Origin of the sequence: Streptomyces sp. NBC_01352 (assembly GCF_036237295.1) — a bacterium.
Taxonomy (GTDB): domain Bacteria; phylum Actinomycetota; class Actinomycetes; order Streptomycetales; family Streptomycetaceae; genus Streptomyces; species Streptomyces plumbiresistens.
The window spans coordinates 9937253-9994923 of sequence record NZ_CP108354.1 but is presented as its reverse complement, the minus strand read 5'-3'; the positions used below and the strand labels follow the sequence as shown (position 1 = coordinate 9994923).

At 69.4% G+C, this 57671-nt stretch carries 53 protein-coding genes and 1 pseudogene (2 of these 54 running past the window's edge); 38 read left to right on the top strand and 16 right to left on the bottom strand.

What is annotated here, in order from left to right; translation table 11 throughout:
- From OG252_RS45830 to OG252_RS45820, 3 genes are all read right to left on the bottom strand, one after another.
- On the bottom strand, nt 1–312 hold the beginning of the coding sequence (locus OG252_RS45830) for an SMP-30/gluconolactonase/LRE family protein (RefSeq protein WP_266445084.1). The gene continues 651 nt to the left of window position 1, outside the view; 312 of the gene's 963 nt are visible here — the first part of the coding sequence; the start codon lies at nt 310–312; its stop codon lies beyond the left edge, outside the window.
- 67 nt (nt 313–379) lie between these two features.
- Nucleotides 380–667, bottom strand: a complete 288-nt coding sequence (locus tag OG252_RS45825; RefSeq protein WP_266445081.1) for a helix-turn-helix domain-containing protein — start codon at nt 665–667, stop codon at nt 380–382.
- Nucleotides 668–870: 203 nt separating this feature from the next.
- Nucleotides 871–2892 (bottom strand): beta-galactosidase, encoded by a 2022-nt coding sequence (locus OG252_RS45820; RefSeq protein ID WP_329343861.1) that lies wholly within the window; start codon nt 2890–2892, stop codon nt 871–873.
- 198 nt (nt 2893–3090) lie between these two features.
- Between OG252_RS45820 and OG252_RS45815 the strand changes: the two genes are divergently transcribed.
- From OG252_RS45815 to OG252_RS45805, 3 genes are all read left to right on the top strand, one after another.
- On the top strand, nt 3091–4122 hold the full coding sequence (locus OG252_RS45815) for a LacI family DNA-binding transcriptional regulator (protein WP_266445076.1): 1032 nt from the start codon (nt 3091–3093) through the stop codon (nt 4120–4122).
- Between the two features lie 156 nt (nt 4123–4278).
- Nucleotides 4279–4623 carry a VOC family protein gene (locus OG252_RS45810; RefSeq protein ID WP_329343859.1) on the top strand — a complete coding sequence of 115 codons (345 nt, stop codon included), beginning with the start codon at nt 4279–4281 and terminating at the stop codon, nt 4621–4623.
- 50 nt (nt 4624–4673) lie between these two features.
- On the top strand, nt 4674–5060 hold the full coding sequence (locus tag OG252_RS45805; RefSeq protein WP_266445070.1) for a MarR family winged helix-turn-helix transcriptional regulator: 387 nt from the start codon (nt 4674–4676) through the stop codon (nt 5058–5060).
- Nucleotides 5061–5696: 636 nt separating this feature from the next.
- On the opposite strand, the gene OG252_RS45800 is transcribed toward OG252_RS45805, so the two are convergent.
- The gene (locus OG252_RS45800) at nt 5697–6545 is read right to left on the bottom strand and encodes a LysR family transcriptional regulator (protein WP_266445067.1); all 849 of its coding nucleotides are present in this window, start codon (nt 6543–6545) and stop codon (nt 5697–5699) included.
- 341 nt (nt 6546–6886) lie between these two features.
- Here OG252_RS45800 and OG252_RS45795 point away from each other — a divergent pair, with 341 nt between their 5' ends.
- From OG252_RS45795 to OG252_RS45755, 9 genes are all read left to right on the top strand, one after another.
- Nucleotides 6887–7621 (top strand): alpha/beta hydrolase, encoded by a 735-nt coding sequence (locus OG252_RS45795; protein ID WP_329343855.1) that lies wholly within the window; start codon nt 6887–6889, stop codon nt 7619–7621.
- Nucleotides 7618–8457 carry a sulfurtransferase gene (locus OG252_RS45790; protein WP_329343854.1) on the top strand — a complete coding sequence of 280 codons (840 nt, stop codon included), beginning with the start codon at nt 7618–7620 and terminating at the stop codon, nt 8455–8457. Before OG252_RS45795 ends, OG252_RS45790 begins: the two co-directional genes overlap by 4 nt.
- A complete protein-coding gene (locus tag OG252_RS45785; protein WP_266445059.1) occupies nt 8454–9335 on the top strand; it encodes an ABC transporter permease in 882 nt (293 codons plus the stop codon). Before OG252_RS45790 ends, OG252_RS45785 begins: the two co-directional genes overlap by 4 nt.
- Before the next feature lie 5 nt (nt 9336–9340).
- On the top strand, nt 9341–10057 hold the full coding sequence (locus OG252_RS45780; RefSeq protein WP_329343852.1) for an ABC transporter ATP-binding protein: 717 nt from the start codon (nt 9341–9343) through the stop codon (nt 10055–10057).
- Nucleotides 10054–11019, top strand: coding sequence for an aliphatic sulfonate ABC transporter substrate-binding protein (locus OG252_RS45775; protein WP_266445054.1), 966 nt, complete (start codon nt 10054–10056; stop codon nt 11017–11019). Before OG252_RS45780 ends, OG252_RS45775 begins: the two co-directional genes overlap by 4 nt.
- 23 nt (nt 11020–11042) lie before the next feature.
- Complete coding sequence (locus tag OG252_RS45770; RefSeq protein ID WP_266445052.1) at nt 11043–12140, top strand: LLM class flavin-dependent oxidoreductase; 1098 nt, start codon at nt 11043–11045, stop codon at nt 12138–12140.
- 10 nt (nt 12141–12150) lie between these two features.
- Nucleotides 12151–13149: an ABC transporter substrate-binding protein gene (locus tag OG252_RS45765; RefSeq protein WP_329343851.1), complete on the top strand. Its 999-nt coding sequence runs from the start codon at nt 12151–12153 to the stop codon at nt 13147–13149.
- Entirely contained in the window at nt 13146–14312 is a 1167-nt protein-coding gene (locus OG252_RS45760) for an acyl-CoA dehydrogenase family protein (RefSeq protein ID WP_329343850.1), read from the top strand. Before OG252_RS45765 ends, OG252_RS45760 begins: the two co-directional genes overlap by 4 nt.
- Nucleotides 14313–14379: 67 nt before the next feature.
- Nucleotides 14380–15756 carry an FAD-binding oxidoreductase gene (locus OG252_RS45755; protein WP_329343849.1) on the top strand — a complete coding sequence of 459 codons (1377 nt, stop codon included), beginning with the start codon at nt 14380–14382 and terminating at the stop codon, nt 15754–15756.
- A gap of 58 nt (nt 15757–15814) precedes the next feature.
- Here the strand turns inward: OG252_RS45755 and OG252_RS45750 are convergent, their stop codons facing one another.
- The 5 genes from OG252_RS45750 to OG252_RS45730 form a co-directional block, all read right to left on the bottom strand.
- A complete protein-coding gene (locus OG252_RS45750; RefSeq protein ID WP_266445042.1) occupies nt 15815–16216 on the bottom strand; it encodes an SseB family protein in 402 nt (133 codons plus the stop codon).
- 156 nt (nt 16217–16372) lie between these two features.
- A complete protein-coding gene (locus OG252_RS45745) occupies nt 16373–16915 on the bottom strand; it encodes a cysteine hydrolase family protein (RefSeq protein WP_329345374.1) in 543 nt (180 codons plus the stop codon).
- An 11-nt stretch (nt 16916–16926) separates the two neighbouring features.
- Entirely contained in the window at nt 16927–18438 is a 1512-nt protein-coding gene (locus OG252_RS45740; protein WP_329343846.1) for a purine-cytosine permease family protein, read from the bottom strand.
- A gap of 222 nt (nt 18439–18660) precedes the next feature.
- Entirely contained in the window at nt 18661–20334 is a 1674-nt protein-coding gene (locus OG252_RS45735; RefSeq protein WP_329343845.1) for a cellulase family glycosylhydrolase, read from the bottom strand.
- Nucleotides 20335–20549: 215 nt separating this feature from the next.
- On the bottom strand, nt 20550–22145 hold the full coding sequence (locus tag OG252_RS45730) for an alpha/beta hydrolase (RefSeq protein WP_329343843.1): 1596 nt from the start codon (nt 22143–22145) through the stop codon (nt 20550–20552).
- Between the two features lie 312 nt (nt 22146–22457).
- Between OG252_RS45730 and OG252_RS45725 the strand changes: the two genes are divergently transcribed.
- The 10 genes and pseudogenes from OG252_RS45725 to OG252_RS45680 form a co-directional block, all read left to right on the top strand.
- Nucleotides 22458–23579 (top strand): glycoside hydrolase family 53 protein, encoded by a 1122-nt coding sequence (locus OG252_RS45725; protein WP_266445033.1) that lies wholly within the window; start codon nt 22458–22460, stop codon nt 23577–23579.
- A gap of 140 nt (nt 23580–23719) precedes the next feature.
- Nucleotides 23720–24049, top strand: a complete 330-nt coding sequence (locus OG252_RS45720) for an antibiotic biosynthesis monooxygenase family protein (protein ID WP_266445030.1) — start codon at nt 23720–23722, stop codon at nt 24047–24049.
- Nucleotides 24050–24290: 241 nt separating this feature from the next.
- Nucleotides 24291–27473 carry a glycoside hydrolase gene (locus OG252_RS45715; RefSeq protein ID WP_329343839.1) on the top strand — a complete coding sequence of 1061 codons (3183 nt, stop codon included), beginning with the start codon at nt 24291–24293 and terminating at the stop codon, nt 27471–27473.
- 201 nt (nt 27474–27674) lie between these two features.
- The gene (locus tag OG252_RS45710) at nt 27675–28088 is read left to right on the top strand and encodes a VOC family protein (RefSeq protein ID WP_266445024.1); all 414 of its coding nucleotides are present in this window, start codon (nt 27675–27677) and stop codon (nt 28086–28088) included.
- Between the two features lie 267 nt (nt 28089–28355).
- On the top strand, nt 28356–28493 hold the full coding sequence (locus OG252_RS45705; RefSeq protein ID WP_329343835.1) for a hypothetical protein: 138 nt from the start codon (nt 28356–28358) through the stop codon (nt 28491–28493).
- Between the two features lie 384 nt (nt 28494–28877).
- Nucleotides 28878–29879 carry a hypothetical protein gene (locus OG252_RS45700; RefSeq protein WP_329343832.1) on the top strand — a complete coding sequence of 334 codons (1002 nt, stop codon included), beginning with the start codon at nt 28878–28880 and terminating at the stop codon, nt 29877–29879.
- A 79-nt stretch (nt 29880–29958) separates the two neighbouring features.
- Nucleotides 29959–30870 (top strand): hypothetical protein, encoded by a 912-nt coding sequence (locus OG252_RS45695; protein WP_329343830.1) that lies wholly within the window; start codon nt 29959–29961, stop codon nt 30868–30870.
- Nucleotides 30871–31105: 235 nt separating this feature from the next.
- Nucleotides 31106–31903, top strand: coding sequence for an ImmA/IrrE family metallo-endopeptidase (locus OG252_RS45690; RefSeq protein ID WP_329343828.1), 798 nt, complete (start codon nt 31106–31108; stop codon nt 31901–31903).
- Nucleotides 31904–32046: 143 nt separating this feature from the next.
- On the top strand, nt 32047–32328 hold the full coding sequence (locus tag OG252_RS45685; protein WP_329343827.1) for a DUF3892 domain-containing protein: 282 nt from the start codon (nt 32047–32049) through the stop codon (nt 32326–32328).
- A gap of 96 nt (nt 32329–32424) precedes the next feature.
- Nucleotides 32425–32627, top strand: a pseudogene (locus OG252_RS45680) (hypothetical protein); the annotation flags it as partial.
- 195 nt (nt 32628–32822) lie between these two features.
- Here the strand turns inward: OG252_RS45680 and OG252_RS45675 are convergent.
- Nucleotides 32823–33881 (bottom strand): tyrosine-type recombinase/integrase, encoded by a 1059-nt coding sequence (locus OG252_RS45675; RefSeq protein WP_329343824.1) that lies wholly within the window; start codon nt 33879–33881, stop codon nt 32823–32825.
- Between the two features lie 261 nt (nt 33882–34142).
- Nucleotides 34143–34367: a helix-turn-helix domain-containing protein gene (locus tag OG252_RS45670; RefSeq protein ID WP_329343822.1), complete on the bottom strand. Its 225-nt coding sequence runs from the start codon at nt 34365–34367 to the stop codon at nt 34143–34145.
- Between the two features lie 396 nt (nt 34368–34763).
- On the opposite strand from OG252_RS45670, the gene OG252_RS45665 reads away from it, so the two are divergent.
- The 16 genes from OG252_RS45665 (at nt 34764) to OG252_RS45590 (ending at nt 53258) form a co-directional block, all read left to right on the top strand.
- A complete protein-coding gene (locus tag OG252_RS45665; protein ID WP_329343820.1) occupies nt 34764–35405 on the top strand; it encodes an HAD family hydrolase in 642 nt (213 codons plus the stop codon).
- Between the two features lie 107 nt (nt 35406–35512).
- Nucleotides 35513–36700, top strand: coding sequence for a helix-turn-helix transcriptional regulator (locus OG252_RS45660; protein WP_329343818.1), 1188 nt, complete (start codon nt 35513–35515; stop codon nt 36698–36700).
- A 535-nt stretch (nt 36701–37235) separates the two neighbouring features.
- Nucleotides 37236–37775: a DUF6415 family natural product biosynthesis protein gene (locus tag OG252_RS45655; RefSeq protein ID WP_329343816.1), complete on the top strand. Its 540-nt coding sequence runs from the start codon at nt 37236–37238 to the stop codon at nt 37773–37775.
- Nucleotides 37776–38036: 261 nt separating this feature from the next.
- Entirely contained in the window at nt 38037–39365 is a 1329-nt protein-coding gene (locus OG252_RS45650; protein WP_329343814.1) for an ATP-binding protein, read from the top strand.
- A gap of 1 nt (nt 39366) precedes the next feature.
- Nucleotides 39367–39789: a roadblock/LC7 domain-containing protein gene (locus tag OG252_RS45645; RefSeq protein WP_329343812.1), complete on the top strand. Its 423-nt coding sequence runs from the start codon at nt 39367–39369 to the stop codon at nt 39787–39789.
- Complete coding sequence (locus OG252_RS45640) at nt 39786–40139, top strand: DUF742 domain-containing protein (protein ID WP_329343810.1); 354 nt, start codon at nt 39786–39788, stop codon at nt 40137–40139. The genes OG252_RS45645 and OG252_RS45640 overlap by 4 nt, the downstream gene beginning before the upstream one ends.
- Nucleotides 40117–40737, top strand: a complete 621-nt coding sequence (locus OG252_RS45635) for a GTP-binding protein (protein ID WP_329343808.1) — start codon at nt 40117–40119, stop codon at nt 40735–40737. The genes OG252_RS45640 and OG252_RS45635 overlap by 23 nt, the downstream gene beginning before the upstream one ends.
- Nucleotides 40734–41954 (top strand): cytochrome P450, encoded by a 1221-nt coding sequence (locus OG252_RS45630; RefSeq protein ID WP_329343806.1) that lies wholly within the window; start codon nt 40734–40736, stop codon nt 41952–41954. The genes OG252_RS45635 and OG252_RS45630 overlap by 4 nt, the downstream gene beginning before the upstream one ends.
- Nucleotides 41955–41963: 9 nt before the next feature.
- Nucleotides 41964–43193, top strand: a complete 1230-nt coding sequence (locus tag OG252_RS45625) for a cytochrome P450 family protein (protein WP_329343803.1) — start codon at nt 41964–41966, stop codon at nt 43191–43193.
- 261 nt (nt 43194–43454) lie between these two features.
- Nucleotides 43455–44660, top strand: coding sequence for a methyltransferase, FxLD system (gene fxlM, locus OG252_RS45620; protein ID WP_329343801.1), 1206 nt, complete (start codon nt 43455–43457; stop codon nt 44658–44660).
- A gap of 65 nt (nt 44661–44725) precedes the next feature.
- Entirely contained in the window at nt 44726–44908 is a 183-nt protein-coding gene (locus OG252_RS45615) for an FxLD family lanthipeptide (RefSeq protein WP_329343799.1), read from the top strand.
- 85 nt (nt 44909–44993) lie between these two features.
- Entirely contained in the window at nt 44994–47900 is a 2907-nt protein-coding gene (locus OG252_RS45610) for a lantibiotic dehydratase (RefSeq protein WP_329343797.1), read from the top strand.
- Nucleotides 47897–49138 carry a lanthionine synthetase C family protein gene (locus tag OG252_RS45605; RefSeq protein WP_329343794.1) on the top strand — a complete coding sequence of 414 codons (1242 nt, stop codon included), beginning with the start codon at nt 47897–47899 and terminating at the stop codon, nt 49136–49138. Before OG252_RS45610 ends, OG252_RS45605 begins: the two co-directional genes overlap by 4 nt.
- 20 nt (nt 49139–49158) lie before the next feature.
- Nucleotides 49159–49986 carry a thiopeptide-type bacteriocin biosynthesis protein gene (locus OG252_RS45600; RefSeq protein WP_329343792.1) on the top strand — a complete coding sequence of 276 codons (828 nt, stop codon included), beginning with the start codon at nt 49159–49161 and terminating at the stop codon, nt 49984–49986.
- A gap of 67 nt (nt 49987–50053) precedes the next feature.
- The gene (locus OG252_RS45595; protein WP_329343790.1) at nt 50054–51100 is read left to right on the top strand and encodes a hypothetical protein; all 1047 of its coding nucleotides are present in this window, start codon (nt 50054–50056) and stop codon (nt 51098–51100) included.
- Between the two features lie 274 nt (nt 51101–51374).
- A complete protein-coding gene (locus tag OG252_RS45590; RefSeq protein WP_329345372.1) occupies nt 51375–53258 on the top strand; it encodes an ATP-binding cassette domain-containing protein in 1884 nt (627 codons plus the stop codon).
- A gap of 345 nt (nt 53259–53603) precedes the next feature.
- Here OG252_RS45590 and OG252_RS45585 read toward each other — a convergent pair whose 3' ends face one another.
- The 5 genes from OG252_RS45585 to OG252_RS45565 all read right to left on the bottom strand — a co-directional run.
- Nucleotides 53604–55019 (bottom strand): amidase family protein, encoded by a 1416-nt coding sequence (locus OG252_RS45585; protein ID WP_329343788.1) that lies wholly within the window; start codon nt 55017–55019, stop codon nt 53604–53606.
- A complete protein-coding gene (locus OG252_RS45580) occupies nt 55016–56224 on the bottom strand; it encodes an MAB_1171c family putative transporter (RefSeq protein WP_329343786.1) in 1209 nt (402 codons plus the stop codon). The genes OG252_RS45585 and OG252_RS45580 overlap by 4 nt, the downstream gene beginning before the upstream one ends.
- Nucleotides 56221–56733, bottom strand: a complete 513-nt coding sequence (locus OG252_RS45575; RefSeq protein ID WP_329343784.1) for a hypothetical protein — start codon at nt 56731–56733, stop codon at nt 56221–56223. Before OG252_RS45575 ends, OG252_RS45580 begins: the two co-directional genes overlap by 4 nt.
- A 42-nt stretch (nt 56734–56775) precedes the next feature.
- Nucleotides 56776–57216, bottom strand: coding sequence for a hypothetical protein (locus tag OG252_RS45570; RefSeq protein ID WP_052425335.1), 441 nt, complete (start codon nt 57214–57216; stop codon nt 56776–56778).
- Between the two features lie 319 nt (nt 57217–57535).
- On the bottom strand, nt 57536–57671 hold the 3' portion of the coding sequence (locus tag OG252_RS45565; protein ID WP_329343780.1) for a hypothetical protein. It continues 122 nt past the right edge of the window; 136 of the gene's 258 nt are visible here — the last part of the coding sequence; its start codon lies off the right edge, out of view; the stop codon is at nt 57536–57538.

Below are 57671 nucleotides of genomic sequence, written 5' to 3'. Positions count from 1 at the left end.
CTCCCCCGCCACCGAGTCGGCGATCACCCGTACCGTGCCGTCGGTGAGGTCCACCCCCAGCAGTCCGCGTTCCGCGTCGCACACCAACAGGGCGTCGTCGGGGAGGAGGTGGAGGCCCAGTGGCCTGCCGCCGGTCCTGGTGAGCACCTCGACGTGGGCCGCGCCGGGGTCTGTCAGGCCCTCCAGGCGCAGGATCCGGCCGTCCTGGACGCCGGTCAGCACCCGGCCGCGGGCGTCGGCCACCACGTCCTCGGGGCCGCGGCCGCCGATCGCGACGTAGTGGCGGGGAACCAGAGCCGTGGGACGGTTCATGCACGCCTGCCCTTCGCTGCCGGAGGAGGATCCTCCTCGCAGGCGTGTACCCGCGCCGGCCCGACGTCTACCAGCCCTTCTCGAACATGCGTGCCACCTCGGCGATCCGTACCTCGTCGCGCCGGTAGTGGGTGCGGCGCCGGATCCGCCTGGTGCGCAGCAGACCGAGGTCCGCGAGCAGGCCGAGGTGGGTCTCGGCGACGGCGCGGCGCACTCCGAGTTTCTCGGCGACGGCGTCGGCGGTCACCCCGTCCGCCACCGGATCGCCGTGCCGCTGCGGCGGGAAGTGCGCGGCCGGGTCCTTCAGCCATTCCAGGATGTCCAGGCGCCTCTCGCCGGTGGGAGTCCTCAGCATCGTGTTCCCCTCCGTCCGGGCTCCTCGTACCGCGTCTTCCCACTGTGGCGCAGCCGATGCCGCCGCGTACGGGACTCCGCAACGTTGTCCGGTAGCGAACTCCCTTGCGAAGCAAGGTCGTTCGGCAGGCGGGCGCGCCCGGCGGGGTGAGCAGCCCCCTCCGCCCGCGGCTCGTGCGCTCGCACGGGCGGAGGGGAGTCGGTTCAGCCGTCGAGTCGTACGACGCGGACGGCTCCCGCCGGGACCGCCAGGCCCCCAGCGGCGCGCTCACCGGTCAGCAGTTCGGTGCCGTTCGCGTCCAGCGGCACCTTGACGTCCGTGGCGGTGTGGTTGATCGCGAACAGGTAGGTGCCGGACTCGCCGGTGCGGCGCACCACCTCGACGTCGCGGGGCAGGTCGGCGCGGGTGCTGAGGTCCGCGTCCTCGACGGCCCAGCCCAGCAGCGCGTCCAGGCCCTCGGCGGTCAGCCGGGTGGAGACGTACCAGGCGGTTCCCTCGCCGAGGCGGTGCCGGGTGACGGCCGGGTGGCCGGCGGCCGGACCGTCGGCGTACGTCCACACGGTCTCGGCGCCGCGCGGCACCACGAACTCGGTCCACACGTCCGCGGCGAGCTCCGAGCCGTCGGGGCCGGTGACGCGCACGAGCTGGTCCTTGAGCAGCGGCGAGAACTCCTCCACGGTCAGGCCGAGCACGTCCCGCAGCGCGCCCGGGTAGGCGCCCTCGTGCACGGCGTCGTGCTCGTCGACGATGCCGGAGAAGTACGACACGACGAGGGTGCCGCCGTTCTCGACGTACTCCGTGATGTTGTGGCCCGCCGCCTTGGTCGTGAGGTACAGCGCGGGCACGACGACAAGGGGATACCTCGACAAGTCGGCTTCCGGGTGGGCGAAGTCGACGGTGAGGTGGCGGTCGTAGAGGGCCTCGTAGAAGGCGTCGGCGCGCTCGCGCGGGTCGTGGGCCGCGCTCGGGCGCCACTGGAGGTTCTGTGCCCACCAGGACTGCCAGTCCCACAGGACGGCCACGTCGGCGGCGGTGCGGGTGCCTCGGACGGTGCTCAGCGAGTCGAGCGAGGCGCCCAGTTCGACCACTTCGCGCCACACGCGGGTGTCCGTGCCGCCGTGCGGAACCATCGCAGAGTGGAACTTCTCCGCGCCGCGCCGGGACTGGCGCCACTGGAAGAACATGGCGCCCTCGGAGCCGCGCGCCACGTGCGCGAGCGAGTTGCGGGCCATCTGGCCGGGGGCCTTGGCGGGGTTGCGGGGCTGCCAGTTGACGCCCGAGGTGGAGTGTTCGAGCAGCAGCCAGGGGGCGCCGCCGGCGACGGAGCGGGTGAGGTCGGCGGCCATCGCGAGGTTGACGTGGGTGCGGCGGCCGTCGGTTATCAGGTAGTGGTCGTTGGTGACGAGGTCGACCTCGCGGCCCCAGGCCCAGTAGTCGACGGAGTCGCACTGGCTGAGCGCGGTCATGAAGTTGGTGGTGACCGGGATGCCGGGCGAGAGGCGGTGCAGGATGTCCCGCTCCGTCACGAAGTTCTCGCGCATGGTGGCGTCGGCGAACCGCTTGTAGTCCAGCGCCTGGCCCGGGTTGCCGACGGTGGGCGCCGTGCGCGGCGGGTTGATCTGGCCGAGGTCGGCGTAGCGCTGCCCCCAGAAGGCGGTGCCCCAGGCTTCGTTGACGGCCTCGACGGTGCCGTAGGTCGTGGCCAGCCAGCGGCGGAAGTGGGCGGCGCAGGAGTCGCAGTAGCAGGCGGAGACCGGGACGCCGTACTCGTTGTGCACGTGCCACATGGCCAGGGCGGGATGCCCGGCGTAGCGCTCGGCGAGCCGGGTGGTGATGTCGGCGGCGGCCGCGCGGTAGTCGGCGTTGCTGTGGCAGATGGCGCCGCGGGAGCCGAACTCGTGGCGGATGCCGTCGGCCGTGACGGGCAGCGCGTCGGGGTGGTCGCGGTAGAACCAGGCCGGGGGCACGACCGTGGGCGTGCCGAGGTCGACGCGGATGCCGTTGTCGTGCAGCAGGTCGAGGAGCCGGTCGAGCCAGCCGAAGTCGTACGTGCCGGGTGCGGGCTCCAGGAGCGCCCAGGAGAAGATCCCGACGCTGACCATGGTGACGCCGGCCTCCCGCATCAGCCGTACGTCCTCCTCCCAGACGCTCTCGGGCCACTGCTCCGGGTTGTAGTCCCCGCCGAAGGCGAGCCTGGTGAGGCCCCTGGGGGTGGTCTCCGGCATGGGTCTCTCCCGTTTCTGGTGGTTGGGAACGTGCACACACGGCGTCAGCAGCGCGCGGCCCAAGATAACCGTACGAGGGTGAGCCTTGCCAAGTACTCGGATGCCGGGCGTGCTGTGCACGATCACACACCGTCGCCGGACCTCGGGGACCTACCGTGGTCAGGGCGGCCGCCATCCGCCCGCGAGGGCCTTAAAGTCATGACCATGAACAACGCGGGGGGCCGACGCAGAGCGCCGACGATCCACGACGTGGCGCGGGAGGCAGGGGTCTCACGCGGCACGGTCTCACGTGTGCTCAACGGCGGGCACTACGTCAGCCCGGCCGCGGCGGAGGCCGTGAACGCCGCCATCCGCAAGACGGGCTACGTCGTCAACCGGCACGCCCGTTCGCTGATCACCGGACGTTCCGACTCCGTCGGCTTCCTGCTGACCGAGCCGCAGGAGCGGTTCTTCGAGGACCCCAACTTCAACGTGCTGCTGCGCGGCTGCACCCAGGCCCTGGCCGCCCACGACATCCCGCTGCTGCTGATGCTGGCCGGGACCGAGGACGAGCGGCGGCGCATCACGCGGTACATCACCGCCGGGCACGTGGACGGGGTGCTGCTCGTCTCCAGCCACTCCGGGGACCCGATCGCCGAGGAACTGCGCGAGGCGGGTGTGCCGCTGGTCGCGTGCGGCAAGCCGATCGGGCTCCGGTCCCGGGTGAGCTACGTGGCCGCGGACGACCGCGACGGTGCCCGGGACATGGTGCGCCACCTGCTGTCCCTGGGCCGCCGCCGTATCGGCGTGGTCACCGGCCCGCTGGACACACCGGGCGGTGTCGAGCGCCTCGCCGGGTACAAGGAGGTGCTCACCGAGGCGGGCGTCGCGATCGACGAGCGGCTCGTCGTCTCCGGGGACTACAGCCGGGCCAGCGGCGAGGCGGGCGCCGAGCGGCTGCTCGCCCAGGCCCCGGACCTGGACGCCGTGTTCGTCGCCTCCGACCTGATGGCGCAGGGCGTCCTGACGGCATTGGAGCGGGCGGGGCGACGGGTGCCGGACGACGTGGCGGTGGGCGGCTTCGACGACTCCCCGGCCGCGCTGGCCTCCCGGCCCGAACTGACGACGATCCGGCAGCCCTGGGACCGCATCAGCGCCGAGATGGTCCGGGTGCTGCTGGCGCAGATCGGCGGCGAGGACGCGGCGGCCGTGATTCTGCCCACGGAGCTGGTGAAGCGGGAGTCCACCTGAGGGGCACGTTCCGCTGTGCCGGATGCGCGGCGACGGCGGTGCTCGCTCGGTGCGGGGCAACCGGTCAGGATCGAAGAAGCGGCTCCCGCTCCCTGGGCCTAGCGTGAGATCACCGACGAAATCCGTCGGTCCGCGCACCACCGAGGAGCACACGCCATGACCGCCGGTCTCAACACGATCGTCTACCCCGTCAAGGACATCGCCCGGGCGAAGGCCCTGTTCAGCGCCCTGCTGGAGGTCGAGCCCTACGCGGACGAGCCTTACTACGTCGGCTTCAAGGACGCCGGCCAGGATGTCGGCCTGGACCCGAACGGACACGCCAAGGGCATGACCGGTCCCGTTCCCTACTGGCACGTCTCCGACATCAGGGGCCGGCTCGCCGCCCTCCTCGACGCGGGCGCCGAGCTGCTCCAGGACGTCCAGGAGGTCGGCGGCGGCAGGATGATCGCCTCGGTCAAGGACGGGGACGGAAACCTCGTCGGGCTCGTCCAGGACGCCTGAGCCAGCTTCCCCCGTCCGCATGTCGATGCACACGCATTAACATTCGGTGTATGGCAGTGAACGCGGCCGGCACCCGGCTCGAAGAACAGTGGCGGGACATCCTGTCGGTGCACGCGCGCACGATGTGCGAGATCGACCGCGTGCTGCACCCCCACGGGCTGGGCGCGAGCGACTTCGAGGTGCTCGACGTCCTCGCCTCCGAGGCGCCCGAGGAGGGCGACCTGTGCCGGGTGCAGAACCTCGTCGGACGGGTGCATCTCAGCCAGAGCGCGCTGTCCCGCCTCATCGGCCGCCTGGAGAAGGACGGTCTGGTGGAGCGCTCGGTCTGCATGGAGGACCGGCGGGGCGTGTGGGTCGCCCTCACCCGCAAGGGCCGCGACCTGCACGCCGAGGTGCTCCCGCTGCAGCGCGAGGTACTGGCCCGGACGCTGGGCTGACCCGGACCGGCTCGCGCGGCCCAGACGCCGGCCCGCCCCGGACCGCCCCACCGCGGCCCGCACGCCCGGTGACCCGCTCCGCCCCACCACGGCCCGGACACTGACCTGCCCCTGACCCACTCGCCACAGGCCAGACCCCGGACCGCCCCACCACGGCCCGCACGCCCGGTAACCCGCTCCGCCCCACCACGGCCCGGACACTGACCTGCACCTGACCCACTCACCACAGGCCAGACGCCAGCCCGCCCCCGACCGCCCCACCGCGACCCGCACGCCCGGTAACCCGCTCCGCCCCACCACGGCCCGGACACTGACCTGCCCCTGACCCACTCACCACAGGCCAGACGCCGGCCCGCCCCGGACCGCACCACCGCGACCCGCACGCCCGGTGACCCGCTCCGCCCCACCACGGCCCGGACACTGACCTGCCCCTGACCCACTCGCCACAGGCCAGACGCCGGCCCGCCCCCGACCGCACCACCGCGACCCGCACGCCCGGTGACCCGCTCCGCCCCACCACGGCCCGGACACTGGCCTGCACCTGACCCACTCACCACAGGCCAGACGCCGACCTGCCCCGAACCGCCCCACCGCGGCCCGCACGCCAGCCCGACCCGACCCGAACCGCGCCCCGCTTCAGCGCAGCAGATCCCGTACGGCCGCGAAGGCCGCCTCCACCGTGGCCGGGTCCGCCCCGGGACGGGCCAGCGCGCTCATCGGGATCGGCGTGACCGCCGGGAGCCCCTCGTACGGGGTCAGCCCGTCGGGGGCGGGGCCCACGGCGGCGAGCAGGGCCACGCCCTGGCCGGTGCGGGCGATGTCGAGCACACCCGCGAGGTAGCCGGCGTCGCCGACGACCGCGGCGGGCACGCCCCGCGCGGCGAGGGTGGCGATGGCCCGGCGGCGGATGGCGCAGGGGTCCTCGATGGCGACCAGGGGGACGGCGGCCGGTGCGGGTGGCGGCTCCCAGCCGGGGACGGCGTGCCAGGTGAGCGGGAGACCGCCGACGGGCGTGCCCTCGGTGGCGGCGGCCTCCGTGACGTACACCGCCACGTCGACGCTGCCGCGTTCCACGGCCTCCACGAGGCGGGCGGAACGGTCGATGCGGAACCGGACCCGGCAGCCGGGCCGTACCTCCTGGACGGCGGCGGTGAGCCGGGGCAGGAACTGGTCGGCGGCGTGCTCGGTGGCGCCGACGGTGACGGTGTCGCCGTCGGACTCGAGCAGGGTCCGTACGGCCTCGTCGTGGACGGCGAGGACACGGCGGGCCTGTTCCAGCAGCCGACGGCCCTCGGGGGTGAACCGCGTGCCGCGTCCCTCGCGTTCGACGACGGGCCCGCCCAGGATCTTCTCCAGTTTGCGGACGTGCTGGCTGACCGCCGACTGGCTCAGGGACAGGGTCCGGGCGGCACGGTGGAAGCCGCCGCAGTCGGCGATCGCGGTCAGACTGCGCAGGGCCACGATGTCGAGGACGGGTTGGGGCATGCCGTGACAGTAGCGGCCCCGGAGGACCGATCGCGATGTCTGATCGGTTTCGATGCGGAATCGTCGTTGGACGCGGTCCGCCGCCTCCGGTCATGATGGGCGCATGTTGACCGCGACCGCTTCTGCTGCCCTTCTGACGCAGCGCCGAGTCATCGACTTCGGCGTGGCGTGCAGCGCGCGCTGTCGCTGACCTCCCGCCGCTCACCGGCGTCCCTCCGCAAGCCGACTTGATCACGTCTCTTCCTCGCTGACACGTGACAGTCGCTGTCGGCTGCCCTTTTCCGCGCGCATCCCCTGCCCGGAACACCCATGCCCCTGCCCGAAAACGGGAGCTGCCCCCCATGCCCTCATCCGTCTCCTCAGACTCCTTCTCCGGGAAGTCCTTCTCCTGGGACGAACCCGAAGGCCTCGCCGCGCGCGGCACGTTGATCGTGCTGGCCGGACGGGGTGAACACGGCGGTGTGTACGAGCGGTTCGGCCGCCGGCTCGCCTTCGATGCCTATCGGGTCCGTGCCCTCGGCGACCCGTCCGCCGATCCGTCCGTGCTGGACCAGGCGGCGAAACTGCTTGCCGACGAGTCGCTGCCCGGCCCGAAGGTGCTGGTCGGCTCGGACACGGGCGCCCGCCACGCCGCTCAGCTGGCCGCCCAGCAGACCCCGGGCCCGGACGCGCTGATCCTGGCGGGCCTGCCCACCACGCCCTGGAATTCGGGAAGTTGGGAGTCCGAGATCGAGGCCCGCACCGCCTGCCCCACCCACCGGTCCCGCCTCACGAACGACACCGCCTTCCGGCGCGGGGCCCTGGACGAACACCCGGACCTGCCCGAACTGCGTCTCGACCTGGTGCACGTTCCCGTACTGGCCCTGCACGGCCGCGAAGACACGGTGAGCCCTCTCGCCGAGGCGGTGGGCTCGTACGCGGGACACCCGCACGTGCGGACCGTGACCTTCAACGGCGGCCGGCACGACGTCCTCAACGACGCGCTGCACCGCACGGCCGCCGCCACCATCGTGCTCTTCCTGGAACGGCTGCGCCTCTCCCCCGAGCTGCCCGCGATCGCGGAGGGCCCGGCATGACCGTGACCACCACCGTCTCCGAACTCCGCGACCTGCTCGACTCCGACGCTCCCCCGGTCGTCCTCGACGTCCGCTGGGCACTGGGCGATCCGCACGGCCGCGACCACTACGCCGAGGGCCACATCCCGGGCGCGGTCCACGTCGACCTCGACACGGAACTGGCCGCGCCACCGAGCCCGGAGGGCGGCCGGCACCCGCTGCCCCGGATCGCGGATCTGCAGGACGCGGCACGCCGGTGGGGCATCACGCAGGACCGACGGGTCGTCGTCCACGACGACCTGGGCAACACCGCCGCCGCCCGTGCCTGGTGGCTGCTGCGCTACGCGGGTCTGGCCCAGGTCACGCTCCTGGACGGGGCGCTCGGCGCCTGGCGGGCGGCCGGGCTGCCGCTGGAGTCCGGGATCCCGGCCGACCCGCCGCCCGGCGACGTCGTGCTGAAGCCGGGCGCCCTGCCGGTGACCGACGCCGACGGCGCCGCCGAACTCGCCGTGTCCGGGCTGCTGTTGGACTCGCGGGCCGCCGAGCGGTACCGCGGCGAGGTGGAGCCGGTGGACGCGCGGGCGGGGCACATCCCGGGCGCGGTCTCCGCTCCCACCGGGGAGAACCTCGCGGCGGACGGCACCTTCCTGCCGCCCGAGGCGCTGCGCGAACGGTTCGGGGAGAAGGGCGCCGCCGGGGCGTCGCGCATCGGGGTGTACTGCGGCTCCGGTGTCACCGCCGCCCACCAGATCGCCGCGCTGGAGCTCGCCGGATTCGAGGCGGTGCTGTTCCCGGGCTCCTGGTCCGCCTGGTCCGCCGATCCGGCCCGCCCGACCGCGAAGGGAAACCAGCCATGACGACGAAACCCCTGGACCCGGCCGTCCTGCCGCACCAGGCAGAACCCACGGACCGGGCCCCTCTGCCGAACCGCGTCACCATCCGCGGCACCGCCAAGACCCGTCGCCGCCTCACCGTCCCCCGTTCCGTACGCCGCTCCGCGGGCCCGGTCGGGCTCGTCCTCCTGTGGTTCCTCACCTCGGCCACCGGCGTCCTCCCCGAGACGGTGCTGGCCTCCCCCGTGGACGTGGTCCGCCAGGCCGTGGAGCTCACCAAGAGCGGCGAACTGCCCGACGCCATCGCCGCGTCGGGCCGCCGGGCGGCCGTCGGCTTCCTGATCGGCGCGACCGTCGCCCTGAGCCTGTCCCTGCTGGCCGGGCTGTTCCGGCTCGGTGAGGACGTCATCGACTCCTCGATGGGCATGTTCCGGGCGATCCCCTGGGTGGGCCTGATCCCCCTGTTCATCGTCTGGTTCGGCATCGAGGAGACCCCGAAGATCGCACTGGTCGCGCTCGGTGTGACGTACCCGCTGTACTTCAACATCTACGGCGGCATCCGTTCCACCGACTCCCAGCTCGTCGAGGCGGCACGGATGATGGGGCTCGGCAGGCTGGGGCTGATCACCTACGTGATCCTGCCTAGCGCGCTGCCCGGGGCTCTCGTGGGACTCCGGTACGCGCTGTCGACCGCGTGGCTGGCCCTGGTCTTCGCCGAGCAGATCAACGCGGACGCGGGGCTCGGCTACCTGATGAGCAACGCCCAGCAGTACTTCCGTACGGACGTCATCGTGCTGTGCCTCGTCGTGTACGCGCTGCTCGGGCTGGCCTGCGACTTCGCCGTACGGATCCTTTCGCGCCGCCTGCTGACCTGGCGCGCCAACTTCGAGGGCGAGGCGTGAACGTCATGGCCAACAGTGTGGAAATACGGGGGCTTTCGCGGGCCTTCGACGGCAACACCGTGCTGCACGACCTGGATCTCGACATCCGCGACGGGGAGTTCGTGGCGCTGCTCGGCCACAGCGGCTGCGGCAAGTCGACCTTGCTGCGCATCCTCGCCGGGCTCGACGAGGAGATCGGGGGCGAGGTGACCGTGCCCGCCCGCCGCAGTGCCGCCTTCCAGTCGCCGCGGCTGCTGCCCTGGCTGAAGGTGTGGCGCAATGTCGTCCTCGGACTGCCCGGCCGCCCGGACCGGGAACTCGCCCGCAAGGCCCTGGACGAGGTGGGCATCGCGGAACGCGCGGCCGTCTGGCCCAAGACCCTCTCCGGCGGCCAGGCCCAGCGCGTCTCCCTGGCCCGCGCCCTGGTGCGCGAGCCCGAACTGCTGCTCCTGGACGAGCCGTTCGGCGCCCTCGACGCGCTCACCCGCGGCCGGGTGCAGCAGCTGGTCGCCGAGCTGTGGCAGCGGCACGGCTGCGCGATCCTCCTGGTCACCCATGACGTGGAGGAGGCGCTGCTGCTCGCCGACCGGGTCCTGGTGATGGACGAGGGCCGCATCGCCCACGAGCTGACCGTCGACCTGCCCCGCCCCCGTGACCTCACCGCCCCCGAGTTCGTCTCCCTGCGCGCCCGCCTCCTGAACTGGCTCGGCGTGACCCGCACCCTGGAAGGAACCCCCTCGTGACACGCCGATTCGCAGCAGCCACGCTGAGCTTCTCCGCCCTGCTGGCGCTGACCGCCTGCGGCGCTGACTCCTCGGCGGACGCCTCGTCGAAACAGGTCACCCTCACCATCGGCGACCAAGCCAAGACCCTCCAGACCATCGTCGCGGCGTCGGACGCCCTGAAGGGCGCCACGTACAAGGTGAAGTGGGCCGAGTTCGAAGGTGCCGCACCCCTCTACCAGGCCGTGCAGGCGGGCGCCGCCGACACCACGTACTCCGCGGACCTGCCCGCGCTCCAGGCACTGAGCGGCGGGGTGAAGTTCAAGAACGTGGCCGCGCTGAAGAACGACGGCCGGCATGTCGGCATCGTCGTCGGCCAGAACTCCGGCATCGACAGCGTCAAGGATCTCAAGGGCCAGAAGGTCGTGGTGTCCTCGGCGAAGGGCAGCATCGCCGAGTACCTGCTGGCCAACGTGCTCAAGCAGAACGGCCTCAGCTACTCCGACGTGAAGGTGCAGTACCTGCTGCCGACCGACGCGCAGGCCGCCTTCGCCTCCGGGAAGATCAAGGCCTGGGCGACCTTCGGCGTCTACCAGGCCGTCGGTCTGCAACAGGGCGGCAAGCTGCTCGTCGACGGCGCCGACGGACGGGTCAGCGGCTACGGCTTCGTCGGCGCGTCCGACGAGGCTCTCGCCGACGCGCCGAAGAAGGCCGCGCTCACCGACTTCCTCAAGCGCCTCGGTACGGCCCTTAAGTGGACCAGCACGCACCAGGACGCGTACGCCAAGGCCATCGAGACCCGTAACGGCGCCGACGCCTCCGTCGCCAAGACGCTCGCCTCCGCCGCGTACAGCAAGGTCCTGCCGATCACGGACGACGTGAACACGACCGTCCAGGGTGTGGCCGACCTCATGAACAGCATCGGCGTCCTCGACCCGAACGTCGACGTGGCGGAGTCGGCCGACACGTCACTTCTCAACTAGCCGCAGTCATCAGGGAGTTGTCCATGCCTGTCGAATTCATCAGCGCCGTCCACACGGACTCCGCGGCCTCGGGTCCGGCCGCCGCGAGCCGCACCGGCTTCGACCCCGACCACCTGCGCAGGTACGCCCGCACCCTCGACGACGGCGGCTTCGACCACACCCTCGTCGCCTACCACTCGGCGTCCCCGGACGCCTTCCAGGTCGCCCAGTTCGTCGCCACCCACACCGAGCGGATCCGCCCGATCCTGGCGCACCGGCCGGGCGTCGTCTTCCCCACGCACGCGGCCCGCGCCCTGGCCACCCTCGATCAGATCAGCGACGGCCGGCTGACCGTGCACATCATCTCCGGCGGCAGTGACGAGGAGCAGCGCCGGGAGGGCGACTACCTGGGCAAGGCGGAGCGGTACGAGCGTTCGGACGAGTACATCCAGATCCTGCGGAAGGTGTGGCAGGCCGACGGGCCCGTCTCGCACGAGGGCAAGCACTTCACGTTCGAGGGCTACTACTCCGACGTGAAGCCGGTGAACGGGCTGGTTCCCATTTCGGTGGGCGGCTCGTCCCAGGACGCCTATCGGGTCGGCGGACAGCAGGGCGACATCTTCGGGCTGTGGGGCGAGCCGCTGAAGGAGACGGCCGAGCAGATCGCCGCCGTCAACGCGGTCGCGGACGCCGCCGGGCGCCCCCGCCCCCGTATCTGGGTGTCGTTCCGCCCGATCATCGCGCCCACCGACGAGCTGGCCTGGGAGAAGGCGCACCGCACCCTGGGCGTGCTCAAGGACCAGGCGCGCAACACCGAGCTGCTGCGCCACTACCGCACCACCGGCCGCCCGGCCAACGTCGGTTCGCAGCGGCTGCTGGACATCGCCGAGCGCGGCGAGGTCCACGACCGCTGCCTGTGGACCGCCCCGGCGGTCGCCACCAACGCCGCCGGCGCCTCGACGGCGCTGGTCGGCTCGCCCGAGACGGTGGCCAAGGCCCTGCTCGACTACGTCGACATCGGCTGCGACCTGCTGTCGGTCCGGGGCTACGACCCGCTCAACGATGCCATCGACTACGCCCGTCACGTCCTGCCGCTGGTGCGTCAGGAACTCGCCCACCGCGCCACCACCCAAGCCGCCTGATGGAGATCCCGTGTTGTTCCGTCGCACCCTGCGCACGTCCGCCGCCGCGCTCGCCCTGCTGCTGCCCTTCGCGGCGGCCTGCGGGACCGAGGCACAGGCCGAGTCCTCGTCCTCCGTCACCCTGCGGGTCGGCGCCACCGGCTGGAAGGCCGAGGAGGCGATCCTGAAGTACGCCGGTCTCGACGACACCCCGTACAAGGTGAAGTGGAGCCAGTTCCAGGGCGGTGACCAGCAGCTCCAGGCGATCCGTGCCGGGGCGTTGGACCTCGCCTCCTCCAGTGAGATCCCGCCGGTCTTCGCCGCCGCCGACGGTTCGCCGAACTTCAAGGTCGTCGCCGTGCAGCGCGGAGCGACCCTCAACCAGGAGGTCGTCGTCCCCAAGGGCTCCAAGGTGACCGACATCGCCGGCCTCAAGGGCAAGAAGGTCGGCTACGTCCAGAACACCACCGCCCACTACTTCCTGTACGAGCTGCTGAAGCGGGCGGGCCTGAAGTGGTCCGACGTCGACGCCAAGCCACTGCTGCCCAACGACGGCCTCGCCGCCCTGAACGGCGGCAGCATCGACGCCTTCGCCTCCTACGGCACCTCGATCATCACCGCCCACCAGCAGGGCGCCACGACGGTCGGCTCGGGCAGGGACATCCTGTCCGGCAACTTCCTGTGGTCGGCGCGGGACAGCGTCCTTGAAAGCCCCGGCCAGAAGGCGGCCGCGGCCGATCTGATCGCCCGGATCACCAAGGCGTACGCCTATGTCCGCGACGGCCGCCAGGACGGCTTCGCCCAGGTCACCGCCGACGCCACCCACCAGCCCCTCGCCCAGGCGAAGAAGGACCTCGTCGACGCCCAGGCCCAGCGTCCGACGCAAGCCCGGACCGTCGGCGCCGACACCATCGCCTCGCAGCAGAAGGTCGCCGACGTCTTCACCGAACTCGGCGCGCTCAAGGAGCACTTGGACGTGAAGTCGTTCTGGTCCAGCGCGCTGAACGCCGACCTGAGGAAGGCCCTGTGACCGGCCCCGTGACCGACCGCCTCGCCGAACTCGCCGAACTCGCCGCCGAGTACGACCGTTCGGCCGCCTTTCCTGCCGCGTCCCTCCGGATCGCCCACGAGGCGGGGCTGCTCACCGCGACGATCGGCGAGCGGTACGGCGGCCCGGGTGCGGGCGTCGAGGAGACGGCCCGCATCCTGCACACGCTGGGGCGGTCCGACCCGTCCGTCGCCCTGATCACCGCGATGACGCTGACCATCCATGCCCGGCAGGCCGCCGCGCCGCACTGGCCCGAGGAGCTGTACGCGCGGGTGGTCAAGGAGTCGTTCGAGCGTCCCGTTCTGATCAACCACGCGCGCGTGGAGCCCGACCTGGGCTCCCCCGCCCGGGGCGGGCTGCCCGCCACGCTCGCGCGGCGCACGGCCGACGGCTGGTCCCTCAGCGGCACCAAACGGTTCGTGACCGGCGCCGAGGGGCTCGACTGGTTCCTGGTGTGGGCGAGCACCGACGAGCCCGAACCGCGGGTGGGGACCTTTCTGGTGCCCGGCGGCTTGCCCGGCATCGAGATCACGGGCCGCTGGGACCAGTTGGGGCTGCGCGCCAGCGGCAGCCATGACGTGACGTTCCGGGACGTGGCAGTCCCGTACGAGCACGTCGTCGGCGTCGGCCCGCACGGGCCGGCCGCCGAACAGGACAACCGGGCGGGCGCCGCCATCCATCTGCCGCTCGCCGCGCTCTACTTGGGCGTCGCGCGCGCCGCGCAGGACTTCTTCCACACCTTCGCCCGTTCCCGCGTGCCCGCAAACCTCGGCCGTCCGGTGGCCCGTACGGAGCGCTTCCGGCGCACCGCCGGGGAGATCGAGGTGCTGCTCGCCGCCGCCGAGCAGCTGGTGTTCGACGGGGCCGCCAAGGTCGGCGCCGGGGACAGCTCGTACAGCCCCGAACAGGCCCTGGGCGCACGGGTGCTGGCCGACCGGCACGGGGTGCGGGCGGTGGAGCTGGCCGTACGGCTGCTGGGCAACCCGGCGCTGGCCCGGGGCAACCCGCTGGAGCGGCACTTCCGGGACATCCAGTGCGCGCCCGTGCACGCGCCCCAGGAGGACATCTCACTGCTCGCGATCGGAACGAAGGTGCTGGACGAACCAGTGGCCGCCGCACCGGAAACGAAGGGGTTGGACCGATGACCATCAGCCCCGGAACGAAGGCCGTTGGACCGATGACCGTCACTCCCGGAACGAAGGTGCTGGACCGATGACGACCGCACCGGAACGAACCGCCTCCGCCAGGCTCCTGGGGCTCCTCGCCCGCGATCTGCCGCCCGACCGGCTGAGCACGGACCCGGCGGTGCTCGCCGCGCACGCCACCGACCGTTCCGGCAGCCGGCCCGACGGCGAGGCGCTGGCCGTGGTGCACGCCCGGCGGACGGAGGACGTGACCGTAGCCCTCCGGCACGCGCACGCGCTGCGCGTGCCGGTGGTGCCGCGCGGCGCGGGGACCGGTCTGTCGGGCGGGGCCACGGCGAGCGAGGGCTCCCTGGTCCTGGATCTCTCCGGGATGGACCGCATCCTCGAACTCGACGCCGACGACCAGCTCGCCGTCGTCGAACCCGGGGTCATCACGGCCGACCTGGACCGGGCGGCAGGCGCGCACGGACTGCGGTACGCGCCCGATCCGGCGAGTGCGGCGCTGTCCACCATCGGCGGGAACATCGCGACCAACGCGGGCGGCCTGCGGTGCGCGAAGTACGGGGTCACCCGGGACAGCGTCCTGGGCCTGGAGGCGGTCCTCGCCGACGGGACCGTGGTCAGGACCGGCCGCCGTACCGTCAAGGGCGTCACCGGCTACGACCTGACCGCCCTGCTCACCGGCTCGGAGGGCACCCTCGCGGTGATCACCTCGGCGACACTGCGCCTGAGGCCGGTCCCGGTGGCGACGGCCACGCTCGCCGCCTACTTCGCCTCCTTCGAGCAGGCCGCCGAGGCCTCGTACGCGATCACCCGGGCCGGGGTCGAGCCCGCGCTGGCGGAGCTGGTCGACGGGCCCGTGCTGCACGCCATCGACCCGGCGCTGCGGGAGCGGGGCGCCGCGTTGCTGGTGGTGCAGTGCGACGGCGCGGGCGCGGCGGCCGAGGCCGCGGCGGTGGCCCGGCTGATGGCTCCCCTGGCCACGACGGTTCAGACCACGGAGGACCCCGCCGAGGCCGAGGCCCTGCTGGCCGCCCGCCGCCTCGCCCTGCCCGCGCTGGAGCGGCTGGGCCGCCCGCTCATCGAGGACATCGCGGTCCCGCGCTCCCGGCTGGCCGAGGCGGTCCGCGAGATACGGGCGATCTCCGCCCGCCACGACGTGCCCGTGTTCACCCTCGCCCACGCGGCCGACGGCAATCTGCACCCGATCGTGGTCGTGGACCCGTCCCTGGACCGGCTGCCGGAGGCCGCGTGGGAGGCGGCCGGCGAGATCTTCGCCCTGGCACTGCGGCTGGGCGGGACACTGACCGGCGAGCACGGGGTGGGTTTGCTGAAGCGGCAGTGGGTCGCCGAGGAGCTCGGCCCCGCGGCCCACGCCTTGCAGCGCAGGGTCAAGGAGGTGTTCGATCCCCGGGGGATCCTGAACCCCGGAAAGTGCCTGTGATCGGGCCCGGCCGCTCCCCTTGCCGCTCCACGGTGGCCGGGCCCGTTCGGGTACGTCCCTACGGCCTCGCCAGCAGGGTGCGGACGCCCTCCGAGGTGAGCGTCAGCGGATGCGCGGAGTTCGCGTCGATGGTCAGGGACAGGTCGTCGGCCGGCCACTGCGCGGCGAGGGCGCCCAGCGGGACCAGACGGTAGCGGGAGACGTACGGAAGGAGCTCGGCCATCTCCGGCTCGGAGGTGAACACGGGCACCACCGGAGCGCCGTCCGGCTGCTCGAGGACCGGCAGCGCCACCACGCTGGAATCACCGGCCTCCTCCTGAGCGGCATCGTCGGGCACCGGCACCAGCACCTCGCTGCTCGCGAGGGTCGCCAGCGCCGCCGTGTCCTCGGTGTTCTCGGCCAGCGCGTCCAGCGCCCGCCGGGCCGGTGTGGCGGTGTTGTCGTACGCGGGTGTTTCCATGGCTGATGATTCCCCTGGTAGCGGCGGTCGTGCGGCCCGCCCGGGGCAAGATCGCCCCAGGTGCGGTCCTGCTCGCGTACCCGACCGCGGCCGGAGCATTCCTATGGTTCTCCGCAGATCACGGAAGGGCTCAGCGGCACCGGGTGTCTCCGTTCGTCAGCTGCCGGTCAGATCCTTCACGGTGACCACACGGATCAGCGGCGCGTACAGGTCCATCACCTGAAGGGCCCTCGCGTGCGAGGCGTCGTCCGCGCCCGCGCACGCGTCGGACACCACCAGGACCTCCACGCCCGCGTCGGCGGCGGCCAGGGCGGTGGACAGGACGCAGCAGTCGGTACTGACCCCGGCCAGGACCAGGCGGCCCTCGGGGCCGAGGCGGGCGGCGAGTGCGGGCGTCCACTTGCCGAAGGTGGGAGCGTCCAGCACGTGCCGTGCCTCGGCGGCGAACTCGTCCGTCAGCCGCCAGAGCGGAGCGTCGGGCGGCTGGAGGGCGAAGGGCCACTGCTCGTAGTACGCCCGCCAGGCGCCGGTGGGCTTCTCGGGGGCCAGAAAGCGGGTGAACGTGACGCGGTCCCCGAACGCCGGCAGCAGTCGTCGTACGCCCTGTGCCGCCTCCGTGAAGCGCGGGGCCGCCCACGGGCTGCCGGGGTCGGCGAAGACGCGCTGCATGTCGATGACGGCGAGCGAGCCAGTGGCCATGTGACCGGCGGTCACGCGACCGCCCCCTCGTCCAGCGTCGGACTCGGCGCCTTCGCCTCCTGCTCACGCACCCGCCCGCGCCCCAGTGCCAAGGTGCCGAGGAAGCCGATCGCGAGGGCGGCGAGGACGCCGAGGTTGGCGTACGCCCATGAACCGGATTTGCCGCCCAGGCCCAGGGGGTCGAGCAGATAACCCTGCCACTCCAGCCAGCTCGCGGCCGAGTTGGTGACCAGGCCCCAGCCGAGCGCGGTGGCGGCGAGGGTGAGCAGCAGCGGGGTGGGCGGAACATCGCCGTAGCGGCCCCGCGGGCGGTAGAGGTCGCCCTCGTCGTAGTCGCGGCGGCGCTGGAGGAGATCGGCGAGCATGATGCCGCACCAGGCGGCGATGGGGACGCCCAGCGTGGTCAGGAAGCCCATGAACTGGCCGAGGAAGTCGTCGGCGACGAACACGATGTAGACCGAGCCCGCGATCATCAGGACGCCGTCGACGAGGGCGGCCAGATAGCGGGGAATCCGCAGGCCCGCGGAGAGCAGGGCCAGGCCGGAGGAGTAGATGTCGAGGACCGCGCCGCCGACCAGGCCGAGGACCGCGACCACGGCGAACGGCACCAGGAACCAGGTCGGCAGGATGCTGGTCAGGGCGCCGATCGGGTCGGCGGCGACGGCCGCGTTGAGCGTGGTGGAGGAGCCGGCCAGCAGCAGCCCGAACACCAGCAGGAGCAGGGGCGCGACCGACGCGCCGAAGGTGGTCCAGCCGACCACGCCCCGGCTCGACGAGGTGCGGGGCAGATAGCGGGAGTAGTCGGCGGCGGCGTTGACCCAGCCGAGGCCGAAGCCGGTCATCATGAACACCAGCGCGCCGATGAACTCCTGCGCGGAGCCCGCCGGGACGGCGCTGACGGTACTCCAGTGGATGTGGTCCGCGACGAGCCCGATGTAGACGAGGGTGAGGACGCCGGTGACCACGGTGATGACGGTCTGCAGCCGCATGATCAGGTCGAAGCCCATCACGCCGCCGACGACGGTGAGCGCGCCGACCACGATCAGCGCGACGACCTTGGTCTCCGTACCGCCGCCCCAGCCCAGCCGGTCGAAGACGGTCGCGGTCGCCATGGTGGCGAGGGAGCACAGCACGGTCTCCCAGCCGACGGTGAGCATCCAGGAGACCACCGACGGCAGACGGTTGCCGCGCACTCCGTACGCGGCGCGGCTCAGCACCATCGTCGGTGCGGAGCCGCGCTTGCCCGCGACGGCGACGAAACCGCACAGCAGGAACGAGAAGACGATGCCGATCACTCCGGCGACGAGCGCCTGCCAGAAGGAGATCCCGAAGCCGAGCGCGAAGGCGCCGTAACTGAGCCCGAGGATGGAGACGTTGGCCCCGAACCAGGGCCAGAACAGCGTCCGCGGAGTGCCCTTGCGCTCGGCGTCGCCGATCACGTCGAGCCCGTGTGTCTCCACCTGGAGTTGTCGGCTCGATGCTCTTCCTACGGTGGAACCCTCGGCCTTCGGAGACTCTGCCATCGTCGACCTGCCTGTCTGTACCTGTCGGGCGGAGGCGGGGTGGAAGGTCAAGAGTGACTCGAACGGTCGTCGCTTGCATACCGTTCGAGATCGGTGATCATCCCCTGCGGTGAGGGCGAGGCTGCGTTGAGGAGGCATGACAGTCGTCCGGCAGTCGGCATGGACGCACTGTGCGCACGTCCATGACGACTGCCGGACGAGGAATCCGGTTCCGGCACGGGGTCAAGCGGTGGTGCAGGCCGAGCCGTTGAGCGTGAACGCGGTCGGGGCGGTGTTCGTGGCGCCCTTGTTGGCGATGAAGCCGAGGGTGACCGATCCGGCGGCGGGGATGGTGGAGGTGTAGGAGGCGGGGGCGACGCTCACCGTGGCGCCGGTCTGGGTGGGGGTCCCGCCCCACATGTTGGTGATGGTCTGCCCGTTGGCGAAGGCGAAGGCGAGGGTCCAGCCGCTGATCGCGGTGGTGCCGGTGTTGCGGATGACGATCTCCCCCTGGAAGCCGCCGGACCACTCGTTGGTGGCGCGGTAGGCGACGGAGCAGGTTCCGGCCGGGGCGCCGGCGGTGGTGACGTTCACCGTGGCCGAGCGGGCCGAGCGGTTCCCGGCCGCGTCCCGGGCGTAGACGGCGAAGGTGTACGCGGTGTCGGCGGTGAGGCCGGTCACCGTCACCGAGTTGGTGGCGGAGGCGGCGACCTTCGTCTCGGTGCTGCCGCTGACGCGGACGACGTCATAGCCGGCGATGCCAACGTTGTCGGTGGACGCGGTCCAGGAGAGGGCGGCGGACGTGGCCGTCACCGCGGAGGCGGTCGGGGTGCCGGGCGCGGTCGGGGCCTGGGTGTCCCCCGGGTTTCCACCGCCGAAGACGGTGGCTTCCTCGGCGGTCTGGGCGATGCCGTTCGCGCCATGGAAGATGCGCTGACCCCACGAGCTGAGGTTGTCGGGGTCGAAGCCGATCGACAGGTCGAGGATCGGGTCGGTGTTTCCGCTCCAGGACCAGGCCAGATAGCCGAGGTCGAGCTGCTCGGCGGTGGCCATCATGGTGTCCTCGTCGGGGTCGCCCCACTGGTCGGCGGGCCCGCCGAACTCGCCGATGAGGATGGGCAGTCCGGCGTCGACGAAGGCGTTCAGGTAGTCGGTGATCTCCTGGGCGGTGTCGTAGACGCTGTACATGTGGATCGAGAAGATCAGGTTGCCGGTGGTGTCGGCGTCGTAGACGGACTGGGCGTTGGCGCGCATGACGCCCTGCCAGTCCTGGCCCCAGTTGGGTGCGTCCACCATGATCGTGTGCTCGAACCCGGCGGTGCGCAGTTTCTTGATCGCTGCGATCGTGGGGTCGGTCCAGCCCGCGGGGTTGGTGTTGCCCCAGGGCTCGTTGCCGATGTTGACGATGACGTAGTTCTCTTCGCCGGCGAGCACGTCCTTGAGGCCGATCCAGTAGTCGGCGGCGTGGTCGAGGGTGCCGGCCGCGGTGTCCTCGCCGTAGCCGGTGGTGTCGTGCACCTCCAGGACGCAGATCAGCCGGTTGGCCTTGCACTGGGCGACGACGTTCGCCACGTCGGCGGGGCTGTTCTCGGTCCAGCGATGTCCGTCGGAGAGGACGACCCGGACGCTGTTGGCGCCCAGCGCCTTGATGTCGGCCAGGGACTGGGTCTGGCCCGGGTACCAGGTGTGGGCGTGGTTGACGCCGCGCATGACGAAGTCGTTGCCGTTGCCTTCGAGCAGTCGGCCGTCGCTGATGTGGAGGCCGGTGGCCCGGGCGCCGGGCGCCCGGGGCTCGGCCTGAGCCAGGGCGGCGGTCGGACAGAGGACGCCGAGGACGACGAGTCCGAGCAGGGCGGCGAGGCCGGTCAGCAGACGGGCCAGTGGGTCCTTTCGTGTCGTACTTCTTGCTGTTCTCACTGCGACTCCAGGGGTGAGCGCCGAGGAACTCTGGCATCAGTAGTGTCGTGGGAGCGCTCCCATGAAGCCACCATGCCAAGTACACGTCAAGACATCGCGCACGCATCGTCACGTGGCGCCGTGGGCCTGCGGGCGCACGAGGGGGTCGTGGCCCCGCCGACCGGGACCACGACCCCTCGCTCACAACCGCGTCGAATCAGGCCGCGCCACGCGGCTCACCGGCGCGTTCCCGTACCCAGCAGATCGGGCAGCGGGTTGACGAGACTTCCGCTCGGCGACTGGCGCTGGGCCGAGGGCCCGGTCGGCCAGACAGCGGGGCAGTGCGTGCCCTTGCGCGGAGTCTTGAGGGTGACGAGGTAGGTGTCGATGGCGTCCCGCGCGCACGGGCTCAGCCAGTAGTCGCCGTGGCCGGCACCGTCGTACGTGAGGAACACGGCCTCGCGGCCCATCTGACGGGCCGCGTTGGAGCCCCAGGAGTGCGGGGTGGCCACGTCGTAACGGCTGTTGGTGACCAGGATCGGCGGGGTGCCGTCGACCCGGAGCCGGTGCGGCGGGTTGGTCACCTCGGTCGGCCAGTTCTGGCAGCCGGTCAGGTCCGTCCAGGCGAGGGAGTTGAGCCGGGTGAGGGGGGCGAGACGGGTCAGCGCGCGTTCGAAGCGGGCCAGCGTGCTGTACGAGGGCAGGTCGAAGTCGTAGTCCTGGCACATCACCGGGAGGTACGCGAATTCCGTCGGCTCGCCGCGCTTGCCGAGGGACCGGTCCGCCGCGGGCTCGGGGGCGTCCAGGTAGGCGAGGTCCTCCGCGAACTGGAACCAGGTGGCCGGGTCGTACATGTAGCCGAAGGCGAGGCCCTGGAGGTCCTGGGTGGTGAAGGTGTAGGGCGGGTCGCCCGGCAGGACCAGCTCACCCGCGTCGGCCCGCTTGTAGAGTGAGTCGAACAGGGCGCGGGCGTCCTGGTCGTGGAGCACGCAGGACGCCGTACGGGCGCACCAGTCGGCGAACTGGCCGTAGGACTCCTCCATCGCGACGGTCTCGGTCTTCTGGTAGGTCCACGGGTCGAGGCTGTGGTCCATGTTGGAGTCGAGCGTCATCGCGCGGACGCGGTGCGGGTAGCGCTCGGCGTACTGCTGGCCGATGCCGGTGCCGTAGGAGACGCCGTAGTAGCTGATCCGCTTCTCGCCGAGGCCGGCGCGGATCGCGTCCATGTCGCGGATGACACTCGCGGTGTCCATGTGGTCGACGAGCGAACCGGTGAGCTCGCGGCAGTTCTCGCCGAGCGCCTCGTTGGCCTCGCGGAGTGCGGCGAAGGAGGCGGCGCTGTCCGGGTAGAGCAGCGCGCCCTGCGCGGCCACCCGGTCCCCGTCGCACTTCACCGGGTTGCTGAGGCCGACGCCGCGCGGGTCGAAGCCCACGATGTCGAAACGCTCCAGCAGCGCGGGCGAGAAGGAGTCGGGGGCACTGAACGCGAAGCCCACACCGGAGCCGCCCGGGCCGCCCGGGTTGATCAGCAGCGAGCCGATCCGGTGCTCGGGGTCGGTGGCCAGGTGGCGATTGAGGGCCAGGTCGATGGTGGCGCCCCGCGGCCGCTTCCAGTCCACGGGGACCTTGATGGTGGCGCACTCGAAGGTGCCCTCGCCGGAGGGCGATTCACAGGGTTCCCAGGCTATTCGCCCGGGTGCCGGCGTCTTGGCCGCGGGGGCCGCGACGGCGGTCCCGGCGAGCAACTGGCCGAACAGCGCGGTGACCAGGGCTGCGACGGCCAGTCTTCGGCGGCCTCCGCGACGCGGGGGCAGTGGGGGGTTGGACAGCACAGATGTTCCTTATGGGTCAGGAGTACACAGACGGATCACAGCATGACCCGAACCTCCTTGCAGGACAAGGAAACTGATGATCGGTCAGCAAGGGGGCCGACACCGTCTCGCCCGCCCGGTGATCCACGGTCTGTGCACGTACCCAACCCACTCACGTGACGGTCAAGCCCACCACCTGTACGAAATCCCCGTGACACACATATTTACAGCCCCTGTTACCTCCCTTACTGTGAACGTTCACGGAACCCGCTACATGCGCATGTCAAGCCCGTTCGGCTTGGCTTCGCCACGTCTCGATCAAAGGAGTTCGGGATGACCGTGATCGGTCCAGGTCGCACAGTGAAGGCCGCCCTGCTCATGGCAGCCGTCGCCCTGCCCGCGTCCCTGCTCACCACCCCCACGACCGCCTCCGCCGCGGGCACGCTCACCATGCGCGGCGCCGATGTGTCGACCGCGCAGCGTGCGATCGACCTCGGTGCCAAGTACTACGACGCGAGCGGCACCGCCAGGGATCCGCTCGACATCCTCAAGGGTGCCGGCGTCAACTACGTCCGCCTGCGCGTGTGGAACAACCCGGCCAGCGGCTACAACAACAAGGCCAAGGTGCTGTCGTACGCGAAGCAGGTGAAGGCCAAGGGCCTCAAGCTGCTGGTCGACTTCCACTACTCCGACACCTGGGCCGACCCGGGCAAGCAGTACAAGCCGGCGGCCTGGTCCAGCCACAACATCAGCCAGCTGCAGACGGACGTCTACAACTACACGTCCGACGTCTGCAACAGCCTCAAGTCCCAGGGCACCACCCCGGACAGCGTGCAGATCGGCAACGAGATCAACGTCGGCATGCTGTGGAACGAGGGCAAGGTGGTGAACAACGACTTCACCAACCTCAGCCTGCTGCTCAAGTCGGGTTACAACGCGACCAAGGCGTGCAACAGCGGTACCCAGGTGATCATCCACACGGCCAACGCGGACAGCGACGAGCACGCGCGCTGGTTCTACGACGGCATCAAGGCCAAGGGCGTCAACTGGGACATCACCGGGCTGTCTTACTACTGCCCGTGGCACGGCACACTGGCCAACATGGGCAGTGTCGTGTCCGACATGAAGTCCCGTTACGGCAAGGACGTGGTCATCGCCGAGACGGCGTATCCGTTCACCTCGGGGAACGCGGACAGCACCAGCAACTCGATCACCACGGGCTGCTCGGGCTACCCGCTCACCTGGCAGGGCCAGGCCGACAACTTCACCGCCGTGCAGAACACGGCCCGCAACGCGGGCGCGATCGGTGTCTTCTACTGGGAGCCGACCTGGTACGCGGTCAACGGCAACGGCTGGGACCCGGCCGACATCAACAACAGCGGCAACGGCTGGGACAACATGGCCATCTTCAACTGGACCGGTCAGGTGAACCCGAACGTCAAGTGGACCCCGTAGTACTCCGGTAGTTCTTGGTGCCCGGGTGCTTGATGCCCGGTGACGAACGGCACCGTCTTCGGACGGTGCCGTTCGTGTGTCCGCCGCGCGGGAAGGTGCCACTGTCCTGCGATCCCGACCTCTGTTACAGAATGGAGGACATGAGCATCGTCAAGATCAACGTACTCACGGTTCCCGAGGACCAGCGCGAAACGCTGGAGAAGCGGTTCGCGGCTCGCGCGGGTGCCGTGGAGAGCTCGGACGGCTTCGAGTGGTTCGAGCTGCTGCGCCCGGTGGAGGGCACCGACACCTACCTCGTCTACACGCGCTGGCGCACCGAGGAGGACTTCCAGAACTGGATGTCCGGACGGGGCCAGGCGGCGCACAGCGGTGGTGGCGAGGCGGGCGGCGAGCGGCCCAAGCCCGCGGCGAGCGGGGCGACGCTGTGGTCCTTCGAGGTGGTGCAGCAGGCGGCGCCCAAGCAGGGCTGAGGCAGACCCGGGGCACGCCCTGGGGCCGGCGAGCGGAGAGGCAGTGCCCTCCGTCGGCCCCAGGGCGTGCTTTTTCGTTTCCTGCCGCGCCGCCTGCGCAATGTCTTGACGTGTTCATTTCTGTCGTCAAGCATGCGGTGAGCTCGATTGCTTCTGGTCGATTCTGTGCCTCTGCGTTCAGAGTGCCCTCGTCCAGAGCATTTCCGTCCTGTGCATCTCCGCTGTCATGGAAGGAAGTTCCGTGTCCAGTCGACATCGCATCGCCCGGGCGTTGGCGCCGGCAGTCCCCCTGGTCCTCGGCGCGAGCCTCGTCACCGCCCCCGCCGCCGTCGCGGACACCCCGCCGCCGGGCGCGGTCACGGTGCGGGTGGATCCGTCGTACCAGCAGCAGGAGTTCGAGGGCTGGGGCACGAGCCTCGTCTGGTTCGCCAACGCCACGGGCGGCTACCCGGAGCCGATCCGAAGACGGCTCGTCGACATGCTGTTCGGCGCGGACGGGCTCGCTCTCAACATCGCGCGCTACAACATCGGCGGCGGCAACGCCCCCGACGTCCGCAAGGACTACATGAAGCCGGGCGCGACCATGGACGGCTTCTGGAAGGCTCCCGAGGGGACCACCCAGAAAGACATGGACTGGTGGGACCCGAACAACCCGGACCACTGGGACTGGGACGCCGACGCGGGCCAGCGCTGGTGGCTGGACCAGATCAAGGAGAAGGTCACCCGCTGGGAGGCGTTCAGCAACTCGCCGCCCTGGTTCCAGACGGTCAGCGGATATGTCTCCGGCGGCTTCGACGCGAGCGCGGACCAGATCCGGGCCGACCGCGTGGACGACTTCGCCGCCTATCTCGTGCGCGTGACCGAGCAGTTGGAGAAGGCACACGGCATCACCTTCGACACCATCGACCCGCTCAACGAGCCCAATACGCCTTACTGGGGTACCCAGTTGGGGGATGACGGCCAGCCCACGGGCGGGCGCCAAGAGGGCGCGCACGCCGGTCCCGCACTCCAGCAGAAGGTGCTCCTCGCCCTCGACAAGGCGCTCGACGGCGCGCAGACCGGCGCCGGCATATCGGCGATGGACGAGACCAACCCCGGCATCTTCACCCAGAACTGGAACGCCTACGAGACCGCCGCCCGCACCGCCGTCGACCAGCTCAACGTGCACACCTACGGCACGGGCATGCGCACAAGCGCCCGGGACATCGCCAAGGGCGCGGACAAGAAGCTGTGGATGAGCGAGGTCGAGGGCACCTGGGGCACGGGCACCGACTTCACCAGCATGGAACCAGGGCTCGGCATCGCCACCCGGATGGTCGACGACATGCGCGAACTGGAGCCCTCCGCCTGGGTATTCTGGCAGCCGGTCGAGGACTCGATCCCGCAGGCCGCCGCGGGCAAGAACTGGGGCAGCATCCACGTCCCGTTCAACTGCACGGCCGAGGACACCCTGGAGACCTGTCCGGTCCGCGCCAACTCGAAGTTCCACACCATCCGGAACTTCACCCACTACATCCGCCCCGGCGACCACTTCGTGAAGACCGATGACCCGTCCAGCGTGGCCGCGGTGAAGCAGTCCGGCCGCGCCGCGACCGTCGTGCACGTGAACGGCGGTACGTCCGCGCGCTCCGTGACCCTCGATCTCTCCCGCTTCGGCAAGGTCATGCCCAGTGCCTCGGTCACCCCCGTGGTGACCAGCGCGGACGGTGCGCTGGTGAAGGGCGCCCCGGTCCGGGTCACCGACCGGTCGGCCACCCTCGTCGTCCCCGCGAAGTCGGTCACCACCTTCCTGGTCGAGGGCGTCGCCGGTGTGGCGAAGGACGCCGCGCTCGTGCAGCCCGGCCATGTGTACCGGCTGCAGGGCGCACAGAGCGGGAAGTCACTCGCCCCGTCGGCCGACGAAACCGGCGTCGCCATCCGCACGACCGACGCGAGCAGCGCGGAACAGCTGTGGTCCGTACGGCAGTTGACGCCCGGCACCGACCACCGTGAGCGCTATGCCCTCACCAGCCCCACCACCGGCAAGCGCCTCGCGGTGCACGACAACCAGGCCGTCCTGGAAGACCCGGAGGGCACCGAGCCCGGCGAAGCCGCCCAGTGGATCATGTCGACGACCGGCGACGGCACCTGGACATTCGTCAACGCCGCCACGGGCCGCCTGCTCGACGTCACCGGGCAGTCCTCCGCCGAGGGCGCCAGGGTGTCGACGTACACCCCGACCTCGGCGGCGAACCAGCGCTGGACCGTGACCGACGAGACCGTGCTGCGCACCGAGCGGCCCGAGGTGTTCACCGTGCCCGGTCTGCCGCCGGTGCTCCCGGAGACGGTGACGCCGGTGTACCGGGACGGCGCGCGCGGCTCCCTCCCCGTCGTCTGGAACGTCCCGCCGGACCGGGCGTGGCGCGATCCCGGAACGGTACGCGTCACGGGCCGGGCGACCGACCCGCTCGGGCGGGAGGTCCCGGCGAAGGCGGTCGTCACCGTCGACACCATCGCCTCGACGCTCCCCGGCCGCGCCAAGACATACGTGGGCGGACGTCCGGAGCTGCCGAAGACCGTGGTCGGCGTCGGCAGGAACGGCGGCAGAGCCGATCTTCCGGTGACCTGGGACCCGGCGCCCGAGGGGGCGTTCGACAGGACCGCGGTCGTGACGCTCCGAGGCTCCGCCCGGGTGGTCGACGGCAGCACGGTCGACGCGACGGTGCGTGTGCAGGTCACCGAACCGACGCAGACCAACATCGCTCCCGACGCCGGCGTCTCGCTCGCGGCCACCTTCACCGAGAGCGGCTACTCGGCCGACCGTCTGCGCAACGGCGACACCGCCGAGAAGGCCTGGTCCAACTGGAAGCCGGGCACCAAGAACCCGTCCGACACCCTCACCTTCACCCTGCCGACCGCCCGCGACCTCGATCGGGTCGTCGCGCACTTCCACCGCGACGGGAACAACGCCTCCTTCCCCGCGAGCCTGAAGGCGCAGGTGCGCAGCGCCGCCGACGGAGCGTGGATCGACGCGAGCGAGGACATCGCGGTCGGGGCCGAGGGCACTCCGGTGGTCGACGTGCCGCTCGATGCGGGGCCTGCGACCGGGGTACGCGTGGTCATGACCGCGCGGCCCGGCGGCTACATCACCATGAGCGAGATCGAGCTGTACGCCAGGACCCCCGGGGTCTCCTCGGACGCCGCCGCCGCGTCGGTCGAGGTGGCCGGGGTCCCCGTCGCCCCGTTCGATCCCGACACCGCAGACCACCGTGTCGTCACCGCCGATCCCCACCGGGCCGTGGTCACCGCGACGGCCCGCGACCCCTATGCGGCCGTCACGGTCGAGAGGACCCACGAGCCCCGCCGCACCCTGGCCGTCGTCTCCGTGACCAGCGAGGACGGGTCACGGACGAGGCAGTACCGGATCGAACTCGTACGTCGCTGATACCCCTGGCCACGGAACTCGAGCACGCCCGCGCGGCCGACGATCCGGCCCGGCGGCCCGCCGTCACCTCGGCTTCTGCGGCCTTCTCACCGTGGGACAAACGCGTGTGCGGGCGGCCGGGCCCGCACACGACAGGCCGTTGTCAGTGCCCCGCGTTAGTGTGCGCACATCCGGCCTTCCCGCCTCAATGAGGAGGTTTTCATGGCTTCGCGCCTCAACCCCTACATCAGCTTCAACGGTGACGCCCGGCAGGCGATGGAGTTCTACAAGGACGTCTTCGGCGGCACGCTGAGGCTCAACACCTACGGGGAGTTCGGCCAGCCGGACGTCCCCGAGGCCGACAAGATCATGCACGGCATGCTGGAGACCCCGAGCGGCTTCACCCTGATGGGCGCCGACAACCCACCGGGCATGGAGCAGACGGCGGGCACCAACTTCTCGGTGAGCCTCAGCGGCGACGACGACAAGGAACTGCGCGGCTACTGGGAGAAGCTGTCCGCCGACGGCTCCGTGTCCGTCCCGCTGGAGAAGCAGATGTGGGGCGACGTGTTCGGCATGTGCACCGACCGCTTCGGCATCCCCTGGATGGTCAACATCACCGAGCAGCAGAGCTGATCGCACCCACACTCGGATCACCCCGGCATCCACCGCATGCCCTCGTTCCCGACGGGCGCCGCGCGGTGGGCGCCGGGGTGCCGTCGGTTGGGGGTCCCCGTCCCTGCCGTGAGCGGTTTCGTCCGTGGAGCGCTCGCCGCAGTCGTGGCGGTGGCACGCACACTCAGCCCCGAAACTATGTAGTCCCACCACATGTGCGCCTGACCTGCGTGTTCCTACGGTGTCCCGACACGTACCGTCCCCACCGCACACGAGGAAGTGGCGAACATGGCCTCCGCAGCAACCGCTCCCCCATCCCCGGAAACCCCCGCCAGCCTCAAGCGCATCGTCGCCGCCAGCCTCATCGGCACGACCATCGAGTGGTACGACCACCCACTCGAACACAGCTACGACCTGCGATTTTAGCCAGAAACGGGCGTTCGAGTCAGCACCGAATCAGCACCGGAATCTCACCGTGCTGATAGGTCACCACCGGGGATTGCAGGATCGGCTGCATGACGGCCCGCCCCATCTCCGCCCTTGATTACAGACCGTAGCCGCAAAGCGGTGGGCGCCGGCTCCGTCTGCTTTCCCCTTGCGCATGTCCAACGCGCCGCCGTCCTACCTCTGTACGGCGACGGATCAGTCGATCGAGCCGCCCTAACCCGCGAGCAGCGAGGCCTTCGCCAAGGGAGCACGTCCGGCCTCTCAGTGGTGAGTTGCCGTCTCGTGTGCGCGTATGGGCTACAGGGTGCACTTCGTTGGATCGGCTATCTGCGTGTTGCCTGGTGTGCGTGAAGTGACAGGTGTATGCAGGCAGAACGTTTGGAGGCACGCGTTCTGGGCGGATCGGGGGATGAGCCATTGACGGGTGGAGCGTACGAAGAGCTGTCGCAGACGGGCCAGTTGGGGCCGGAGACGTTCGATCTGCTGCGACGTCTGGTTCATCAGGTCCACTGGTCATCAGGGTTCCCTCCCCCCGAGGGGTATGAGGAGTGGAACGATGACGGGGCCTACGACGTGATCACAGCAATGTTGACCCGTGAGGGCGCCGGGCAGCAATTCGTCACAAGTTGCTTCGCCCTGGCCGCCGACGATGCCTCACTGGAACGCCTGTTCCTCACTTCGATCAAGAACTTCCTGATCGACGAGGCCAAGAAGACTCCGAGGGGCAAGCTGCGCCGCCGCATCGCCAGGTTGATGGGTGCCGACGCATCCTTCCGGCGGATGCCCGGGCCTCCGCCTCGATGGGCGCTGAGCGAACATCCCGAAGGCACTGTATGGCAAGGCGATCTAGATAGTCTTGTTGCAGAGGCTTGGCGCATACGTGGGGTAGGGATCACCCGCTGGAACCATTCCGGCCCCACCCCCACGCAGACGGTCCATGCCCTCATGGCCATCGTGACGCGGGTCTTGCGCTACGCCCGGGGGGCGGTGCGGGAGGAGGACCTCGCCAGGGTTCTCGAGTCCCGGTTCGAGCTCCTGTCTCCGGCCCGCTTCACCCCTCTCTATGCCGACGACGGGGCATTCGCCGGTCCAGTCGAGGTGACCGCTGCGACGGAAGCCGACGCCGCGGCCGCCAGCGGTGGCGCCGCCGACACTTGGCAGCGACTGACCGCCAATGAGCGCCTGTTGCTGCCCTATCTGGACGAAGACGCCCATCACGCAGCGCAACTGCTGGAGATCGGACAGGCCCAGGCTGGCGCTGTTCTGGCAGGTCTGAAGGCGAAACTCCTGCTTGCCCTGTCCGAGGACAATGACCGGGAAGCGGTCATCCGAGCCCTGCTGCGGCTGCGCAGATCCGCCCCCTAAGTCGCCCCTGTGACGTCGTCCGTATCCAGTGAGAAGAGAATGCGCTGATGGACCACAGCCAAGGAGAGGGGGAGACAGAATGAACCCTTCCCAGAGCGGCGCCTATGAACGGCTAGTGGCCGCCGCGGCCGGGCTGAAGGTGCCCGACGCCGTCCGGGAGGTTGCCGTCGCGCCGCCGCGGGATCCTGAACCCGGCCAGATCTGGCGGGCAGTGTGGGAGCACGCCATCCAGCTACTGGTGATCACGGCGGTCGACGACGACACGGTGCATGCCGTTCCGGTCTCCTTGGAACGCTACGCCGACGCTCACACGCTGCTGCTGCCTGCCGAGGCCTCCACGCTGGAGCAGCCGCTCGCCCTGTGGTGCGGACTGAAACAGTCGCTGCCGTGGTACGTGCTGGACCGCCAGGTCAGCCAGTTGACGATGCCACTGCCGGCCTCCCTGCACCCCGATCTCCCACACACCACGCCACTAGGGGCACGGTGGGGCAGCAACGCGCCGTCACCCACCGCGGCGGACGCCGAGTACCGGGGTGCACTGGCCGACACCCTGGCGAGACTGAGTGCCGCACGATGGGTGCCGGAAGGATCCGGTGCCCTGCCGCAGCTGCTGGGACAGCGTGGTGTCACCGCCCAGCAGCTCGGGTCACAGCTCCAGCTGCCACCCGCCCAAGCCCTGCCGGTTTGGCGCGGCCAGTGCCCCCTCACAGCCGACCAGGCCGAGAAACTCGCTTTGCTCCTCGGCCTGCACGCGGACGAGGTCCTCGCCGCCAATCCCTCGCTGCCGCCTGCCGTGGTGCACGAGCTGAACCGGCCCCTGCGCCGCAAGCAGGTACGCGCCCTCGCCGTCCGGCACCTCGAAAGCGAACATCAGGCCCGGCTGCGTGCCGCCTACGGCATCTTCACGCTGGCGGCCCGCCAGCACGACCGCACGAACACGGACTGGGCGGCGCGAGCGGACCGCTACTTCGAACTACGTCTGGGACCGTAGGGACTGCTGTGGTTAACTACGTGCTCGCGGCCACCGCCCACGCCCAGGCGACCGCCATGATGAAGGAACTGGACGCACACAGACCAGGTGCGGCCCCGCGTCTGGCTCAGGGTGCCCTCGCCGAGATACAGACCTGGCCGGAGCTGACCGTCCGGCGCATTGCCGAGACCAGACCGGCGCTCGGTGCAGCGTCGCCGGTGCCTACGAGCCCGGACCGCCCCCTCAGATCGTCGTCGTGGACTCCGCCAGCCGTGCCCGACGGGACTTCACTGCTCTGCACGAGCTGGGTCATCACCTGCAGCAGAACAGCTTCGACCTGATGGAGGCCTTCGCACGCCAGCCCGATGGTGGCGTGCTGCTGGAAGATACGGCCTGCGATGCGTTCGCCGCCGAGATCCTGCTGCCGGCACCACTCGTTGAGCATCACCTGGCCGCTGGCGGGCCTACCGCCCCCGACGTCGTGGAGCTGTGGCGCGCCAGCGGCGCTTCCCGCATGGCAGTGTGCGTCCGCGCCGTTCAGCACCTGCCCGCTCCCGGGCACGTCCTCCTCCTCGACGTCGACGGACAGGTCGTCTTCGCAGCCTCCCACGGCCTTCCGCCGGTGCGGCGCGGCAGCTTCCAGGGCGACATCCCCACCATTGCCCAGGCCCGGGCCGGCCAGGGCCGCTCGGACGGGCGCACCCAGGTCCGCTACCGCGACGGCATCCTGGGGCGGGAACTGCATGCCCAGACCGCGCCGATGAACGGCTACCTAGTCGCCGTCCTCGTCACCGACTCGGCGCCCTGGCGCAACTTCATGCTGCCCACGAAGGACACCGGCCCCCAGGCGGGCGAGTACCTCTGCGAGCACTGTGACGAGGAGTACCGCTCCTTCGAACCCGCCTGTTCCGTATGCCGCGTCCCCCGCTGTCCCGAGTGCGGCCGCTGCTCATGCACCCCGCGTGTGAACGAACGCCAGTGCCAGGGATGCTTCATCCGGCATCCACCCGCGATGTTCGCCGCCGACAGCGACCGCTGCCTCGACTGCTCCTGACACCCCGCCAGCAACTTTAAGACACGCTTGTTTCTCTACCCACGAGTTACGTCGTCTGTCCCGGACGAAGCACCCCGCACCCGGGGTGACGGGACCCGGCGCCGGCTCCGGGACCTGTCGGGCAAGGCCGGCAGAAAAGAACCATGGCCATCCAGATCACCGCGGTACGCCTGTCCGGCGGCACCACGCACGAGCACATCATCCGCCTGTGGTGGACCAACCCGGCGACCGGCAAGGCCGGCGACAACACCCGGGCGGAGATCGTCACCTGGATCGAAGAGGAAAAGGGCCAGGCCTATACGAGCGACACCGGCGGGCACCGGGCGGAGGTCGCCGTGGTTACTCCGCCGCACGGGGAGAAGTACCTGCGAACCCACGCCGACGGTGTGTGGACGAACAACCTCCTGGCCCTTCCCCGCCGCTGATCAAGTACCCTGCGCGAGAAGGAACGCGTGTCGGCCGCGCCCGTTCAGGCGTGCGCGGCTTCAGTGGCAGCCCTCCGGCCCGACCTGTGGTTCACGGAGGCGGTGCGGGCCACCTGAGAACGTCAAGTTGGCGACCCGCGGCGTGGGACTGACCGGACTCCGAGCGTTGCAAGAGCTCGATCTCATCGCCGGTCTGCGGGTTCACGGACGTCTACCGGGCATTCGACTCGATCGAGGACTTCGAAGCGGCCATCGCGCAACCCCGGGAGCAGACAAAAGGCCCTGGCTGCGGGCGCTGACCGCGAAGGCGCTGAAGACGCCGCCGACAGAAGTCAGCCGGACGGCGGTGGGCGCGGAGAGAGCGTGCAATGAGCCATGCCATGGAGGAATCCAGGGCGCAGGTATCAGCAGAGACCAGGGCGTCGGGCGGCAGCAGAATGCTGGTATGCGACCGCCAGCAGGAAGCAAGCTGGCGGTCGCATACATTGGAGCGGCTACGCCGCTTCGACGATCGCTTCGAACTCGAGCGGTAGACTCAGCTCGGTCTCCAGGTTGAAGACTGCGTCCATGACAGATCGCAGTCGATCCGGTGCGTCGGGCATGACGTGCGCGTACGTTTGAAGAGTGACCTTGGGATCCCGATGCCCGAGCCATTCGGCCATGTCCGTCACGGGCACTCCTCGGGCAAGCCCCGCCGACGCGAAGAAGTGACGCAACCAGTGTGTCGTAATCTTCCTCGTGATCCCTGCGGTTGCCCGGGCGTTTCGCCATAGCCGGTCCACAAGCGAGTACATAAGGATGTTGGTGCGACCGACGTTGGCGAACAGGTAGTCACCTTCCATGCGGTTCAGGCCGGTCTCTACACGGAAGGTGCCGTAGCACCGGATGTGCTCCCTCACCTTCGCTTCGATCGTGCGCGGAAGCGGCACTCCACGACCTTCATCGTAGTCGCGCCACTTGAGGTGGCGGATCGTGTGAGCTCGCCCTCGGCCCTTGGTATTGGCCTTCTGCCGCTTGGTCCTCGGGGCCTCGTTCTCGCCGTCCTGGGTGATCTGACGATCGACGTAGAGCATGCCAGCCTCGAAATCAAACTGCTGCAGGGTGACCGCAGTCGCCTCGCCGACCCGCAGGCCGCATCCCGCCATGAGCCAGACGAGCAACTGATACGGTCCCGGCAGATGAGCCGCAATCGCCTCGATCTCGGCGAGTGTCGGAAGCCTGATGGTCTTCTTCGCCCGACGCTTGGCCCGCTGGCGGCTGGCCCGTACGTGATGACACGGGTTCTTGGCGATGTAGTCGTTGGCGACAGCGAAGCTGAAGACCCCACTGAGCGTCTCGTAGCGGTTGATGGCTGTGGACTCTTCGTAGCCCCGTTCCTTGACCATCCACCGGAGCCAGTCATCCAGGTCCTTGGGCTTGATTGACCCGATGGGCTGGCGCTGGAAGTACGGTTCGATGTGCAGCCGAAGGCTGGTTTCATATTGGTATCGGGTTCCACCGACCCTGCCGCCCGACTTGATGAACTCTCGGTACACGTTCACCAAGGGGGTCAAGAATCCCGATGGTGCTATGTAAGTTCCAAGGTCCTTCTCACGTTCAACCTTGGCAACGAACTGGTCAGCCAGACCCTTCTTCTCGAAGGTCTTTTCTCGCTGACGTCCTGACCGGCCGCCAGGCTCCCGGTACCGAACAGTCCACGGATGGCCGCAACGAGCGGCAACACACGGAAAGTAGCGATTCTTCTTGTCCTCCTTGCACTTCTGGAAGACCCTAGCCAAAAATCTCCTCCCTCAATTGGGACTACTCACCTGGGATCACCCGTAGTTTGAATTGAGGTAGGCAACGACATCACGCTCTCTGAATCGGAGCAGACGGCCCACCTTCTGTGGCTTTAGTCCCCAAGCTCTGTACTTGTTCTTGATCGTCAGCTCGCTCACCTGAAGCCACTCGGCAACCTCCGCAGGAGTCAACAATCGATAGCTCCCTCCCTGGGGCAACTCAGAGCCCCTTACCCATGCGGAGATACGACAGCGGCACATGACCCACCGGCCACCCTTCCGCAAGACGAACTCTCTGCCTTGACGTCTCCATTACCACGTTCCATTTCAGTGAGCTGACGGAGCGCTCACCATCAAACGCTCCTCGACAACTCTTTAAGGGTGCTGGCGATCCCCGGTTTCGCAAACCGGGGATCAGCAGTTATATTGCGCCCCTCCCACGTGGTCGTATCGAGGTGTTGTAGGTTGACATGGCTCCGAACGTGGATCCAGTCTGATTGACCAACTCCTCTTCTGCTGTGGGCGATTGCGCGCTACCCACCCCCTGCGAGGTCTTCTGCGCGTCCCCGTCCACGAGAGCGTCCGGCTTTCGTCCGAGAGTGGCTTGGCGTGTGCCCGCGTCCTCGAAGCTGAGCCGCCGCCCAGTACGCTCCCAGGGTGATTGAGACCATCGTGTTCGACGTCGGCGAGACGATCACCCGAGACGACCGCTACTGGGCATCGTGGGCCGATTGGTTGGACATCCCTAGGCACACCCTCTCCGCGCTCGTTGGAGCCGTCGTCGCCCAGGGCCGCGACAACGCCGATGCCCTCCGCCTCGCGCGACCAGGCATCGACGTTGCCGCCGAGTACCACGCCCGGGAAGCCGTCGGCCGCGGCGAGCACCTGGACGAGAGCGACCTCTACGACGACGTCCGTCCTGCTCTGTCCTCGCTACGCGATCTGGATACGCGGGTGATCATCGCGGGTAATCAGACGTCCCGCGTGGGTGAACTGCTACGGGGCTTGGACCTTCCGGCGGATCTCGTCGTCACCTCAGGGGAGTGGGGTGTGGCCAAGCCTCAGCCGGAGTTCTTTCAGCGGGTGCTCGAGGTAGCACAAGCTGCCCCCAGGCGGACCCTGTACGTCGGCGACCACCCGGTCAATGACACGTTCCCTGCAAAGGCAGCAGGGCTACGCACGGCACATATCCGCCGTGGCCCATGGGGGCACTTGTGGGCGGACGATCCCAAGGTCATGGAAGCGTCGGACTGGCGGATTGACAGCCTGACTCAGCTCACCACCCTCATCCAAGGCTGAGCAGCGCCAACCGGCTCTGTCAGCGGGCGAGTTAGTGGGCAGTTCATGTGCACCCGGTGCGTCTGCATGGGTACGGTACGCGATGGAAGCACGGAACTGGAGCCTGTATGCCCGTACTCAACAAGGGCGGAGTCGGCCCGCGGATCGCCTACTACCGCAGCGTCATGCGTCCGAAGATGACGCAGCAGCAGCTCTCGGACGCGGCCTGCGTCGCGTTGGGTACTATCCGCAAGATCGAGCGCGGCGAGCGAGGTGTCAGCGATGCCACCCTCGAAGCAATCGCGGACGCCCTCGGTGTTGATCCGATCCGCCTGCGCACTGACCGCGGCCCCGCCCATACCCGGGTTCATGACGCGCTCCCTGCGTTCTCCGCTGCGATCGCCACGTACGACTTGCCGGATGACGGCCCGGTCCGTCCCATCCATGAGCTGCGTACAGCAGCGGCCGAGTCCGCTCGCTGGCGGCTGGGAGCCCAATACACGCGGATTGCACGCAGGCTTCCCGGACTGCTCACCGACCTCGCCCGCGCTTATCACGCAGCGCCCGCAGATGAGCGAGCCGAACTTGCCCAACTTCTGGTGAGGGCCTATCGGTCCGCGGATGCCGTCGCTTACAAGTTCGGCGCCCACGACTTGTCCGCCCGTCTGATTGAACTCATGCGCTGGGCTGTCCCCGAGGCGGGCGATCCGCTACTGGCCGCGTCCGTCGCCTACGTTCGTACGGAAACGTTCTTCGCATCCCGGGCCTACAGAGCGGGACTTCGCGCCTTGGAACAGGCAGTGGACGCCACCCCCTCCCCTACTGATGCACCCAAGATTGCGGCCCGTGGCGCCCTCCACATGCGGGCCGCCGTCATCGCCGGCCGTGCACGCGACACGTCAGCCGCAGCCATGCATCTCGACGAAGCCCGCGGTCTTGCGGACCAAGTGCCGGAAGACGTCTACTGCGGCACCGCGTTCGGCCCCGAGTCCGTCCGAATTCACGAGGTGTCTGTCGCGGTCAGTCTCGGAGACGAACACGTCGGTCGTGCCCTCGACGTTGCCGGCGAGTGGAAACCGCCCCGCGAACTCCCAGCCGAACGTCGCTCCGGTTTTTACATCGAACTCGCCCGGGCGCAGCTGTGGGCCGGGCTGGCAGATGACTCCTTCGAGTCGCTCAAGGTCGCCCGGCACATCGCCCCACAACACACCCGCGAGCATCCCTGGGTACGTGAAGACGCCGCCACGCTGCGGCGTTTGAAGCGCGCGGACTCCGAGACCCTCACCAACTTCGCCGAATGGTGCGCCGCTACCTGAGCGAGCCGCTCGGGACTACCCCCCGTCGGGGTACTTGTCACCCCCGCCACACCCCACCATCTGTTCCACGCGCAGGAACCACAGATGGGAACCGGGGATGTCCAACGCACTCCCGCTCGCGCCGACAGTCATCGTCGGCCGCGTGAGCGTCGTCCGACTTCATGGTGAGGCCTGTTTCGACTGTGGGGCCGTCAACAAGACCCTGCGTGCGGCTGGAAACGTCGTGGTCCGTGGCAGCGGCCGCGTGTGGCAGATCGTCACGTGCGGATGCCGCCGCGAGGCAACTGCAGCGTGAATGCCAGAGAGTCGATACCTAGCCCCCGGCGACCGCTCGCGACGGCCCCGGGGATGGCCAACGCTCAAACCGGAGAGGGAGCGTCGACACGATGAACGCTACAGCCCCGTCAGAGCTCGGGGTCAAGATGACCATCCATGTCTATACCGTGAACCGCGAAGGGAAAGTCACCAGCGATCGTGGAACCGTGAGCGTCCGGGCCAAAGAGGGGCCACTCCCGTTGGACCTTGGATTTCCGCGATGCACGTGCTCGCGCTGCCGGGCCGGACAGGCGGTGGCTCCGTGATCTCCACCCGCAACGAGACCAAGGTGCCCTCGCCTGCCACGGGGACGATGCGGGCTGCGGCAACCTGGTTCCTCGATCAACCGACACCGCCTCCCCACGGATCGGTACAGGGGTTCAGCCAGGCTTTCCGCAGTTACCTTGGCCAGCTGAGCCCGTGGATCGAGCAGATCACACGGACCCTCGCCGAGGACGACGTGCCCGCGCAAGTGGCGCTGACTGGAGTCGGCAAGGCCCGCCGAAGGCTGGGCGAAGCCGAGCGTGCCGACCTGAACGGCGAAATGGAACGCGTGCGGAGGCTCGCCCGGTCCGTGTTGGCCCTGTGCGACCACTACGACGCACTCACGGGCCTCACCATGTGCCTGGCCTGCGACACTCCGATCGAAGGCGATGACGAGTCCCTGCCGTACGACTACGTAAGCCCCTCCGGCGGCGCCGCCTGGTCCGGCCGCCTCCATGCCCGGTGCATCAACATAGGGCGCCGTCCCCGCCACTGAGAGCTACCGCTGCCGTGTCGTGACATTCCACAGGAACACGGACCAAAGCCGCAATCCCGATCTCCCAGTCTGCTGCGGTGGGCGCACCACCAATGAGCCCGGACCGTTACGGGGATCGGAGCTGCCCCGGCAGCGCCGAGTGGGCCTGCGACACGTCGCGTAGCTCATGCGCCGCGGCTTCCAGACGAACCGGCGTCCGACTCGGCACCGGCCCTCATACCCAACTTCCGTGAGGACCCGATGAAGTACCTAGTGCTGACCATGGCCACGCTGCTGATAGCGGCAAGCGCTGGGGCAGCCTGGCATTACTACCGCAAGCACCATGCTGCTCAAGACAGCGCCAGTCGTCTCCACGACCACGCCCAGAAGCTCGCCCAACTGCTGCGCTCCGCCGAGCTGTACGTGGGGCAGCTGGTCGACACAGTCATTCCGGCCATCGGCGCCGCCGTGCACAACGGCCATGGCCACCAAGCCGAACCGGCCCTGCCTCCCCAACTGATGAACACGCCCCTCGCGGACCACCTCCGGGCGCTTGCCGATCAGCTCGGCACGTGCATCGCCCAGGTGAGCCAGCAGGCGCACGCAGCCTCTGCTCAGCAGGTCGTCCAGATCCGCCTGGAGGCCGAACGTCGGGTCGCCCAGGCAAGGCACGAGGCTGTCGACGTGTCCCGGGCTGCTGTGCGCGCTTTCGCCTCCAGCACGGTGCAGCGGGCGTCGAGGCTGAGCACGACAATCAGCGCCGGGGTCCGCCGACATGTGTCGGATGAGGCGTACGCGACGCTCGTCGAGATCGATCACCTGGCCCAGCAGATGCTGCTGACCGCCTCGGGATACGCCGTGCTCTCGGGCGACAAGGTGTCGCGTCGTTGGCCCGCCACCACGCTGACCGACATCGTGAGGACCGCGATGGGCCGGATCGAAGGCTATGAACGTGTCCAGCATCCCGAGATGGACCAGGTCGCTGTCGAAGGCCGAGCGGTTGAAGCCGTTGTACACACCCTGGCCGTCCTGCTGGACAACGCCCTGCGCTACTCGCCCCCAGCCGCCCATGTGCACGTCTCCCTGGAGCAGGGCCACCGGGCCGCCTTCCTGATCGTGGACGACGCCGGCCTGCGGATGGACGACGAGCGGCTGATCTGGGCCCGAGACGTGATGGCAGGCAAGCAGCGCGACGACATCACCCAGCTTGGCGCCTATCCACAGACCGGCCTGCGCGTGGCGTCCCTGCTCGCCCAGGACTACGGCTTCCACGTCGAGTTGACGGTGCCCAACATCTATCAGGGCACGCGAGCGGTGATCGTCCTGCCGCCGACCCTGCTGACCGAACCCGTATCGGTACCGACAGCGTCAGTCCCCGTGCCGGCCGCGGGAGCCACAGCAGAGCCACAGCCGGTGGCGGTGGCGTCCTCTGCTACCACAGCGAACGGGCTCACAGTCCGACAGCGCACCGTCCGCCCTGCCGCTTCATCCCGCGTCCCGGCTTCCGAGCCGGTGGAACCGGGCAGTCCTGGCGTGGCTGCCGCCTGGGTGGAAGGCACAAGACGCGGCCGAGTGGGCCAGAGCAATTCCCTTACCAACCAAGGACGTTGATATGAGCGACACACGGTCCAACACCCTGGGGTGGCTGCTCGACAAGCAGCTCGGCTCCGTCGAGGGTGTCCGCTACGCCGTGCTGATGAGCAGCGATGGGCTGCTGAAGGCCCGTACCGAGACCATCAGCCAGGACGACGGGGAGAAGTTCGCCGCGCTGACCGCTGCGCTGCGGGCCGCGGGTAAGGCGTGGGACGAGTTCACCGGTGGCAAGGGCATGCGCCAGGTGTTGATCGAATCGATCGGCTGTTTCGGTCTGACGACGACAGCCGGGAAGAACACCATGCTGTCGGTCTGCACGACCGGTCCCCATGCCGACATCGGCCTGATCAGTCATCAGATGGCGCAGCTGGCCGTACAGCTGGGCGAGCAGATGGGCACTGCGGAGCGCCGTTTCAGTGCGGAAAGCGGTTCGCCGGCATGACTGGGCCGCGGCGTGACCCCGACATGGTCAGGCTCTACGTCCGCACCGGCGGGCAGGTCCGTGCCCGAGGGGATGTGCGCCTGGAGAGTGTGGTCATCGCCGCGACCGGCCCCACCAACACCCTGGGGCCGGATGCCCGCCGGGTGATGCGCCTGTTCTCCGCCGGCCGTGGCGGCCTGGCTGTTGCCGATATCGCCGCAGCGCTGGAGCTGCCGCCCTCGACGGTGCGGATCCTCGTCTCCGGGCTGATGGACAGCGGTCACCTGACCAGTCCGGTCGCTGCTACCGCTGACCGGCCCGACCTCGACCTGCTGCAGGAGGTGCTCCGTGGACTCCGCGCCATGGTCTGAGGAAGCCATCACCTATGTGCCGGCCACGGTGGCCCAGTCCGCCAAGATCGTGGTCGCCGGTGGCTTCGGAGTGGGCAAGACGACCTTCATCGGCAGCGTGTCGGAAGTGACGCCACTGCGGATGGAAGAGCCCATCACCGCCGACAGCGTCGGCGTGGACGACCTGCGAGGGACACCGGAGAAGACGACCACCACCGTGGCCATGGACTTCGGCCGCATCCACATGGCCGGGGGCCGCCTCGCCCTCTACCTGTTCGGACTGCCGGGCCAGATCCGCTTCCAGCCCTTGTGGGAGGACCTGACCGAGGGGGCACTCGGCTGCCTCGTCCTCGCCGACACCCGCGACCTCGACGCGTGCCACGGGGCCCTCAGTCTCCTGGAAGACAGCGGCACTCCGTACGCCGTCGCCATCAACGCCTTCCCCGGCGCCCCCACGTACGACGAAGCCGAACTCCGCGAGGCGCTCGCTCTCGGTTCCACCACCCCCCTGACCGTCTGCGACGCCCGAGTCCGCACCCACTGCGTGCACGCCTTGATCACCCTTACCGAGTACCTCGCCGCGCGCCGCACGGCCACCCGTCTGGAGCCCTTGCGATGACCCTGCCCCATCCCGATCCAGTGGTCTCATCGGACCGCATCGCCATGTACGAGCCGGCGTTCGCCACCGACCCGCACGCCGCGTATGAGCACATGCGTCGCACGTACGGCCCCTTGGTGCCCGTCGAGCTGTCCCCCGGTGTCCCGGCGACACTCGTGATCGGCTATCAACAGGCCCGGCAAATCCTCAACGACCGGCTCCGCTTTCCCGCCGATCCTCGCGTCTGGCAGCAACACGTGCCGGCGTCCTGCCCAGTCCGGCCCATGATGGAGTGGCGGCCCAACGCCCTGCGCTCCGCCGGCGTCGAGCACGCCCGCTACCGGGCTGCCAACACCGCCAGCCTCAATGCCGTAGACCAGCATGAGCTGCGCGCCCTCGTCGAGAAGATCGCCTTCAGCACCATCGGTGACTTCCGCGCCATCGGCCGCGCAGACCTGCTCACCCAGTACGCGTGGCCGATCGCCTTCCGCGTCCTGAGCGCGTTGCTGGGCTGCCCGGATGAAATCGGACAGCGCATCGCCGACGGCATGGCCAAGATCTTCGAGGCCGAGGCCACCGAGGCCGCTCGCGGCAACCAGGACCTCGCCCAAGCCGTCGCCGAACTCGTCGCCCTGCGCCAGCAACAGCCCGGCAACGACGTCACCTCACGCCTGCTCGCGCACCCGGCCCATCTCAACGACCAGGAGATGGCACACCAGCTCGTCACCCTCTACGGGGCCGGCATCGAGCCCCTGACCAACCTGATCGCCAACACGATCCTGAAGATCCTCATCGACGCGGCCTTCGCCGCCGGCCTGCACGCTGCTCAGTCCACCGTCCGTGACGCGCTCGACACCGTCCTGTACACCGATCCGCCGCTGGCGAATTTCTGCATTACCTATCCGCCCTACCCCGTCGACATCGACGGGGTCCTCCTCCCGGCCAACCAGCCGGTAGTGATCTCCATGGCGGCCTGCAACAACGACCCCGAACTCATTCGTGGCGTCCCCACAGGCCGCAGCACCGGCAACCGCGCGCACCTCGCCTGGAGCATCGGCCCACACACCTGCCCAGCCCGCTCCCACGCCTACCTCATCGCCGAGACCGCCATCACCTACCTCCTCGACGCCCTGCCGGAGATAGATCTCGCCGTGCCCACAGTCGAGTTGAAGTGGCGCCCCGGCCCCTTCCACCGCGCGCTGGCAGCCCTCCCCGTCCTGTTCCCCGCCGCTCACTAAGGAGCCCGCGTGCCCCAGCAGCCTGCGATCGCCCTCGACCCCACCGGAGCCGATCGCCACGCCGAGCACCTCTCCCTGCACGCACTCGGCCCGGCCACCCGAGTGGACATCCTCGGTGTCGAGGCATGGGCCGTTACCGACCCGGCCCTTCTGAAGAGCCTGCTGACCAGCCCGGATGTGTCCAAGGACGGCCGCACGCACTGGCCGGCCTTCCAGGAGACCATCACCCGCTGGCCGCTTGCACTCTGGATCGCGGTGGAGAACATGTTCACCGCCTACGGCTCGAACCACCGCAGGCTGCGCCGCCTGATCGCGCCGGCCTTCAGCGCCCGCCGCATCGCCACCATGAAGCGCGTCATCGAAGGCATGGTGGACGCTCTGCTCGATCGCCTCGCCGCGCTCCCCTCACATGAGATTGTGGACCTGCGCGAGCGCCTGGCGTACCCGCTACCCATCGCGGTGATCAGCCACCTCATGGGCGTTCCCGAGAGCCAGCAGGACGGCTTCCGTCAAGTTGTGGACGGCGTCTTCGACACCACTCTGAGTCCGGCCGAGGCCCAAGCCAACTCCGCTCGGTTGTACGACCGCTTGGACCGGCTCATTATCGCCAAGCGCCGCACTCCGGGTGACGACATGACGTCACTCCTGATCGACGCCCGGGACGACGAGAGCGACGGCACGGGCCTCGCTCACCAGGAACTGCGCGACACACTCCTGCTGATGATCAGCGCTGGATACGAGACCACGGTCAACGTCATCGACCAGAGCGCCTTCACGATGCTGGTCCGCCCCGATCAATTGAGGCTCATCCGCACTGGTGTCATCGCCTGGAGCGACATCGTCGAAGAGACCCTGCGCCACGAACCCGCCGTCAAGCATCTTCCCCTGCGCTACGCAGTGAAGGACATCCCGCTGCCCGATGGCCAGACCATCGTCCGCGGCGACGCCATCCTCGCCTCGTACGGCGCTGCGAATCGGCACCCCGACTGGCACAGCGATCCCGACACCTTCGACGCCACGCGCACGAACAAGGACCATCTGGCCTTCGGCCACGGCGTCCACTACTGCCTGGGCGCACCTCTGGCCCGCCTCGAAGTCGCCTGCGCCCTTCAGCGCCTCTTCGACCGCTTCCCCGACGTCCGGCTGGCCGTGCCTCCTACGGAACTGGAACCCGTTCCCTCCCTCATCAGCAACGGCCACCAGCATCTCCCGGTCGTACTCGGCGCCCCGGCCGCCTGATGACTGCACCCGCACAACCAGGAACATCAGATCACCCTGATCCTCATCACCCAGACAACCCTCCTCACGCCCGAACGAACTGCGCGTCGCAGAACAGCTTGTCGTCGGCGCGTCCAACGCCAAGGGCGCAGCAACAGCTCGACACAAGCCCCGGCACGTTCGGCGGCCATTGGGGTGGCGTCCTGGCTAGCGTCTTCGCCGACCACCAAACCGAGCTGGGCTGCCGCAAGCACCAACCTCCCAACAGAAGTAGGTAATCGGATGACTGCTATTGATGACTCGACTGTTCGCGATCCCGCCGAGCTGCGTGCGGACATGGTCCGCGCACTCCGTGACCAGGACGCGATCACGTCCGAGTCTGTCGCCGCTGCCTTCGCCGCGGTGCCCCGGCACCGGTTTGCACCGGACGTACCCCTGGAACTCACATACGACCTCCACCGCACCGTGCCGGTCAAGAAGGACGAGCACGGCCTGGACATCAGCGTCATGTCCGCCGCACATCTCCAGGCCGTGATGCTGGAGCAGGCCGGCGTCCAGCCCGGCATGAAAGTCCTGGAGATCGGCTCCGGCGGCGTCAACGCCGCGTACCTCCAGGAACTCGTGGGCTCGGGCGGGGAAGTCACCACCGTCGATATCGACCACGACATCATCGACCGTGCCCGCCTGTGCCTGGACGACGCCGGATACACCCAGGTGAAGACAGTGATCGCCGATGGCGGAAGCGGTGTCCCGGACGGCTCCCCGTATGACCGGATCATCGTCACTGCAGCCGCGTGGGACATCCCCCCGTCGTGGATCAGCGGACTCACCGAGAAGGGCAGGCTCGTCGTCCCACTGACGGTGTGCGGCACGACCCGCTCAATCGCCTTCGACCGCGACGGCGATGGCCTGCTCAGCCGCTCCTACGGCCTGGCGCACTTCGTGCCGATGCAGGGCGAAGGCGCCGCCGAGGAACGCAAGGCGATGCTGCGGGACGGAGTCGCCCTGCAGACCGACGACCTACGGGTGCCCCTCAACGCCCAGGCTCTCGATCAGGCCCTGGACACTCCCCGGCTGGAGCACTGGTCGGGCGCGGCCTACGACCTGCCCGACGAACTGGACCTCTACCTCACGCTCAACCTGTCCAGCGTGGCCCGGCTGCACGCGGCCAAGGAGGTCGTCGAGCGCGGGCTCGTCGAAGCCTCAGCCCTGCTCGGCGTGCCAGCCCTCGTCAGCAAGGACAGCATCGCCTACCGCACCCGCCGTGCCAACCAGGACACGGGCGGCTTCGAGAGCGGCGTGATCGCCCACGGTCCGCAGGCCGAAGCCCTCGCTGACGAGTACGCGGACCTGCTCCGCCGCTGGGCCCAAGACCACCGCCGTCGGGGAGCGGCCACGTTCCGGTACCTGCCGGGCCCCACCCCGTCTCCCCTGCCTCAGGACGCCGTACTGCGACGCCACGGCATCGTCACGGTGGCCTGGCACTAAAACTCCGGAGCCCACGAGGGCTCCGGGACCTTGGACCATCAGCCCATTGCCCCGAGGAGGCATGCATGACCCCTCTACTGGAGAGCCCGGTTGCGCCGGCGGAGACGGCCACCGACCACCAGGAGTTCGCTGACTTCGACCTGGACATCACCATCGTCGAAGGCGGCCCCGCCGCGGACCAACTCATCCGCCTGACGAGCGACGGCTGCAACTCCACGTGCGCGACCGCGTGCGTGAGCTGCCCGTAGCAGAGCCAGACCGCGTTCATCGCGGTGCCCGGCCGCGCCTGCCCCACGGGCGCGGCCGGGCACCGCGCGGCCACAGGAGGGGCATGTGTATCGCTACGTTGATGCAGCAGTGGTCCGGGCGGCAGCGTGGAACCCTGACTGTCAGGTGGTCTGGCCTGAGCTGACCGGCCCGTCCGCGAACACTGCGTCGTGGCGCACGTGGCTGCAACAGGCTTGGCAGACAGCCGACTTCGCGGCTGCCGTCACGGCCGCCAGCTCAGACCTCGCAAGTCGGGTGGACCAGATCTGCGCCGGCCAGTCGTTCCCGGATCCCGCTGTGCGCCGCACGGTGCTCGCCATGATGCGCTACCTGTTGCGCGCCCGTACGCGTGCCACCCCGTTCGGTCTGTTCGCCGGGGTCGCGGCCACGCGAGTTAGCACTTTCCCCTCGCTGCAAGTGGGCACCGAGCACCAGGCAGCCGACAGACCCGACGCGGCATGGACCACTGTCCTCATGGACCGCTTGGAAGAACTCAGCGCACTGCGGCCCCACCTGATGCTGCTCGCCTCCAGCCTGGCCGTCGAGCGCGACGGATACGTAGTGATCGAGCACCGCCCCCGTGGCGCGAGCGACGGGGCTCCCGACCACGTGCAGATACGCGTGACCGGACCGGTCCGCGCAGCCCTGGACAGTGCGCGGACTCCGATCCTGTGGAGCGACCTCACCGAAAAACTCTCCGCCAGTTTCCCGACCGCGCCACTCGCCGCGATCGAGAAGCTGCTCGCCGGCCTGGTCAGGCAACGATTCCTGATCACCAGCCTCCGCCCGGCGATGACGGCCACCGATCCGCTCGCCGCCCTCCTCACGCACACGCAGCATCTGCCGCCTGCTGAGGCAGCAGAGTTGCACAAGTCCACCACGCCCGCGCTTGACCTGCGCGTGGACTGGGATCTGGTCGTCCCGGACGCGGTGGCCCAGGAGGCGGCAGCGGCAGCCAAGGCCCTCACCCGCCTCGCGCCCCGTGCGGCACTGACCGGATGGGCCGAGTGGCACAGCCAGTTCCTCGAGCGGTACGGGCCGAGGGCGGTCGTACCCGTCGTGGACGCGATCGACGCGCTCGGATACCCGCCCGGCTACCTCGGCTCCTCCACCGCGCTGGCACCCTCCCCGCTGCCAGACCGCGACAGCCGGCTCATCAAGCTCGCCCACACTGCCGGGATGCGGCGCCGCCTAGAAGTCCAGCTCGACGATGCCGCGCTTGAGGAACTGGCCACCACCGATCCCGGCCACCCCGTGCAGCCGAGCACCGAGGTGACCGTCCGCATCCACGCCAAGAGCCTTCCAGCGTTGGAACGGGGTGACTTCACGCTGCACGTCGTGGGGGTGGCACGCTCTGCTGGAGCAACCACTGGCCGCTTCCTCGGCATGCTGGACGCCGAAGACCGCCATCGCATGGCCGAGATATACGCCGGACTGCCCGGCGTACACCGAGACGCGCTCGTCGCGCAGATCAGCTCTACTCCGCTGTACGTCCACGCTGAGAACGTTGCGCGTTCCCCGCAGGCGACAGAGCTGGTGATCTCGCTCGGCGACTACCAGAGCTCGGACACCAGCCTCATTCCCGTGACGGATCTTGCGGTGACCGCCGACGCCGAACAGCTGCACCTGGTCTCCCTCTCCCGCCGCCGCCCGGTGCACACGCTGCTGCTGAACGCCGTGGATCTGGGCCACCACACCCATCCGCTGGCACGGTTTCTGGCCGAGGCACCCGTCGCACTGGCCGTCCCGTGCACCGGGTTCATGTGGGGCAGCGCCGCCTCCAACCTGTCGTTCCTGCCCGCGCTGCGCTACGGGCGCACCATCCTGTCTCCGGCCCGCTGGCTCCTCACCAGCGACGACCTCCCCGACGCGTCGACGCCGTGGCCGAAGTGGGACGCGGCCCTGACCAAATGGCGCCGTGACGTTCATCTGCCCGACCAGGTGTACCTGAGCGAGGCCGACCAGTGCATGGCCCTGGACTTGGCGGAGCCCTCGCACCGGGCCCTGTTGCGCGTGCACTTGGACCGCGACAGCAAGGTGACGCTGCGCCCCGCGCCGGAGCCTGCTGACCTGGGATGGACCGGCGGCCGCGCCCACGAGGTCGTTATCCCTCTGGCCGCCGTCGATCAAGCCGTCGCCCCCGTCCGGGACTCGGGCCACGTCGTTGCCCGCGAGCACGGCCATCTACCCGGATGCGACAACCGCATCTACGTCCAGCTCCACGGGCACCGGGACCGGCAGAACCCGCTCCTGACCCGGCACCTGCCGGCCCTGGTGGAAGAACTGGGCGAACCCCGGTGGTGGTTCGTTCGCTACCACGGTTCCGAGGACCACCTCCGCCTACGTCTGGCCTGTGCGCCCGGCACACTCGGCTCCGCCATGGAGAAGGTCGGCGAGTGGACGCGGCAGCTTCGGGACAGTGGCCTGATCACCCGCGCCAGCATGGAGACCTACCATCCGGAGACCGCGCGCTTCGGCGGGCCTGCAGCGATGGACGCGGCCGAGGACTACTTCGCTGCCGACACCGCCGCCGCTCTGGCCCAACTCGCCCTCCAGGCCAAGAAGAGCACGCCTGATGCCCGTGCGATCACTGCCGCGAGCATGGTGGACATCGCCACCGGTCTGCTCGGCAGCGACGTCGAGGCAATGCACTGGCTGATCGAGCACACCCGCACTGACCCGACTGCGCCGCCGCGAGCCGTCTACCGCCAAGCCGTTGACCTGGTGAACGCCAGCTCTTCGAGCCTGGACGCGCGCATCGCCGCGGCCTGGTCCGCCCGCCGGGTGGCATTAGCGGTCTACCGCTCCGCGCTGGAGGACACGGGGGCGTGCCCCGAGGTTCTACTCCCGGACCTGCTGCATCTCCACCACGTCCGGATGTGGGGGCCGGGAATTCCCCAGGAGCGTACCCACCTGCACCTGGCCAGAGCCGCGGCCCTGAGCTGGACGGCACGAACAAGGAGGACACCGTGACCACGACAGCAACCGCCCCCGCGCTGTCGACCGCCGACCAGTTGGCCCGCGCACTGGCCGCCCCGGAGACTGTATGGCCCGGCGGCCGGCCGCACGGCGGACGCTCGTGGCCGCAGTCTCTCGCCGGAGGTGCCTCGGGCATCGCACTGCTGCACATCGAGCGCGCCCGGACCGGCCACGGCGACTGGGACACCGCGCACAACTGGCTCGCCATCGCCGTACAGGGCGAAGTGAGCGCAGCGGCCAACGCGAACTTGTACTTCGGCGCCCCCGCGCTTGCGTTCATCACGCACCGTGCAGCCAGCGCGTCGAGCCGGTACCTGCGCGTCCTGGAGAGGCTGGACGAAGCAACCCTCACCGTCGCGCGGACCCGCCTGGCCGAGGCCCACCGGCGCATCGACCGCGCCGAACCGCCCCCGATGGAAGAGTTCGACCTGATCCAGGGCCTGTCCGGGCTGGGCGCCTACCACCTGAGCCGCCACCCGCACCACGAGATCACCCAGGACGTCCTGGCCTACCTGGTACGCCTGACCGAGCCCATGCCCGATCCGGCCAGAGCACCGTCGTGGTGGATGAACGTCGCCCCCACCGGTGCACCCAGCGCCGACTACCCTCAAGGGCACGGAAACTTCGGGCTCTCCCACGGCATCGGCTCCGCCCTGTCCGTGCTGTCCCTGGCCCTGCTGCGCGACCTGGCGATACCCGGTATGGGCGACGCGGTCGAACGGATCTGTGCCTGGACCGACCAGTGGCGCCAAGGTGACGAGATCGGCCCGTGGTGGCCGGGCCTGATCTCGATGCAGCAGGCGACTGACGGGCATGTCCATCCCACCCTTCGGCCCCGGGCCTCCTGGTGCTACGGCGTCAGCGGCACCGCCCGCGCACAGCAGTTGGCCGGACTTGCCCTCCGCGACCCGGCACGCGTTCAGGCTGCCGAAAATGCGATCCTCGCGACCCTGCGCGACCCTCTCCAACTGGACAGGCTCCCCGAGATCGGGCTGTGCCACGGCATGGCCGGACTGGTGCACGCCGCGTGGCGGATGGCCACCGAGACGGGCAACTCCGAGATCGCTGCGGAGTTGCCGCGTCTGACCGACCGTCTCATCACCGCGCTCGATCAGGACAACCACGACCCGGAACTCCTCGACGGAACCGCCGGAGCGGCCCTCGCCCTGCACACCCTTGGTACGGGCAGCGCGCCGGCACCCCACTGGGACACCTTCCTCGCCCTGGCGTGAACAACCCGGAGAACCGCCTCATGAACTCAGCAACCTGGTGTCAGGCCAATGTCGTGTTCCCGGACTGGGACCACGCCGAAGCAGTCGCTCTGGCCCAACTCGCACCGCTCCTGCGCGCCGCAGAGGACGAAGGCGCGCTCACCGCGTGGTTCCTCGTCCGCAAACGCCCGTGCTGGCGGGTGCGATATCTCCCTGCCGCCGACGCGCAAGACCGCCTCGGCCAGGGCCTGGACGCGCTGATCACCGACGGGTACATCAGCGGGTGGACGGAGATCATCTACGAACCCGAGGTGCACGCCTTCGGCGGCACCGCATCCATGGCGTCAGCTCACCGCCTCTTCCACCGCGACAGCCGCAGCCTCATTGACCACCTCCAGGGCGACGCCGGCAGACACCGGCGCGAGACATCCCTCATGCTGTGCAGTCTCCTGATGCGCTCCGCCGGACTCGACTGGTACGAGCAGGGCGATGTGTGGGCACGCGCCTGCGCCCACCGCGGCCTACCCCCCAGCACCGGCTCGGACAGTCGCGAACGACTGCACGCTGCCGTGCACCGGCTGATCTCCGTGAACGGGGAAGACCTGATGGGCACCGGCGGGCCGCTGGCCCACCTCGCCGGATGGGCCCGCGCCTACACCGACGCCGGACGGGAACTGGCCCACCTCACGGATTCCGGGCAACTGCACCGCGGCCTGCGTGACGTCCTGGCCCATCACGTGCTTTTCGCCTGGAACCGGATCGGCCTGCCCCACGCCATGCAGGCCGCCCTCACGGCCGCCGCGACGACCGTCATCTTCGGCCCGGACCCCACCGAGAGGAGCGCCGCGGACTGTGTGGAAACTCCCTGACGCTGTAGCCCAGCGCTTCCCACTCGTCGCACGCCCCCGTCCCGCATGCCTCCCTCTGCCCCAGCGCGTGCACACGCTGGCCGAACTCGCCGACACCGCGGCAAAGCTGGACCACACGAGCATGGCCTCCACGGTCTACAACCAGGCCGCGCTGATCGCCTCCGACATAGGTGACCCGGACGCTGCCCGCACGATGTGCCACCAGCACGCTGCCGCCTACCTGCACGCCGCCCCCCTGCCCGCCAAGACCGCAATCCGGGCCCTCGAACCCGTCGTCAACCTCGCGCGCCTCCAAATCCGCGCCGGGCAGCACAACGAAGGTCGCCAACTCCTCCTCGCACTGTTCGAAGCTGTCAGCACCGAGTCCCCCGCTCGGGTCGAAGACATCGCCGTACCAGCCGACCTCACCGCGCACGCCCAGGACCGTAAGGAGGTCCGCGGCTGGCTCTGGCGGGTCCTCCTCGCCGACGGAACACGAGCACTGACCGCTGCCGGCCGCTGGACCGAAGCCCTCGCCCATGTCGAGGCACACCGCGGCGTCGGCCAGCGCATGTTCGATGGCCGCCAGGTCGCCGTCCTTGCCGCCCTCACCACCGGTAACTCCCGCGGCGCCAACGATCTGTTGGCCGCCACGCAGTCCGGGGACCCCTGGGAGAACGTCGTCACGGGCTGCCTGGCCGTCCTGTGCCGCCGGGCTGCGGGCCTGGCATGGCAGCGCCCCCTGCAGAACCTCGTGACCACCTACCTCGAACGTCCAGACGGGGACGACATGACCGTCTTCAACACACGGCTGGGACTCGCAGTGCTGGACGTGGTCGCTTCGCCCGAGGACCCGGCTGCACGTCTGGTGGTCGCGGAGCTGTATCGCCGGACGATCCAGAAAACCGATGGCTACGCCGCCCGAGAGACCCTGGCGCACCCCTTGTTCACCGCCCTCGCCGCAGACCAAGAGGCGCAGGACTGCCGTGCGCTCCTCCAGGCCTGCGCGCTTGGAGCCGGGCCGCTCCCCAGCGAGCTGCGCGGCCCACTCGCCAAGGCGCTTCGTACGAGCGACCACACGATCCGGAAGAACGTTGCTCCACTGGAACAGGCCTGCCCAACCAGGCAAGAATGATCTTGGTCATCGATGCTGCCCAGGCGTCGAAACGAGCCAAGTCGGCCGCCTGAAACCTCATGCGTCACAGGCGTTTCAGACGTCGGCGATTCGGCCAATCCCTGCCGCCCGAGGACGGCCCCAACACTGCGTCCAAGCGTTCGCCCCCTTGCGCTTCAAGGACCCCAGCCCGTCCGGAATCGAGCGTGTTCGATTCCGGCGCCGCGTCGTTATGCCGTGCACCGCCGACCCATCCAGGTGCGGCACCAACCCCCAAGGAGGGACGCAGGTGACTGTGACCGACGCCTCGACCGCAAACGAGGAGACGCCGCCCCCTCCACCACCGGCCACCATCACCTTCGAGGGGAGGCATGGCAAGAACCCGCTGGCCGATGCCAGTTTCGGGGCAATGTGCCGACGTCTTCCTTCCGTACTCGGGCACACCGCGCGAATGGCGTGGGCCGTCGACAAGGCCGGTGTCGTGCTCCTCCTCGTCTGCCAGCTGCTCACCGGCGCCGCGGCCGCCGCCGTCCTCGCGTTCACCGCTCAGGCGATGACACACCTCCTCGGAACCGGCACAGTGTCCGGACGTCTGCACGCCGCGCTGCCCGCCCTGATCGTGGTGACGACGGCTGCGGGCATTGGCCGCATCAGCAGCGCTCTGTCCTCGTACGCAGACGGGCGGATCACACCACGGCTGATGACCGATGCGGACATCGCTCTCGTCGCCGCTGTGTGCCGCGTGGAGTCTTCCGCGTACGGCGAGGACGGATTCGCCGACCGGCAGGAGGCGGCCGAGGTCGGAGTCACCCGGACCCGGATGATGGTTCAGGACGCCCAGCGGTTCATGTCCGCGCTGACCCGCATGATTGCTGCGAGCGGTGTCATCACGGCGCTGCACCCGCTGATGTTGCCGCTGCTCCTGCTGGCCGTTCTCCCGGCCGGCGCCGGTGCCGTGCTGTCCGCGCGCGTCGACTACGAGACCCACTACCTCAACGTCGGTGACCGCAACGTGCGCTCCATGATGCGCTGGTGGGCCACCTATTCCCGCCACGGCGACGAGGTCCGAGCCAACGGCATGACCGGCTACCTCATCTACTGGTACCGCGCCCTGTCCGACCGCATCGACCAGCGCACCCTGACCGCGGCCCCGCGGATGCTGCGCATCGTCCTGGCCACCAGCGCCCTGGGCGGGGTGTCCCTGCTGGGCACCTGGGCCACCCTCGCATGGCTGGCAACCACCGGCCGGGTCGCCCTGCCCGTCGCTGCCACCGCTGTCGTCGCCGTCCAGACCACGCTGGCCGCACTCTCCCAGTTCGTCATCCATGGCGCCGCGATGTTCCACACGTCGCTCTATCTGGCCGACATGCAGTCCTTCCTCGACATGGCCAGTGAACGCGCCCCCAAGCGGGGAGAATTGACCATCCCGGAACGCGTGGACGAGATCCGCCTCGACGAGGTCGTGTACCAGTACCCCGGCAAGGAGGAACCGGCCGTCGCAGGGGTATCACTCACGCTGCGCCGCGGCGAGATCCTGGCCATCGTCGGCGAGAACGGCTCGGGCAAGTCGACCCTGGCCAAGCTCATCACCGGCATCCTGCTCGCGGACAAGGGGCGAGTCCTGTGGGACAGCGTCAACCTTGCCCAGGCCGACCCTGATGCCGTGTGGAAGCGCACCGCGCTCGTCCCGCAAGGCTTCGCCTGCTGGCCGCTACGCACCCGCGAGAACATCACCCTCGGCCAGCCGAGGACATTCGACGACGGGCCGGTGTGGGACGTCGTCGACGCCGTCGGCATGCGGGACGCGATCGAGAAGCTGCCCCAGCAGCTCGACACCCTCCTCGCCAAGGAACTCTGGGGCGGTGCCGAACTGTCCGGCGGGCAGTGGCAGCGACTCGTGTGCGGCCGCGCGCTGTACCGGCAGACGCCACTACTGATCTTGGATGAGCCGACGTCACAAATGGACGCCCGCGGTGAGCACGCCATCTTCCAGGAGATCAAGCGGATCGCCGCCGAGCGCATGACGATCGTCGTCACCCATCAGCTCGACAACACGAAGCTCGCCGACCGCATCCTCGTCATGGACCAAGGCCGAGTCATCGAACAGGGCACATACGAGGACCTGACAAACGCCGGCGGCCTGTTCGCGGAACTCGTCGCCATGGCTCAGGACCGGTGACGCCCATGAACCTCGATACCTGGCCCAGGCTGCTCGTCGCCGACGTCGACGGCATCACTCGCCGTGCTGCCGGTGCGCGAGGGACACTCGAACACGAGCACCGCGTGCGCCTGGCTGAACCGACCGCATCGCCCCGTCACACCGTTCGCGGCCCAGATCCACGGCCTGACCTCGCGGACGAGTCATCGACGGACAGTGGCCACAACGAAGCGCCGACCACAGCTCGAAGACAACCACTATCCAGCTCTCGGAAGTGGTTCATCAGCCGGTACCCTCTCCGACGGCCTTCCCGGTCATCGTCGGCGGGCCGAGGCGGCGTCCAGCACAGGAGCTGCGGCTGCATCCTCACTCAGAAGCATGAGGCAAGGACGATGCCAGCCCGTCCGCCACCGCAAGCAGAACGCGGTCCGCGTACGGCCTGCCAATGATCTGGATGCCGATGGGCAGCCCCTGGGTGGTCGTGGTCACTGGTACTACCAAACTGGGAAGCCCGATGTGGCTGGTGAGGTTGGCCCAGCCAGCCTGGTCGAAGAAGCTCCGCTCCTGGCCGTCGACCGTAAGGGTGCGGCTGCCTGCCGGGATCGCGGGTGTTGGTGCGGCCGGTGTGACGAGGACGTCGTGTTCCCTGAAGAACCGCTGCCAGTCCGATCGAAGTCGGGCGCGGTCTTCGTTCGCGCGCAGCCAGTTGCGGTGGGTTTGGGTCCGGTGGCGGAGGAAGGTCGCGCGGGGGCTGGTGTCGTCGTCCTGCAGTTGTCGTGTGGCAGCGAGCTCAGCGGCAGCGGTTTCGTCGTTGGTGGTGGCCGTCGCGGTGGCGTGCAGGAGCTGCTCGAACAGGCGTGTGGAGTCGGTGAAGCCAACAGGACCGGGTGTGTGTCGGACCAGAGCCCCGGCCGCGGTCAGCGTCTCCTCAAGGGCGGCTAGGACCTGTGCGGTCTCGTGGTCGACGGGGCAGCTCGGGTCATCGGCCCAGATCGCGATGCTCAACTGCTCGATGCCGTTGCCAACCGTCGGCAGATCTACGCGCCAGGGCGTGCCCTCGGCCGGTGCCGGTGTGGTGAGCGCGGCGAGCAGCAAGTCGAGGTCTCGGGGGTGGCGAGCCAGGGGGCCTGGAGTGACCATGTCGCTGCTGGTGAGCCAGCCCGGCGGCCGGGGAACGTGGCCGCGGGCCGGGACGAGTCCGTGTGTCGGCCGCAGTCCGTACACGCCGCAGTAGTGGGCCGGCAGGCGCAACGAGCCGGCAAGGTCGCTGCCGAGGTCGGCGGGGGTGAGGTGGGCGGCAACCGCCGCGGCAGGTCCACCGGAGGAGCCGCCGACCGTCCGCGCTGGGTCGTGCGGGTTGAGCGTGGAGCCGAAGAGGGCGTTGTCGGTGTGGAGGTCCTGGCAGTAGGCGGGGGTGTTGGTCTTGCCCATGATCACCGCGCCTTGGTGGCGGAGCCTCGCGACAGCATCGGCGTCCTGGTCGGGAATGTGGTCCGCCAGTTCCTGGGATCCGCTGGTTGTGCGAAGGCCGGCCGTTTCGAAGCTGTCCTTGATGGTGATCGGGAGTCCGTCGAGGACCCCGCTGGCCTCGCCGCGGGCTCGGCGCTCATCGGAGGTGTGAGCGGCTTGCCGGGCCGCGTCGTCGTCGCGAGTGATGACGGCATTGATGGTGCTGGCGTCGATCCGGTCGAGGTGGAGGTCGAGCAGCTCGCGACTGGAGATCTCGCGGCGGTCCAGGGCGCGCAGTTGGACGTGCGCGGGCTGGCGGGTCAGGTCGGTCATGCGAAGGCTCGCTCGGGGTGGGGGGTGCGGGCACGTTGGTGGGGCAGGTGGCGGGCGACGGCGAGGAGGGCGTCGATGTCGTCCATAGGCCGACTGGTCTCTGCGGCGGTATCGGCGAAGCCGGTGAGCCGGTCGGGATGGGGACGCTCGCCCGCCTTGCGGGCGGCAATACCGGCGAGTATCTGGTCGGCAGTGACAGCGGCGTTCAGTTCCTCACCCGAGAGCCCTCGCACCCTGTGGTGGGCTTCGCTGCTTTCACGGACGCCCGTTTCGAGGTACTGACGGATCACGAAGCGGCCGTCGCGGATTTCGACCGCCCGTCGGTAGAGCTTGAACCCGATGCTGCGGAAGCGGCGGCTCTGGGCAGGGTCGCCCCGGTCGACCGGCAGGCGAATCTCGGGGGCTTCGCTGTAGAAGGCCAGCCACAGGCGGCGCAGGCGGTAGTAGCTGAGGTACTGCCTGAACCGGTAGTGGACGCTCTTGGCCTGGTCGGTGATCGTGGGCACCAGCCACCCGATCAGGGTGAGCATGGCGCCGACGTCGCCGCACGTCCAGGCGAAGTTCTCCCAGCCGGCGAGGGAGATGCCGAAGGCGCCCGCGATGACGTTGCCGGTCCGCACGCCGCTGTATCCGAAGGTGACGATGGCGCCCAGGGCGACGACTCGCAGACCGACGCGGACGGAGGTGCGCTTACTGCGCCGGGCCAGGCGCCAGCAGCCGCGGGCGAGGAGTACCTCGCCGATCGTGTACGCGGTGACGTACAGGGTGAGGTACGCGGCGTACATGTTGTCGTGCGCGTAGTACAACGTGAAGTCGATCGGCCTCGGTGCGCTCGGCGTCAGCAGGGCGAAGAGCACCAGCAGCCCCGCGACCACTGAGAGGCCGGCGCCGAGCCAGGCCCGCGCTCTCCTGCGGGCGATGTCCGGGGGCGATCCCCAGTAGGTGAGGACCACCTGTTGGCAGGCGATCAGCGCGATCACGCAGCCCTGGGCCAGGGGAACGGCGAGGTTCACGGTGCCCAGGACGCGGTCGAGGTAGTTCCACATCGGGGTGATGGAGAACAGGAACGACAGGCCCGACAGCAGGAAGACGGAGGCCAGGGCTCTGGTGGCGGGATCGCGGCGACGGGCGGGGATGTCCTTCAAGAGGCAGAGGAATCCGAGGATGGCGACCACGAGGCTGATCGGGTGGAGCAGGTCCTTCACGGTCGGGCCTCCCGCCTGCGCAGCAGGGTGTGCGCGACGCGGTCCTGGACCTCGTCGCCGGAAGACTCGTCGCTGCGCAGCCACCGGTCGATGATTTGGCGCTGGAGAAGCGAGGCGAGGAGCTCGGTCTCGTGCTCCTCTGCGTCGTCGTACTTGGTCCGCCCCAGCATCATCTGCACGATGGCCGGGTCCATGGTGGTGATGAGCGCCGGCGCCAGGGCGGACAGCGGGCGGGCTTCGTGGTGCCCGAGGAACAGGTGCACGAACTCGTGAGCGATGATCTGATCTTGATGCAGGCAGCTGGTCCGCGGGTCGTAGAACACGTAGATGACGGCCTCCAGGACCGCACATGCCCCGCAGACCGACGGCGCCTGCTCTTGGGGCTGCAGGATCACCTCGCGTCCGGTACGACGGGAGACCTCGTCGCGGAGGTCGCGGATGTTCGTGACGTCGGGGAGCTCCAGCGCGGCCAGGGGGTCATCCTGGCGCCACCTACCCGTGGACCACATTGTCATTCCTTGATCATTTTCTGAACTATAGCCGGAATGCGGCTAGTTGGAGGGCGGCAGCCCCTCCATCTTCCGTACGCCGTCCACGAGGCCGAGAACTGCTTCCTTTCCGTCCGCCGAGACGTCGGACAGACGAAGGAGCACGTTTTTGATCTTCGAATCGCGGAGCAATTCCAGCAACTTCAGTTCCTCCGCGGTCTTTTCGGCGACCTCATCGTCGAACCAATAGGCGGCAGGCACACCGAAAAAGCTTGCCAGGGCTTCGAGATGACGCTTCGTCGGATTGTCTCGGCGGCCGGTGCGCAGCATCCAGAGGTAGGTGGACGTCACGGTTTCGAGCCCTCGCTCGGCCATCAGTTCGGCCACTTCAGAGTTGCTGTACGGACCGCGGCCAGGCGGGTGCACCACTTCAAACAGGCGGTTGAGCCGGTCACTGAGCTTCTTCGCGTGAAGACTCGTCGGCTCCTCTGCTGGCTCCTTCATGATCCTTTCCAAGGTGTGCGACTTAACGGGGGTTCAGCCACTGTACTCCGCGATTAACGTCAGTTGACGCACCGATCTTGCGTATGGAAACTTCTACCTCGCAAACACCTCCCGTGTTTGCACGTCCACCCTTCGGGATGGTCTGTCCGTTTCCTGCCGGTAGGCGCGTATGGCGCGCGTGACACGTGCCACTTTCACCTAGCGGACATTGGTTGCGCCTGTAATTGCAGGGTGAGTTTGATCTTCGAATGGAAGGTGCAGAGGCACAGTGGGAAGGCTCGATCCCCGTCGCGATGCCCGCGCGGGTACTGCCGTCGGGTCATTCGGGCACCGCGGTGCGCAGCCGGTCCTCGCCATGCTCGTGGACGGACGGCTGGCTCTGTGCGGCCGGGCCCGCGCCGGAACGGCACAGCCGTCTGCGCCAGCGGTGCGGGTCGCTGCCCTCGCCCGCATCG

Excerpts from the sequence above, each read along its gene's own strand:
- OG252_RS45670 (WP_329343822.1), bottom strand. The coding sequence starts at position 34,367 with ATGTGCCGCTGTCGTATCTCCGCATGGGTAAGGGGCTCTGAGTTGCCC.
- OG252_RS45755 (WP_329343849.1), top strand. The coding sequence starts at position 14,380 with ATGACGACCGCACCGGAACGAACCGCCTCCGCCAGGCTCCTGGGGCTC.
- OG252_RS45640 (WP_329343810.1), top strand. The coding sequence starts at position 39,786 with ATGACTGGGCCGCGGCGTGACCCCGACATGGTCAGGCTCTACGTCCGC.
- OG252_RS45695 (WP_329343830.1), top strand. The coding sequence starts at position 29,959 with ATGAACCCTTCCCAGAGCGGCGCCTATGAACGGCTAGTGGCCGCCGCG.
- OG252_RS45615 (WP_329343799.1), top strand. The coding sequence starts at position 44,726 with ATGACCCCTCTACTGGAGAGCCCGGTTGCGCCGGCGGAGACGGCCACC.
- OG252_RS45785 (WP_266445059.1), top strand. The coding sequence starts at position 8,454 with ATGACGACGAAACCCCTGGACCCGGCCGTCCTGCCGCACCAGGCAGAA.
- OG252_RS45745 (WP_329345374.1), bottom strand. The coding sequence starts at position 16,915 with ATGGCCACTGGCTCGCTCGCCGTCATCGACATGCAGCGCGTCTTCGCC.
- OG252_RS45770 (WP_266445052.1), top strand. The coding sequence starts at position 11,043 with ATGCCTGTCGAATTCATCAGCGCCGTCCACACGGACTCCGCGGCCTCG.
- OG252_RS45685 (WP_329343827.1), top strand. The coding sequence starts at position 32,047 with ATGGCCATCCAGATCACCGCGGTACGCCTGTCCGGCGGCACCACGCAC.
- OG252_RS45585 (WP_329343788.1), bottom strand. The coding sequence starts at position 55,019 with ATGACCGACCTGACCCGCCAGCCCGCGCACGTCCAACTGCGCGCCCTG.
- OG252_RS45655 (WP_329343816.1), top strand. The coding sequence starts at position 37,236 with ATGCACGTGCTCGCGCTGCCGGGCCGGACAGGCGGTGGCTCCGTGATC.
- OG252_RS45740 (WP_329343846.1), bottom strand. The coding sequence starts at position 18,438 with ATGGCAGAGTCTCCGAAGGCCGAGGGTTCCACCGTAGGAAGAGCATCG.
- OG252_RS45795 (WP_329343855.1), top strand. The coding sequence starts at position 6,887 with ATGCCCTCATCCGTCTCCTCAGACTCCTTCTCCGGGAAGTCCTTCTCC.
- OG252_RS45825 (WP_266445081.1), bottom strand. The coding sequence starts at position 667 with ATGCTGAGGACTCCCACCGGCGAGAGGCGCCTGGACATCCTGGAATGG.
- OG252_RS45600 (WP_329343792.1), top strand. The coding sequence starts at position 49,159 with ATGAACTCAGCAACCTGGTGTCAGGCCAATGTCGTGTTCCCGGACTGG.
- OG252_RS45570 (WP_052425335.1), bottom strand. The coding sequence starts at position 57,216 with ATGAAGGAGCCAGCAGAGGAGCCGACGAGTCTTCACGCGAAGAAGCTC.
- OG252_RS45815 (WP_266445076.1), top strand. The coding sequence starts at position 3,091 with ATGACCATGAACAACGCGGGGGGCCGACGCAGAGCGCCGACGATCCAC.
- OG252_RS45805 (WP_266445070.1), top strand. The coding sequence starts at position 4,674 with ATGGCAGTGAACGCGGCCGGCACCCGGCTCGAAGAACAGTGGCGGGAC.
- OG252_RS45575 (WP_329343784.1), bottom strand. The coding sequence starts at position 56,733 with ATGTGGTCCACGGGTAGGTGGCGCCAGGATGACCCCCTGGCCGCGCTG.
- OG252_RS45750 (WP_266445042.1), bottom strand. The coding sequence starts at position 16,216 with ATGGAAACACCCGCGTACGACAACACCGCCACACCGGCCCGGCGGGCG.
- OG252_RS45645 (WP_329343812.1), top strand. The coding sequence starts at position 39,367 with ATGAGCGACACACGGTCCAACACCCTGGGGTGGCTGCTCGACAAGCAG.
- OG252_RS45700 (WP_329343832.1), top strand. The coding sequence starts at position 28,878 with ATGCAGGCAGAACGTTTGGAGGCACGCGTTCTGGGCGGATCGGGGGAT.
- OG252_RS45810 (WP_329343859.1), top strand. The coding sequence starts at position 4,279 with ATGACCGCCGGTCTCAACACGATCGTCTACCCCGTCAAGGACATCGCC.
- OG252_RS45710 (WP_266445024.1), top strand. The coding sequence starts at position 27,675 with ATGGCTTCGCGCCTCAACCCCTACATCAGCTTCAACGGTGACGCCCGG.
- OG252_RS45660 (WP_329343818.1), top strand. The coding sequence starts at position 35,513 with ATGCCCGTACTCAACAAGGGCGGAGTCGGCCCGCGGATCGCCTACTAC.
- OG252_RS45705 (WP_329343835.1), top strand. The coding sequence starts at position 28,356 with ATGGCCTCCGCAGCAACCGCTCCCCCATCCCCGGAAACCCCCGCCAGC.
- OG252_RS45630 (WP_329343806.1), top strand. The coding sequence starts at position 40,734 with ATGACCCTGCCCCATCCCGATCCAGTGGTCTCATCGGACCGCATCGCC.
- OG252_RS45780 (WP_329343852.1), top strand. The coding sequence starts at position 9,341 with ATGGCCAACAGTGTGGAAATACGGGGGCTTTCGCGGGCCTTCGACGGC.
- OG252_RS45790 (WP_329343854.1), top strand. The coding sequence starts at position 7,618 with ATGACCGTGACCACCACCGTCTCCGAACTCCGCGACCTGCTCGACTCC.
- fxlM (WP_329343801.1), top strand. The coding sequence starts at position 43,455 with ATGACTGCTATTGATGACTCGACTGTTCGCGATCCCGCCGAGCTGCGT.
- OG252_RS45725 (WP_266445033.1), top strand. The coding sequence starts at position 22,458 with ATGACCGTGATCGGTCCAGGTCGCACAGTGAAGGCCGCCCTGCTCATG.
- OG252_RS45820 (WP_329343861.1), bottom strand. The coding sequence starts at position 2,892 with ATGCCGGAGACCACCCCCAGGGGCCTCACCAGGCTCGCCTTCGGCGGG.
- OG252_RS45650 (WP_329343814.1), top strand. The coding sequence starts at position 38,037 with ATGGCCACGCTGCTGATAGCGGCAAGCGCTGGGGCAGCCTGGCATTAC.
- OG252_RS45800 (WP_266445067.1), bottom strand. The coding sequence starts at position 6,545 with ATGCCCCAACCCGTCCTCGACATCGTGGCCCTGCGCAGTCTGACCGCG.
- OG252_RS45720 (WP_266445030.1), top strand. The coding sequence starts at position 23,720 with ATGAGCATCGTCAAGATCAACGTACTCACGGTTCCCGAGGACCAGCGC.